This is a genomic window from Aquimarina sp. AWH4_224 (assembly GCF_056160245.1).
In genome coordinates, this window is the sequence record NZ_JBSWWU010000006.1 from 288,358 (window position 1) to 346,028 (window position 57,671).

Annotated in this window: 56 protein-coding genes (1 of these 56 running past the window's edge); 27 read left to right on the top strand and 29 right to left on the bottom strand. The window is 35.9% G+C overall.

All coding sequences use genetic code 11. The features are described 5' to 3' along the window. The first annotated feature begins 130 nt into the window (after positions 1 to 130). A complete protein-coding gene (locus ACXAGJ_RS13855; protein WP_474840762.1) occupies positions 131 to 496 on the top strand; it encodes a hypothetical protein in 366 nt (121 codons plus the stop codon). Positions 497 to 567: 71 nt separating this feature from the next. Here ACXAGJ_RS13855 and ACXAGJ_RS13860 read toward each other — a convergent pair whose 3' ends face one another. Both ACXAGJ_RS13860 and ACXAGJ_RS13865 read right to left on the bottom strand, forming a co-directional pair. Next, entirely contained in the window at positions 568 to 990 is a 423-nt protein-coding gene (locus ACXAGJ_RS13860) for a DoxX family protein (protein WP_474840763.1), read from the bottom strand. A gap of 61 nt (positions 991 to 1,051) precedes the next feature. Continuing rightward, positions 1,052 to 2,245: a heparan-alpha-glucosaminide N-acetyltransferase domain-containing protein gene (locus tag ACXAGJ_RS13865; RefSeq protein ID WP_474840764.1), complete on the bottom strand. Its 1,194-nt coding sequence runs from the start codon at positions 2,243 to 2,245 to the stop codon at positions 1,052 to 1,054. A gap of 256 nt (positions 2,246 to 2,501) precedes the next feature. On the opposite strand from ACXAGJ_RS13865, the gene ACXAGJ_RS13870 reads away from it, so the two are divergent. Then, positions 2,502 to 2,843, top strand: a complete 342-nt coding sequence (locus ACXAGJ_RS13870) for a hypothetical protein (RefSeq protein WP_474840765.1) — start codon at positions 2,502 to 2,504, stop codon at positions 2,841 to 2,843. Positions 2,844 to 2,873: 30 nt separating this feature from the next. On the opposite strand, the gene ACXAGJ_RS13875 is transcribed toward ACXAGJ_RS13870, so the two are convergent. The 4 genes from ACXAGJ_RS13875 to ACXAGJ_RS13890 all read right to left on the bottom strand — a co-directional run bounded on the left by ACXAGJ_RS13875 (position 2,874) and on the right by ACXAGJ_RS13890 (position 8,617). Beyond that, a complete protein-coding gene (locus tag ACXAGJ_RS13875) occupies positions 2,874 to 5,597 on the bottom strand; it encodes a carboxypeptidase-like regulatory domain-containing protein (protein ID WP_474840766.1) in 2,724 nt (907 codons plus the stop codon). 53 nt (positions 5,598 to 5,650) lie between these two features. After that, positions 5,651 to 6,529 (bottom strand): GLPGLI family protein, encoded by an 879-nt coding sequence (locus ACXAGJ_RS13880; RefSeq protein WP_474840767.1) that lies wholly within the window; start codon positions 6,527 to 6,529, stop codon positions 5,651 to 5,653. 84 nt (positions 6,530 to 6,613) lie between these two features. Beyond that, entirely contained in the window at positions 6,614 to 7,780 is a 1,167-nt protein-coding gene (locus ACXAGJ_RS13885; RefSeq protein WP_474840768.1) for an aspartyl protease family protein, read from the bottom strand. 21 nt (positions 7,781 to 7,801) lie between these two features. Beyond that, complete coding sequence (locus ACXAGJ_RS13890; RefSeq protein WP_474840769.1) at positions 7,802 to 8,617, bottom strand: GLPGLI family protein; 816 nt, start codon at positions 8,615 to 8,617, stop codon at positions 7,802 to 7,804. A gap of 124 nt (positions 8,618 to 8,741) precedes the next feature. Between ACXAGJ_RS13890 and ACXAGJ_RS13895 the strand changes: the two genes are divergently transcribed. Next, entirely contained in the window at positions 8,742 to 10,265 is a 1,524-nt protein-coding gene (locus tag ACXAGJ_RS13895) for a sensor histidine kinase (protein WP_474840770.1), read from the top strand. Further along, the gene (locus tag ACXAGJ_RS13900; protein WP_474840771.1) at positions 10,258 to 10,941 is read left to right on the top strand and encodes a response regulator transcription factor; all 684 of its coding nucleotides are present in this window, start codon (positions 10,258 to 10,260) and stop codon (positions 10,939 to 10,941) included. The genes ACXAGJ_RS13895 and ACXAGJ_RS13900 overlap by 8 nt, the downstream gene beginning before the upstream one ends. Here ACXAGJ_RS13900 and ACXAGJ_RS13905 read toward each other — a convergent pair. Further along, positions 10,930 to 11,454, bottom strand: coding sequence for a DUF302 domain-containing protein (locus tag ACXAGJ_RS13905; RefSeq protein WP_474840772.1), 525 nt, complete (start codon positions 11,452 to 11,454; stop codon positions 10,930 to 10,932). The genes ACXAGJ_RS13900 and ACXAGJ_RS13905 overlap by 12 nt on opposite strands. A gap of 242 nt (positions 11,455 to 11,696) precedes the next feature. Here ACXAGJ_RS13905 and ACXAGJ_RS13910 point away from each other — a divergent pair, with 242 nt between their 5' ends. Both ACXAGJ_RS13910 and ACXAGJ_RS13915 read left to right on the top strand, forming a co-directional pair. After that, on the top strand, positions 11,697 to 12,311 hold the full coding sequence (locus ACXAGJ_RS13910) for a deoxynucleoside kinase (RefSeq protein ID WP_073315527.1): 615 nt from the start codon (positions 11,697 to 11,699) through the stop codon (positions 12,309 to 12,311). A gap of 23 nt (positions 12,312 to 12,334) precedes the next feature. Then, positions 12,335 to 12,991 (top strand): DUF2461 domain-containing protein, encoded by a 657-nt coding sequence (locus ACXAGJ_RS13915; protein WP_474840773.1) that lies wholly within the window; start codon positions 12,335 to 12,337, stop codon positions 12,989 to 12,991. On the opposite strand, the gene ACXAGJ_RS13920 is transcribed toward ACXAGJ_RS13915, so the two are convergent. Next, positions 12,981 to 14,219: a 3-deoxy-D-manno-octulosonic acid transferase gene (locus tag ACXAGJ_RS13920; RefSeq protein WP_474840774.1), complete on the bottom strand. Its 1,239-nt coding sequence runs from the start codon at positions 14,217 to 14,219 to the stop codon at positions 12,981 to 12,983. The two genes, ACXAGJ_RS13915 and ACXAGJ_RS13920, sit on opposite strands and share 11 nt — an antisense overlap. 188 nt (positions 14,220 to 14,407) lie before the next feature. Here ACXAGJ_RS13920 and ACXAGJ_RS13925 point away from each other — a divergent pair, with 188 nt between their 5' ends. The 3 genes from ACXAGJ_RS13925 (at position 14,408) to ACXAGJ_RS13935 (ending at position 20,523) form a co-directional block, all read left to right on the top strand. Continuing rightward, positions 14,408 to 16,207 carry a T9SS type A sorting domain-containing protein gene (locus tag ACXAGJ_RS13925; RefSeq protein WP_474840775.1) on the top strand — a complete coding sequence of 600 codons (1,800 nt, stop codon included), beginning with the start codon at positions 14,408 to 14,410 and terminating at the stop codon, positions 16,205 to 16,207. A gap of 153 nt (positions 16,208 to 16,360) precedes the next feature. Then, the gene (locus tag ACXAGJ_RS13930; RefSeq protein ID WP_474840776.1) at positions 16,361 to 17,530 is read left to right on the top strand and encodes a DegT/DnrJ/EryC1/StrS family aminotransferase; all 1,170 of its coding nucleotides are present in this window, start codon (positions 16,361 to 16,363) and stop codon (positions 17,528 to 17,530) included. Positions 17,531 to 17,619: 89 nt separating this feature from the next. Further along, on the top strand, positions 17,620 to 20,523 hold the full coding sequence (locus ACXAGJ_RS13935) for a DEAD/DEAH box helicase (protein WP_474840777.1): 2,904 nt from the start codon (positions 17,620 to 17,622) through the stop codon (positions 20,521 to 20,523). An 8-nt stretch (positions 20,524 to 20,531) separates the two neighbouring features. On the opposite strand, the gene ACXAGJ_RS13940 is transcribed toward ACXAGJ_RS13935, so the two are convergent. Beyond that, positions 20,532 to 21,257 carry a hypothetical protein gene (locus tag ACXAGJ_RS13940; RefSeq protein ID WP_474840778.1) on the bottom strand — a complete coding sequence of 242 codons (726 nt, stop codon included), beginning with the start codon at positions 21,255 to 21,257 and terminating at the stop codon, positions 20,532 to 20,534. A 270-nt stretch (positions 21,258 to 21,527) separates the two neighbouring features. Here ACXAGJ_RS13940 and ACXAGJ_RS13945 point away from each other — a divergent pair, with 270 nt between their 5' ends. The 3 genes from ACXAGJ_RS13945 to ACXAGJ_RS13955 are packed head-to-tail and all read left to right on the top strand — an operon-like array spanning position 21,528 to position 24,180. Further along, positions 21,528 to 22,802: a metal-dependent hydrolase family protein gene (locus tag ACXAGJ_RS13945; protein WP_474840779.1), complete on the top strand. Its 1,275-nt coding sequence runs from the start codon at positions 21,528 to 21,530 to the stop codon at positions 22,800 to 22,802. A gap of 60 nt (positions 22,803 to 22,862) precedes the next feature. Further along, complete coding sequence (locus tag ACXAGJ_RS13950) at positions 22,863 to 23,654, top strand: DUF3667 domain-containing protein (RefSeq protein WP_474840780.1); 792 nt, start codon at positions 22,863 to 22,865, stop codon at positions 23,652 to 23,654. Between the two features lie 28 nt (positions 23,655 to 23,682). After that, on the top strand, positions 23,683 to 24,180 hold the full coding sequence (locus ACXAGJ_RS13955; protein ID WP_474840781.1) for a hypothetical protein: 498 nt from the start codon (positions 23,683 to 23,685) through the stop codon (positions 24,178 to 24,180). A gap of 13 nt (positions 24,181 to 24,193) precedes the next feature. On the opposite strand, the gene ACXAGJ_RS13960 is transcribed toward ACXAGJ_RS13955, so the two are convergent. From ACXAGJ_RS13960 to ACXAGJ_RS13970, 3 genes are read right to left on the bottom strand one after another with little or no spacing between them, the layout of a single operon-like run. Then, a complete protein-coding gene (locus ACXAGJ_RS13960) occupies positions 24,194 to 25,066 on the bottom strand; it encodes an MORN repeat-containing protein (protein WP_474840782.1) in 873 nt (290 codons plus the stop codon). A 33-nt stretch (positions 25,067 to 25,099) separates the two neighbouring features. Continuing rightward, on the bottom strand, positions 25,100 to 25,918 hold the full coding sequence (locus ACXAGJ_RS13965; RefSeq protein ID WP_474840783.1) for a DUF2490 domain-containing protein: 819 nt from the start codon (positions 25,916 to 25,918) through the stop codon (positions 25,100 to 25,102). A 3-nt stretch (positions 25,919 to 25,921) separates the two neighbouring features. Then, entirely contained in the window at positions 25,922 to 27,847 is a 1,926-nt protein-coding gene (locus ACXAGJ_RS13970) for a hypothetical protein (RefSeq protein ID WP_474840784.1), read from the bottom strand. Between the two features lie 255 nt (positions 27,848 to 28,102). On the opposite strand from ACXAGJ_RS13970, the gene ACXAGJ_RS13975 reads away from it, so the two are divergent. Continuing rightward, entirely contained in the window at positions 28,103 to 28,993 is an 891-nt protein-coding gene (locus ACXAGJ_RS13975; RefSeq protein WP_474840785.1) for a haloalkane dehalogenase, read from the top strand. Positions 28,994 to 29,064: 71 nt separating this feature from the next. Here the strand turns inward: ACXAGJ_RS13975 and fabD are convergent, their stop codons facing one another. From fabD to ACXAGJ_RS13990, 3 genes are all read right to left on the bottom strand, one after another. Further along, positions 29,065 to 29,946 (bottom strand): ACP S-malonyltransferase, encoded by an 882-nt coding sequence (gene fabD, locus ACXAGJ_RS13980; RefSeq protein WP_474840786.1) that lies wholly within the window; start codon positions 29,944 to 29,946, stop codon positions 29,065 to 29,067. 93 nt (positions 29,947 to 30,039) lie between these two features. Continuing rightward, positions 30,040 to 30,891, bottom strand: a complete 852-nt coding sequence (locus ACXAGJ_RS13985; RefSeq protein ID WP_474840787.1) for a fructosamine kinase family protein — start codon at positions 30,889 to 30,891, stop codon at positions 30,040 to 30,042. Further along, entirely contained in the window at positions 30,891 to 31,823 is a 933-nt protein-coding gene (locus ACXAGJ_RS13990; RefSeq protein WP_474840788.1) for a dihydrofolate reductase, read from the bottom strand. The genes ACXAGJ_RS13985 and ACXAGJ_RS13990 overlap by 1 nt, the downstream gene beginning before the upstream one ends. Before the next feature lie 67 nt (positions 31,824 to 31,890). Here ACXAGJ_RS13990 and ACXAGJ_RS13995 point away from each other — a divergent pair, with 67 nt between their 5' ends. Together ACXAGJ_RS13995 and ACXAGJ_RS14000 are read left to right on the top strand one after the other, a co-directional pair. After that, positions 31,891 to 32,973 (top strand): aminotransferase class V-fold PLP-dependent enzyme, encoded by a 1,083-nt coding sequence (locus ACXAGJ_RS13995; RefSeq protein WP_474840789.1) that lies wholly within the window; start codon positions 31,891 to 31,893, stop codon positions 32,971 to 32,973. 102 nt (positions 32,974 to 33,075) lie between these two features. Beyond that, complete coding sequence (locus tag ACXAGJ_RS14000; protein ID WP_474840790.1) at positions 33,076 to 33,372, top strand: isoamylase early set domain-containing protein; 297 nt, start codon at positions 33,076 to 33,078, stop codon at positions 33,370 to 33,372. Between the two features lie 30 nt (positions 33,373 to 33,402). On the opposite strand, the gene ACXAGJ_RS14005 is transcribed toward ACXAGJ_RS14000, so the two are convergent. The 9 genes from ACXAGJ_RS14005 to ACXAGJ_RS14045 form a co-directional block, all read right to left on the bottom strand. After that, positions 33,403 to 33,684, bottom strand: a complete 282-nt coding sequence (locus tag ACXAGJ_RS14005; RefSeq protein ID WP_474840791.1) for a DUF427 domain-containing protein — start codon at positions 33,682 to 33,684, stop codon at positions 33,403 to 33,405. 21 nt (positions 33,685 to 33,705) lie between these two features. After that, complete coding sequence (gene egtD, locus ACXAGJ_RS14010; RefSeq protein ID WP_474840792.1) at positions 33,706 to 34,689, bottom strand: L-histidine N(alpha)-methyltransferase; 984 nt, start codon at positions 34,687 to 34,689, stop codon at positions 33,706 to 33,708. Positions 34,690 to 34,699: 10 nt separating this feature from the next. Further along, positions 34,700 to 35,866 carry an ergothioneine biosynthesis protein EgtB gene (gene egtB / locus ACXAGJ_RS14015; protein WP_474840793.1) on the bottom strand — a complete coding sequence of 389 codons (1,167 nt, stop codon included), beginning with the start codon at positions 35,864 to 35,866 and terminating at the stop codon, positions 34,700 to 34,702. 100 nt (positions 35,867 to 35,966) lie between these two features. Then, the gene (locus ACXAGJ_RS14020; protein ID WP_073315548.1) at positions 35,967 to 36,392 is read right to left on the bottom strand and encodes an energy transducer TonB; all 426 of its coding nucleotides are present in this window, start codon (positions 36,390 to 36,392) and stop codon (positions 35,967 to 35,969) included. A 24-nt stretch (positions 36,393 to 36,416) separates the two neighbouring features. After that, positions 36,417 to 37,241, bottom strand: coding sequence for a thymidylate synthase (locus tag ACXAGJ_RS14025; RefSeq protein ID WP_474840794.1), 825 nt, complete (start codon positions 37,239 to 37,241; stop codon positions 36,417 to 36,419). A gap of 147 nt (positions 37,242 to 37,388) precedes the next feature. Next, positions 37,389 to 39,086, bottom strand: a complete 1,698-nt coding sequence (locus ACXAGJ_RS14030; RefSeq protein WP_474840795.1) for a nucleoside transporter C-terminal domain-containing protein — start codon at positions 39,084 to 39,086, stop codon at positions 37,389 to 37,391. A 51-nt stretch (positions 39,087 to 39,137) separates the two neighbouring features. Beyond that, entirely contained in the window at positions 39,138 to 39,755 is a 618-nt protein-coding gene (locus tag ACXAGJ_RS14035) for a bifunctional nuclease family protein (protein WP_474840796.1), read from the bottom strand. Between the two features lie 87 nt (positions 39,756 to 39,842). Next, a complete protein-coding gene (locus tag ACXAGJ_RS14040; RefSeq protein WP_474840797.1) occupies positions 39,843 to 40,811 on the bottom strand; it encodes an electron transfer flavoprotein subunit alpha/FixB family protein in 969 nt (322 codons plus the stop codon). Positions 40,812 to 40,822: 11 nt separating this feature from the next. Continuing rightward, a complete protein-coding gene (locus tag ACXAGJ_RS14045) occupies positions 40,823 to 41,569 on the bottom strand; it encodes an electron transfer flavoprotein subunit beta/FixA family protein (RefSeq protein WP_073315552.1) in 747 nt (248 codons plus the stop codon). 164 nt (positions 41,570 to 41,733) lie between these two features. Between ACXAGJ_RS14045 and ACXAGJ_RS14050 the strand changes: the two genes are divergently transcribed. The 5 genes from ACXAGJ_RS14050 to ACXAGJ_RS14070 all read left to right on the top strand — a co-directional run bounded on the left by ACXAGJ_RS14050 (position 41,734) and on the right by ACXAGJ_RS14070 (position 49,484). Beyond that, the gene (locus ACXAGJ_RS14050) at positions 41,734 to 42,711 is read left to right on the top strand and encodes a pyruvate dehydrogenase complex E1 component subunit beta (RefSeq protein ID WP_073315553.1); all 978 of its coding nucleotides are present in this window, start codon (positions 41,734 to 41,736) and stop codon (positions 42,709 to 42,711) included. Between the two features lie 111 nt (positions 42,712 to 42,822). Then, the gene (locus ACXAGJ_RS14055) at positions 42,823 to 45,318 is read left to right on the top strand and encodes a DUF5686 and carboxypeptidase-like regulatory domain-containing protein (RefSeq protein WP_474840798.1); all 2,496 of its coding nucleotides are present in this window, start codon (positions 42,823 to 42,825) and stop codon (positions 45,316 to 45,318) included. Between the two features lie 170 nt (positions 45,319 to 45,488). Continuing rightward, on the top strand, positions 45,489 to 46,019 hold the full coding sequence (locus tag ACXAGJ_RS14060) for an inorganic diphosphatase (protein ID WP_073315555.1): 531 nt from the start codon (positions 45,489 to 45,491) through the stop codon (positions 46,017 to 46,019). Positions 46,020 to 46,130: 111 nt separating this feature from the next. After that, on the top strand, positions 46,131 to 48,401 hold the full coding sequence (locus ACXAGJ_RS14065; RefSeq protein WP_474840799.1) for a sodium-translocating pyrophosphatase: 2,271 nt from the start codon (positions 46,131 to 46,133) through the stop codon (positions 48,399 to 48,401). Positions 48,402 to 48,482: 81 nt separating this feature from the next. Continuing rightward, the gene (locus tag ACXAGJ_RS14070) at positions 48,483 to 49,484 is read left to right on the top strand and encodes an App1 family protein (protein WP_474840800.1); all 1,002 of its coding nucleotides are present in this window, start codon (positions 48,483 to 48,485) and stop codon (positions 49,482 to 49,484) included. Here ACXAGJ_RS14070 and ACXAGJ_RS14075 read toward each other — a convergent pair. Further along, positions 49,481 to 50,248 carry a S24 family peptidase gene (locus tag ACXAGJ_RS14075; protein ID WP_473285467.1) on the bottom strand — a complete coding sequence of 256 codons (768 nt, stop codon included), beginning with the start codon at positions 50,246 to 50,248 and terminating at the stop codon, positions 49,481 to 49,483. The genes ACXAGJ_RS14070 and ACXAGJ_RS14075 overlap by 4 nt on opposite strands. 166 nt (positions 50,249 to 50,414) lie before the next feature. Between ACXAGJ_RS14075 and ACXAGJ_RS14080 the strand changes: the two genes are divergently transcribed. From ACXAGJ_RS14080 to ACXAGJ_RS14095, 4 genes are all read left to right on the top strand, one after another. Continuing rightward, entirely contained in the window at positions 50,415 to 50,795 is a 381-nt protein-coding gene (locus ACXAGJ_RS14080; protein ID WP_474840801.1) for an endonuclease domain-containing protein, read from the top strand. Continuing rightward, complete coding sequence (locus ACXAGJ_RS14085) at positions 50,785 to 52,047, top strand: putative DNA modification/repair radical SAM protein (protein WP_474840802.1); 1,263 nt, start codon at positions 50,785 to 50,787, stop codon at positions 52,045 to 52,047. The genes ACXAGJ_RS14080 and ACXAGJ_RS14085 overlap by 11 nt, the downstream gene beginning before the upstream one ends. Before the next feature lie 15 nt (positions 52,048 to 52,062). Continuing rightward, a complete protein-coding gene (locus tag ACXAGJ_RS14090) occupies positions 52,063 to 52,836 on the top strand; it encodes a TIGR03915 family putative DNA repair protein (protein ID WP_474840803.1) in 774 nt (257 codons plus the stop codon). A 164-nt stretch (positions 52,837 to 53,000) separates the two neighbouring features. Continuing rightward, the gene (locus ACXAGJ_RS14095) at positions 53,001 to 53,345 is read left to right on the top strand and encodes a hypothetical protein (protein WP_474840804.1); all 345 of its coding nucleotides are present in this window, start codon (positions 53,001 to 53,003) and stop codon (positions 53,343 to 53,345) included. 57 nt (positions 53,346 to 53,402) lie between these two features. Here ACXAGJ_RS14095 and ACXAGJ_RS14100 read toward each other — a convergent pair whose 3' ends face one another. After that, positions 53,403 to 53,972 carry a nitroreductase family protein gene (locus ACXAGJ_RS14100; protein WP_474840805.1) on the bottom strand — a complete coding sequence of 190 codons (570 nt, stop codon included), beginning with the start codon at positions 53,970 to 53,972 and terminating at the stop codon, positions 53,403 to 53,405. A gap of 71 nt (positions 53,973 to 54,043) precedes the next feature. On the opposite strand from ACXAGJ_RS14100, the gene ACXAGJ_RS14105 reads away from it, so the two are divergent. After that, positions 54,044 to 54,754: a methyltransferase domain-containing protein gene (locus ACXAGJ_RS14105; protein WP_474840806.1), complete on the top strand. Its 711-nt coding sequence runs from the start codon at positions 54,044 to 54,046 to the stop codon at positions 54,752 to 54,754. Between the two features lie 2 nt (positions 54,755 to 54,756). Further along, complete coding sequence (locus ACXAGJ_RS14110; RefSeq protein ID WP_474840807.1) at positions 54,757 to 55,179, top strand: hypothetical protein; 423 nt, start codon at positions 54,757 to 54,759, stop codon at positions 55,177 to 55,179. Here ACXAGJ_RS14110 and ACXAGJ_RS14115 read toward each other — a convergent pair. Both ACXAGJ_RS14115 and ACXAGJ_RS14120 read right to left on the bottom strand, forming a co-directional pair. Continuing rightward, positions 55,169 to 56,296, bottom strand: coding sequence for a pentapeptide repeat-containing protein (locus ACXAGJ_RS14115; protein WP_474840808.1), 1,128 nt, complete (start codon positions 56,294 to 56,296; stop codon positions 55,169 to 55,171). The two genes, ACXAGJ_RS14110 and ACXAGJ_RS14115, sit on opposite strands and share 11 nt — an antisense overlap. A gap of 130 nt (positions 56,297 to 56,426) precedes the next feature. Beyond that, positions 56,427 to 56,648, bottom strand: a complete 222-nt coding sequence (locus ACXAGJ_RS14120) for a hypothetical protein (protein WP_474840809.1) — start codon at positions 56,646 to 56,648, stop codon at positions 56,427 to 56,429. 201 nt (positions 56,649 to 56,849) lie between these two features. On the opposite strand from ACXAGJ_RS14120, the gene ACXAGJ_RS14125 reads away from it, so the two are divergent. Then, positions 56,850 to 57,302, top strand: coding sequence for a hypothetical protein (locus ACXAGJ_RS14125; protein ID WP_474840810.1), 453 nt, complete (start codon positions 56,850 to 56,852; stop codon positions 57,300 to 57,302). 243 nt (positions 57,303 to 57,545) lie between these two features. Here ACXAGJ_RS14125 and ACXAGJ_RS14130 read toward each other — a convergent pair whose 3' ends face one another. Then, positions 57,546 to 57,671 carry the end of a TonB-dependent receptor gene (locus ACXAGJ_RS14130; RefSeq protein ID WP_474840811.1) on the bottom strand. The gene runs 2,094 nt beyond the window's last position, so 126 of the gene's 2,220 nt are visible here — the last part of the coding sequence; its start codon lies beyond the right edge, outside the window — the gene reads right to left on this strand; the stop codon is at positions 57,546 to 57,548.

The window sequence follows — 57,671 nt, forward strand, 5'->3', positions numbered from 1 at the left end:
TTCGGGGGAAATAACTTATGTATTTTTATAAGTTTATTACACTATTCATAGGGCAAATGGCTTTTGAAGTGTTTTATAAACGTGGAATAGGTTTACAAATTAAACGCACTACTAATTAAAATTCAGGGAAATGAAATTAAAAGCATTTTTAATGATCGCTTTTTGTTTTATACTTGGCACTGCATTTGGCCAGGAGTATAAAAACGATTTAACCTCGGTTAAAACTATTGACAATCAACTTCAGGATGAAGAATACAGTTCAGATCAGGTTGCTGTAGATCGATTATTACTAACTACACCAGTAGCGAATATTACTGAAAAGGATAAGCAGTTTTTTAGCAGAAAAGAATGGAGAAAAATTAAAAAGGAAATCCAAAAAAACAAAAAGAAAATCTTAGGAGAACAAAATAGCATTCACACTACCAAAGTGATGGATACTATCTTTCTTAATATACCTATCGATCCCAGACGGGAATCACAGCTCTCAGGATGGTAGATAGACAAATACAAATTACATAAAAAAAGCCGCTAATGAAGCGGCTTTTTTTATGCTATATTGTTTTAATGCTACTGTTGCATTTTTAGATAATAATCCACCGAATGTTTTCCTGAGCCGTAAAACATAAAGAAAACACACAATAACAATATTACACTTGCAATCACAAGATTTGCAGGTTTCATTTCTCCTAAAAAATTGATTAGCACCGCCCCAATTAAAAGAGGAAGTTGTGCCGTTACAGACCACCTGGTTAATAACCCAAATGCAATCAAAATCCCTCCTATTAAATGAGCAGGAGCAACATAGTGAATAACAATCATAGAACCAGCAAGATTTTGAACCGGTTTAATCAAATCAACAAGAATTTGACTGTTGCTGATGAAGTTTATTCCTTTGATGAATAAAAACACCCCAAGTGCAATTCTTAATAGGTCTATCGGATAACACGAATGAGCATTTGCCCATTTATTTAATGACTTTATTGTTGGCATAACAAAACAGTATTGATTAGACTAGTATAAGATACTGATTTTTAGACCAATAAAAAAGTGTTTATCCTTTTAAAGCATGCTTAAAAAAACGAAACGTTCTTGCCAGATTACTTTTAACTCCTGAAACCAGATCTAAGAAATAGGTATTAGAGGTTACTTTGGCATACGTTTGCTCCCATAAAGGATATACCTTGGTTTTGATATCGTCTTCGTATCGATAATAATTCAATACCAATGCACAAATACCAATCATAAATAACAAAGCTCCAATAACAGCTTCTACAGGAGATAAATCATGATAAAAAAAGCGACTCAGACCTAATCCAAACCAGCTTCCGTAGAGCACAAAAAAATGAATGATATAAATAGAAAGTGTTTTACCTCCGATTTTATTAATCAGAGGGTGTTGCAGGTAATTTCTCAGCAACATAAACACCGAAAAAAGAACGAATACATTACCCAATCGGATAAACAAGAAATTATTGTAAGCTACTGCCTTAAAAACTCCTATTTTGGTAAAGTGATATATATCCATTAAAACCGCCGAAGAATAATACATCAGAAAAACTCCTAAGCACAAAGAAATCAGAATACCGTAAACATAGAACATCTTATGGCCTTTGTACTTTAAAAAGACTGTAGCGATAAAACTTCCAAAACAAACGTATCCAAACCAAGGAAATAAGGTAAAAACAGATCCATTTTTATTGGTGAAGTAATTCGCTATCGTATCCGGCAAATAGGACAATACGCAAGTATTATAAATAGGTTGTAAAAGAAAAACTACTACCCCAATACCTAATACACCATATTTGAACGCACACTGGTTAGTTCTGCACGAAATCAAATACACACCAATAAGTAACAATAGTGAAGTTCCTATACACTGCAAAACATCTACATAAAAGAACGAAGGATTAAGCGTTCCTTCTGCAAGAGCAAACAAACTAAGACGTAATAGATATCCCCAAAAAATAACTTTTACTGCTCTCTTTACTCCTTTTATAACTCTGGGATTTTCTAATCCCGAAGTCTTTTGTTTGATTAACAAATAGGTAAAAATAAACCCTGTAATCGTAAAAAAAGTGGGGGCTGTCATCCCTCTCATATACTCCCAAATAGCATATGCAAGATTGTCTCTATCTCTATATACGTCCTCTAGTAATGCATGAACAAAATGTCCTTGTAGCATCATAAGTATAGCAAAAGCACGGATTGCATCTAGAAAATGCAACCGCCCGGCTGGCTTGTTCATAAATATTGGTTTTGGTTAGTTACCCCGAAAACGTGTTTCGAGTTATATTATTGTTAAAAAAATGGCAAATGTAACTAAATAAATTGGTTTAAATATTGATAGTTAGTACTTTATAAAAAGGCTTGTTTTACTCCTAAGTCCTTTTATTATTGAAAGTTGCCGAAAAATCGACCCAAAAAATCAACCATTTCTAATACTTTAAATGAAGTAGTTTGGCATTCTTATTGAAGCATTATCAACATAAAAATAAACCATCATGAAAATAGACAGCTACACCAAATTTTTACTGACCGTTATTGCAATTAGTCTTGTCATTATTGTTGTTCGGGATATCGAAATTGTTCCAAAAGCATATGCCAACACAAGTACAAAAAGCGCTTATGGGATTATTCCTATTAACGAAGATGGATCGATTACTGTTCGATTAAGCAGTGCCGACGAAATTGATGTCAATATTAAAAACATCGACACCTACGATAAACTAAGAGTGGATATCAACGACATAAGTACGCAAGACGAGCTCCCTATTAACCTTGAAGAAATAGGTGGATATCCCGTGTCGAGCGGAGGACCTATAAAAGTAAAACTGCAGCAATAACTCTAACTATCGCTGCAACCTCTATAACTATCACAGATTGTATTTTATACTCAGAATCCAATACCTTGGCTGTACCATATAACTAGAGGTACTATTGAATAATTCATTAAAACTATCTCTATTGATACTATCGATATCCAAAAGGTTGGTAACCGAAAACTTATACTCCCATTTGCTATCTGGTTTTTGGTAAAACAAATCAGCATCCCAAAAGCTATATTCGTTAAGCGTGGTTTGGGTATCCCGATAATTATAGTAACTGTAGGAGGACTTTAGTAAGAAGCCTTTGGCAAAAGACCAATCTAATCTCGCAAATGGTCGACTGGTATAAAATGTACTTTGCGCTCCATTATTATCATAATCATTAACGGTAATACTGTATCCAAGGTCAAAATTTGGACCTTTTTTGAAGTTGGTAGACCATTCTGTACTATAATTCTGGGTCAAACTTATACTTTCGCTAGGCAATGTATTGACTACATTATTAAAACTGGACCATCCTACACGAGCACTAAGCGTTCCTTTTATTTTACCAAAACTTCTACTAAAATTTCCAACGGCATTGAAAACCTGGTCTGCTAAATTAGAATTTACGGGAGTCTCTACCCGGTTAATCCCTGAAAAAACACTATTGTTTTTGATAGGATTGCGTCGATTACTGTAGCTAATTCGTGCGAAAACATTGGTGTAATTAAACATATTAAAACTAAAATAGTTCAAAGAAAAATTGTCGTACAATGCATTGTCCAAATTTCTGTTTCCTCTAAACAAAGAGTTGTAATTATTAAACACAAACCCTTCTGCCAATCGATTTACATCCGTATATTCTGCCGTAATTGAGTAATTAAATCGTAAACTTTCACTTTTCTTGAATTGAGCCAGTGCAAAAAAATCAGGCAACACCAACCATTCGTCCTGTTCTAATGTTGTACCTAGTTGTTTATCCTTAAGTCTATAATTATGCAAGCTAACCCCAGGATTGAAGGTGAATATCCCAGTAATAAATTTATAATGCATGCTGGCAAAAATATCTGTGAAGTTATAGGTTACATCATTATTAAAATCCTCATCACCAAAAGTAACCGTATACTCGTTGTCTAACACCTGAAAGATACTGGAATCAAAATTTTGTGTACTAGCAATAGATCCCAATGTAAAATTAAGATTGCTTTTTTTATTTAACACATAATAATAATCTAGTTTAGCGTCAAACTTGCTAGTAACCACCTGTTTATCTTGGTTTATACTGTAGCGATCTGCCTCCTGAAGGGGATCAAATGTATCCAGCGATGGATCTGTTGGATCATTAATTTCTGTAAAAACTCCTCTGAAAGGAATTTCATCTCGTATAGCATTATAAAAAGGATCTTCATCCTGATATAAATGCTGGGCCTCTAGAGAGAATATATTCTTCTCGTTAAGCGTGTAGTACGCATTTACATTTTGCTGTATCGAAAAAGGAGTGTTTTCTAATTGCTCCTCTATATTTTCTGAAACATCGGATCGTACTGATAAAAAATCACCTACTTCCTCTTGACTAGAAAGCTTTCCGAACATATCATAATCCAATCTGAAATTTGCATTGGGTTTATATACAGCGCTTAGCTTTAGCAATCCCAATTTGTTTTCTTGAGTAGTATTATCAAAAGTTTCTTCTACCACATTATCTGTTGGATCTGGAGTATCATCTATATATACTCTTCTGGTATTGGTCACAAAATCAGTTTCCGTATCGCTCACAATACCATATCCACTAATATCCAATGTTTTGCTAGCAGTAAGATTAAAATTTGCTGCTCCAAATTTGGTATTGATATCATTGGCTCTATTATCCTGTAATGTAGCAAACGCCAAATCATCTGAGGAAACGGTAAATGTAGTTCCTCCTCTACCCAGATTTCTAAAACCTCCTGTAAAATTAAAATAATCTCTTCTTGTAAAAGGGACCTCTCCAATATCATTAAAATCGGTAATGATATTGATACTATATTTGGGACTGTAATAGAACAATTTGGGTTTCACAATGTATCGCTCGGTCTCTCCTACTCCCGATCCAGCTTGTACATCCCCGAACCAAAAATTCTTCTTTCCTTCCTTTAATTTGATATTAATTGCGATCTGATCGTCAGAATTTCTTAGCCCTCTCATTTGACTCACATCCTCATAATTCCTGAGTACCTCAACTTTATCCAAGGCATCTGCTGGTATATTTTTGGTTGCTAATTTTGAATCTCCATCAAAGAAATCCTTTCCTTCTACCATTACCTTTGAAACCGTTTTTCCTTCGACTTCTATTTCTCCATCCTCATTTACCTCAACTCCTGGAAGTTTTTCTAAGACATCCCCTAGTTTTTTTTCGGTTCCCGTGGTAAAAGAGTCCGCATTATAGACCAAGGTATCCCCTTTTACTACAACTGGCATTTCATATACCAGTTCTACCTCATCCAGGCTGTTTTCGTCAGGTTTCATTTCAAAATCAACAGAAACATCTTGTTCAGATACGGTAAATGATTTTGCTTCTGAAGAAAACCCAATAAAACTGACTCTTAAAAGATACGTATCGTTTTGAGGTACATTGACTTTATAAACCCCTTTGTCGTTAGTGATCCCGTAAGCAACCATCGCATTGGTGTCTTTTTTATAGGCAATTACATTTGCCATTTCTAATGGATTACCAACAGAATCCTTTACCACACCGGTAATTTGTACTTTTTGAGCATTAGTTACCAGTGTTATTCCTAAAAGGAATAGCATAAACATTGTATTTTTAAACATGCTAGATTTTCTTTTTGTAAGCGATAAATAATTTAATTTCTCCCTCTTCTTCCGAAATTTCCTCCTCTTTGTGTGCTAAACTGATCAATCATCTCTTCGATCTTTTTCTGCGTGATGGCATTGTATGCTTCTTGAGAAAGTTCTTTTCCTTTTTTAGGTCTTTTGATAGGTTCTATTTCATTATTGTTTAGTACAATTTTATTACACAAAAGAACGGTACGCCCTTCTTGTACCTCCAATATCAACCCTGGCAATCCCCAATAAGCACCCGGACCGGTACTAATTGGTATTTCGGGAGTATACCAGGCAACAATTTCAATTTCTTTGGGCGGTTTTTTTCGATCAGGCATAGCATTGTCAACCTTTGTCCCTTCTGATTTTTCTCTCATTTGCCTAGCCTTTCTTCTTATACTTCGCCAATCCATGATTTCCTCTACCTTCTTCGTGGTTACTGCTTTAAAACAAGTATAGTTTCCAATTTTTTTGGTTTCATTTTTCAATACCCAATCTATCGGTTGTAATGAATCTACAATCAAAAAATTCTTACCATAAAATTCGCGCTGGTCATGGTATACTCCTTCCCCATTGTTTTTATAATAGTTATTCGAGGTAAAACCAGACATCATTGCTCGGAATCTACCACCTCCTGGTCCTGCTCCAGCTGTGGTTTCCAGCTTTTCTTCTTCGGTATACAAGGAAGCTTCTTTATTGAACGTAAGTACAAAAGTGCGTTCTGAAGCTGATTTCATTCTTTCTGCTATCATTTTCTTTTGATCTTCAGATAACTGACGATTCCCAAAATTGAGATCCACTTTAGTTTTACTGAAGTAATATGCTTTTCCTTGAAATTGCTGTGCCGAGGTAAGGGTACAGATCAATAGAACACCCAAATAGAGTATGCTTGTTTTCATTGTGAGTAGATTTTAAAGTTCTATGACCCTTAAAACCAAAACAGGTTTAATTCAAAAAAGTTAATTAATTCATAAAACTAAATACTACAATAAACGCTTCAGTAAAATAGCTACCTGTTCTACTTTTTCAGACCTTTTCTTTTTGACTTTTAACATCACCTTTTCCTGATCTTTTCTAAGGTGATTTCGCCAAACACTTAAGTCTTTACCGGTATATTCATTGATTGCCAACAATTCATCTCCTTCTCTAATCCCTAATCTATACGCTTCACTATTTTCGATCACATGTCCAATGAGTATCTGATCCTCTACCAGCTTAATACTAATACCACTCATCGGAAAATAAAATGGTTTTTTGAATGTAGCATTGGGTTTGAAATACCATATCTTGTCTTGATAATCTAATATCATATTGAAGCGGTTGATAATTTTTGCTCCCAAAATACCATCATAGGCACTTGATCCTGACACTCCTGTCTTTGTTTCTGAAATATCGATTGGCAAATCCAAAAAATCATTATTGGCAATACTCAGTTTTTGAGCAGCTCCTATGGTAAAAGTTGACGTTTTGGTAAGTCCTCTGGCTTTGGCAGTAATTGTTTTACCCGTTCTACTTTTAATATTGTTTTTCTTGGCAAAAGGTGTATTAAATGCAACTGTAAGATTAGCTCCACTATCAAAAAGAAAACTCCCGCTCTCTGTCGATCCATCTTTCAATACAAAATCTACTTCTATTTGTGGGATAGGACCTCTTTTGAACTGTAATGGTAATTCTTGATACGTATTGCGATCAGGGATTTCCTTTGAAGAGGTGTATAACTTAATCGTATGCGTCTCAAAATCCATTTGAGTGACAAACTTTTTCAAGACATCATACCCAATAATCCCCTCTAATCGGGTTCCTGTACGCTGAGCAAGTTCTTTTAAATCTACCAATACCAAATTCACATTCTGAAATTTGATGTTTTCTATGGTTATCGATTGACCTGTTGCGATTTGATATACTTCAGATCCGTTAGCCCCTCGAGTATTCTGAGAATAATTAGATTGAATCCCTAATCTTTTTGCGACCTCGCTGTCCAAAACTGCAGTAGAAGCTCCTGTATCAAAAACAAAGTGCAAGGGTTCCTGATGCTGATTCACTTTAACCTTAATAAAAACCAACTCCTTGTCTTCAAAAGGTATTGTTGCCACTTGAGCTTGTAACCAAGACCCGAAACATAATATGATGATTAGAAAAAACCTGTTCATTTTTTGATTGATTTTTGATGATTATCCACGTACTCTAATTTGAAAACTATTCTCCCCTCCTCTTGGTACTCGATCTTGCATTTCCTTTATTTTCTTCTCCATAATTTCTTCAAACTTATCTTCGGTAACTACTTTGCCTTTTTCGGGAGCGCTAATTGCTATTTTTTTCTTTGGGTTTAATACTATTTTATTACACAATATACGAGCATTTCCATCACTTACCTCCATAATTAACCCTGGCAAGCCCCAATAAGTAGAAGGGCCACTATTCACAGGGATCTCAGGAGTGTACCACGCCACTATGGTTACTTCTTCTGTTTTGGGTTCGGATGTATTCTCTTCACTATTAACACTAACACTTCGTTGTGTCTGTACGGTTCTTGTGGCAGTGGCCTTGTAACAGGTATAATTCCCTATTTTTTTGGTTTCATCCTCAAGTTTCCAATCATAAGAAGTAAGGGCATCTTTTACCAAAAATGCTTTTCCAAACATTTCTCTTTTTGCTGCGTACTTTTTTTCTTTACTATTCTTATATAAAATATCTGAGCTTTGAGATCCTGCCACCTTTATCCGTACTCCGGAAGTCGAAGCGGTTGGGTTTAAGGTTTGTTCTTCCTTGTATACCGATTCATTAGTATTAAATCGTAAGGTATACTCTTTTTGAAACTGTTTGCGCATCATTTCCTGTATCTGATTTTGCATTTCAGAATTTACACGTGTACTATCTAACTGAATGTCCATTTTTCGATCTGAACTATAGGTAGCAACTCCCTGAAAATCCTGGGCGGACACACTCTTTATTACAAAAAGCACTAGTAAAACTATAAGTCGTAACATAATTATATTTTTATGATTATTTCTGCAACAAAGATCAATATTGAATTTCATTCCTTGCGTTAAGCAGTGTTAACGAGTGTTAACCGATTCGTTGAATCCCCTAGGAGTGTATTACATTTGAAGTATGAGAAAAAGAAACTACAAAATCATTCTTTACTTTATCACAAGTGTTATCCTAATTACACTTGGTATTCAAGTGTATTGGAACTATAAGAATTATCAAGCATCCAAACAGCAATTGATCAACGAAGTCCAAATTAGTTTGGATAATGCGGTAGATGAATATTTTACAGAACTAGCCAAAGAAAATGCAGTTTTCATTATGCATGATACCATGATTGGGAAAACAGTGAGAAATCTTCATAAAATGGAAAAAGGCTTTATCGCGAATAGTAATTTTAAGAGAATTGATTCTTTTAAAATTAATGAGGGCACCAAAATCTCTATCGTAAAAGACTCTAATACGCAGAGTATACATATTGTAAAGGGACCTGACTTAACCAAAGATCAAGTCGTACAACAACAAAAAGATATCCTTTTACACCTTACGCAACGTCAGGAAGACTCTATACCTCAAAATCAGGATAGTATCATAAAGGTTATTAGCGGTTTAGCTTCAAAAGCTATTGTTTCTATAACGCAAGATTCGTTAAAATTGGGAAAGATTAATGAGTTGGTTCAAAAAGAATTACATCGTAAAAACATCAACATAGATTATGGTTTACGGTTTACAAATCCTTTTGGAGAGAAAACCGAAATTAACGAAAACATTATTAAAACAGCTGTTTTACAAACCAAATCAAAATCTTCTTTCCTGCGTCGACTCAGCTCCTTAGAATTGTTTTTCACCAATGAGCGATTAACCATATTTAAGAAAAACCTTGGAGGTATCCTACTATCCTTTGTTTTGGTAGCCAGCGTAATTGGATGTTTATTATTTCTTTTACGTATCATCAACCAACAAAAGCAATTGGCAGAACTCAAAAATGATTTGATTAGCAATATTACACACGAATTTAAAACTCCCATTGCCACCATTAGCGCTGCGCTAGAGGCTATTCAGAATTTTAACACCAATAATGATCCTGAGAAAACCAAAAAATATGTCGAAATGTCCTCTAATCAACTAGGGCGATTAAATACCATGGTTGAAAAAATACTGGAAACAGCAACTCTGGATAGTGAAGAATTGCAGCTTAAGTTGGAGGAAATGGATTTGATAACCATTCTTAAAAACGCAGTGGAGAAAAATATGGCGACGATTTCAGAAGAGAAAACAATTACTTTTGACACCAATACTGAAAAAACCATGATAAACATCGATGTTTTTCATTTTGAAAATGCGATCAACAATATCATAGACAACGCCATTAAGTATGGAGGGAACCGGATACATGTTGCTGTAAAAAAAGCAAAAAATAACCTTACCATAGAGGTTATAGATGATGGGACTTCATTGTCCAAAATCCATAAGGAAAAGATTTTTGATAAGTTCTATCGTGTTCCCAAAGGAAATACTCACGATGTAAAAGGATTTGGCATTGGATTATTTTATACCAAAACCATTATCGAAAAACATGGCGGAACCATACAGTTATCGCTAGATAATAACCAAACCAATTTTAAAATCAACTTACCAAATGACTGAAATTATCGATATACTATTGGCAGAAGATGAACCTTCATTAGGTTTGATTATCAAGGAAAGTCTGGAAACGAGAAACTTTCAGGTTCATTTGGCAAAAGACGGAAAAGAAGCTTTCGAACTCTATAAAAGCATTGATCCCAAACTTTTGGTTTTGGATGTGATGATGCCCAAAAAGGATGGTTTTACTTTGGCCAAAGAAATTAGAGAGGAGGACGAAACGATTCCCATTATTTTCCTTACGGCAAAATCACAGACACAAGATGTGGTAGAAGGATTTACCATTGGAGGAAATGATTACCTGAAGAAACCTTTTAGTATGGAAGAATTGATTGTGAGGATCAATAACCTGCTGCAAAGAACTCGAATTCAAAAGAAAGCCGAAATTATTAGTGTAGGAGCATATACCTTTAATTTCCCTAAGCAACAATTGCAATTTAAAGAAGAGGAACCGTCTCTTCTAACACATAGAGAAGCTCATCTTCTTTTTCATCTTATCAAAAACAAAAATCAAGTTCTGGATCGCTCCTTAATCCTTAAAAAGTTATGGGGAGACGATGACTTTTTCAATGGAAGAAGTATGGATGTATTTATCACCAAACTCCGAAAAAAACTTAAAAAAGACGAATCGATCCAGATCATTAATGTACGAGGATACGGGTATAAGCTAGTTTGCTAAGCCTGCTGCCATATTCGTAATTTTATCTAGAGCACCAGTAACCTTGGCCAGTACCTCATCTTTGCCTGTAATACCATGACGGTTTTGCAAATAGTTTGGATCGTTATAAGATACATTCACTGTGCCATCTTCATCTTGCCATAACAAAATCTTTTGTGGCAAATCTAACCCAGTAGTTTGTGAAGTTTGCATAAGTGGAGTTCCTAATCTTGGATTACCAAACAAAATGATACGTGTAGGCCTTAATTCTAAATCAACAGAAGCTGCATTTTTTTGATGATCCAGCTCCGCAACGATTTTCAAATTGGGATTATTGGTAATAATATCTTTTAATGATGCATAAGTCTCTTCAAAACTCTTATTGCTCTTTTTGGTAATTACACCTTGTTGTGCTTGTATTTCCATTTGTTGTTCTGTTGTTGTTTGTGCTTCCTTAGACGTTTCATTCGGCACTTGATTACAAGCTATCAACACAAAAAAGAAGGAGAGGAAATAATATTTTACAGACTTCATAACAAAATTACTTTTTATCTAAAGATACTGTAAAATAGAAGACAGATTGTTAATCCTATTATAAAGATGATAAAGAATAGCTGATTTTTATGAAAGCCTTCTTTTATCAAGTTTTGTAAAAAAATTTCTAAATAATAATCCATTACAAATTCTTTATTATATCCCTTTCATCTTACTCATAAAATCTATTATATTTACGCCAGAACAAAGATTAACCGTTTCCCCAACAAAAATTATCTAATATGCATATAGCAATAGCTGGAAACATCGGTGCCGGAAAAACCACATTGACCCGATTACTTGCTAAACATTATAAATGGGAGGCGCATTATGAAGATGTATTAGAAAATCCATACTTGGAAGACTTCTATAACAAAATGGAACGATGGTCGTTCAATCTTCAGATTTACTTTTTGAATAGCCGTTTCAGACAAATTTTGGATATCCGAGAAAGCGGAAAAGATATCATACAAGATAGAACCATCTACGAGGATGCCTATATTTTTGCTCCTAACTTGCATGCCATGGGACTAATGACCAATAGAGATTTTGAAAACTACAAATCGCTATTCGATCTTATGGAAGCTGTGGTAGAAGGTCCTGACCTACTTATTTACTTAAGAAGTAGTATTCCCAATCTTGTTGCACAGATCCATAAAAGAGGAAGAGAATACGAAAACACCATCAGCATTGATTATTTAAGCAGACTTAATGAGCGCTATGAAGCTTGGGCACATGATTATGACAAAGGTAACTTGCTTATCGTAGATGTGGATCATCTCAATTTTGTAGATAACCCTGAAGATCTTGGTAGTATCATCAATCGAATTGATGCTGAGTTGAATGGTTTATTTTAAAGAGTAACTACACTTTCTAGACCATGGACTTTCAGGCTTTATTTCGGTTTCTTGAAGAATTACAGCAGAACAATCATAAGGATTGGATGGATGCGAATAGAAAACACTACCATGCTATCCGAAATGATTTTGTTTCCTGGCTTGATGATCTGGATAACAAATTAGCCAATATAGATCCAGAATATTATCCTACCCCAGGTAAAAAAGGAATCAATAGAATCAACAACAACCTCCTCTTTCATCCCAATAAGCCTGTATACAAAGATCACTTTGGAGCTGGATTAGATCAAAAAACCAAGCAAGGAGATTTTTATATTGAAATAGGGATATCAAAAGGAGTATTAGCTGGAGGCTACTGGAGGCCAGAAAACAAATTACTGCAGAGTATCCGAGAAGGTATTGATTATAATGGGGAAGAGCTCGTGAAAATCATTAACAAAAAAAGTTTTAAGGACACCTTTGGAGGTTTATATGCAGAAGATGATATGTTGAAATCAGCGCCAAAAGACTACAGTAAGGATCATGAACATATCCAATTGTTGCGCTATAGAACCTTTGCTGTGATTCATGACTTAAAACAAGAACAGATATTGGCGCCTGATTTTACAGATTATGTGATTGCCGTTTATAAAGAAATGCTTCCTTTCAGAAGGTATTTGCGAGAGGCAGTTACAGTTTAGTATCCAAATAATCTACAATCATTGCGGTAGCACCGGTGTTACTATTAATAAAGTGTCCTGCAATCATACCTGTTTTTTCTCTGAACTTTTTGTCTTCGACAAGCTTAGTCATTATGCTATTAAACTCTTCTGTACTCGATACCGAAAATAATCCAGCCAATTTCTGAAGTTGTTTGGCTTCTCTAAATTTCTCAAAGTTTTTTCCAATGATAATGGGAATACCAAAAGTGGCAGGTTCTAGAATGTTATGCAATCCTGTATTTCCCATAGCTCCCCCTACATAGGCAATATCTCCATAACTATACACCCTGGACAAATACCCAATTGTATTCATCACAAAGATTTGTTGATCTGCAAGGTTTACCCCTTCTTTTTCAGAATATACAACAGTGTTTTTTTCTATTTTCTGTACCAAAGGATTGACGTTGCTATCTTTAATTTCATGTGGAGCTATAATAAAACAAACCTCTTTCGGAGCATTATTTACAAAATCCAAAAACACCTCTTCATCTTCAGGCCAGGAACTACCCACCACGATACACGTACGATCATTTACAAACTCTGAAATAAAATCCACATGATTGTCCATCTCTATCTGATGACTCACCCGATCAAATCGGGTATCCCCACTTAGAGATACATTGGTATACCCCAATCCTTCGATCAGTGCTTGAGAAGTTGCATCCTGAACAAAAAAATGATCGATTCCCTTCAAGGCATTTCTCATAAAACCTCCATACCACTTAAAAAAGGCCTGATCTTCTCTAAATGTAGTAGATATAAATACTGTTGGGATATCATTCCCCCGAAGTGTCTTAAGATAATTAGGCCAAAATTCATACTTTACAAAAACAGCCAGTTTGGGATTAACCAGTTGGATGAATTTCTTAGCATTCCTTTTAGTATCAATAGGCAAATATACAATGATATCGGCAAGCTTGCTGTTCTTTTTTATTTCATACCCTGAAGGAGAAAAAAAAGTAACCAACAATTTCGTGTCGGGAAATTTGGCCTTTAACGCTTCCATTACAGGAACTCCTTGTTCATATTCTCCCAAAGAGGCACAATGAAACCAAATAATATCATCATCACTTGGTATCTTCTTCTTTAAAATATCGAAAACCGAACGTCTTCCGTCGACAAATAACTTCAATTTGGAGCCAAACCCTCCTAAAACAGGTAGTATGAAATTGAAAATTCCAACAAAGATGTTATATATAATATGCAATGACTTCTATTTTTATGAATAGCAAAAATACAGCTCTTTACTAGAATACGGCACCAAAAGTTCAAAAAGAACAACTTACATTCAAATTACCAATATTTCATTTCAATGAAATTAAAATTGAAATTATCACACTTTTTTAGTTAAAAATTAATTAATTTCATATCAACCTTAACACAAACTCTTAAACCATGAAATTAAAAATTACTTTCATTGCGTTATTCTCATGCGCTATTCTTTTCTCGCAAAATTTTTTAGAAGTACAACTCCCCACTCCAGACAAATTGAGTCCTTTGTTTATTGGTCCTTTGGTAAAGTCAACTATTCATTACGGAGTGACTCCACCAAACTATAACGGAAAAGTGATTGTTTTTAACCACGGATATATTGACCTTAACCAAGGGCAATTTCTTTTTGACAATTCATTTTATAGAGATACCTACAACGAAGGATATCAAGCTGTTTTTGTAGCTACCACAAGAGGTGGAGGTATTTGGGTAAATGGAGAATTACTAGCTGAATCTATAGATATTGTTACCAACAAATACAACGTTTCTGAAGTCTATTTGGTTGGGCACAGTAATGGAGGAAAAGCCTCTGAAGCAGCTATGTTTCAGTATGGAAAAAACTCGAAAGTAACCAGAGCTTTTGCACTAGGTACACCCTTTTGGGGGACTTATCTTGCAGATATTTCTCAAATGCCATGGTTGAATTGGGCATGGCGACTTACCGGACTTAACGAAGGAGCCCGAACTTCTACTACCTATTACTGTAGAGATGTGGTACGACCGATACTTGATAATCACCCCAATAATGATCCAGGAAAATTTGTGATACTTGGCGCTTCTGGATTTTATAAAGGATCTACGATTGCAGCTGCTGCATTCTTGGTTACCGGAGGAATTTTATTACCCGTACAAGGTGCTAATGATGGGGTTGCTCCGTATAGCAGTACACTACGTCCTGGAGCCGAATATGTTTTCCGAAAAAATGACTCGAGAGCTATTTTTGATCATCTGGATGTAGGGCTGGGGCAATTTAGTTGGCCGTACGTGAAATCCTATATAGAGAATCCTTCATTACGCAGCAATTTTAAATCAAATAATAATGCAGAAAACTCCAAAATAGTAAGTAACTACTACATTATCCACTCTCAAAATGAATATGACAAAATAACCTTGGACAAAGATTCTAAATATGCCATAGCAGAAATTTTACATGAAAATCCTAAAGCTTCTTTTGATCTTTACGATCAGACAAAAAAGATAAAGAACTACACAAAACATGTAACTCAGGATCATCAAACGGTTATTCCTGTTACAGATGGGGAGTTAACCCTAAAAAGTAACTCTAACTTTGCAGCATTTATCAAACAAGATAATGGTATCCACCTGGAGTTTCAAAATATCAAAACAGGTAATGCATCCCTATTAAAAGCAAATTTGTTTTCAAATCAAAAGAATTTTCACACTCCAAAGAATACCGAAGTACGCGCGGTGATCACCCAAAAAATTACCGATCAGGGAATTCAAATCGATGGAGATCCAAAAATCGTGACTTTTACCCAAGAGAAAGATCATTTCTATTTTGACACTTCTATTCTTAAAGATGGTGTATATAGCCTATTTCTACATGCAGAGAGCGAAGGCAATTTCAAAAGGAATATCATCTCAGGATTTGTAGTTGGAGATATTCAAAATGTGATCAATACCAATATCGACACCCCTTTAATCAACGAGAAAAACGAATTACAAATAGTCCCAAATGCGGTTAAGAATGAAGCTTCTTTAGTTTTAGAAACCCCACTAACAGCTAAATCTTTGCAGATTACTATTTATGACATTACCGGAAAAGAAATCAAATCATGGGAAATAGCAAACGAGCAGGTTTCCAGATACAACATTTCTAATCAAGTTCAGTCCTTACATGCAGGTATTTACTTATTAAAAGTCAAAAACTTCAAAACAATTAAGTTCATCAAAACCAATTAGATAGACATTAACTACCTTTTTTCAAAGCATCTTAGGCTTCTCTAGTCTAGATGCTTTGATTTTTTATATCACCCATCTATATTCAAAAACCATTTTTACATTGGCTATAGTTCCTTTATTTTGTACTTTCGTGAGGTTACAATACGCACATCAATGAGGAAAATTCAAATGGTTGACCTAAAGGGTCAGTATGAGCAAATTAAAGAACAAGTCGACAAATCCGTACTTGACGTTATACAATCTACAGCATTTATTAACGGACCTGAGGTCCATAGCTTTCAAAAAGAATTAGAAGAGTATCTTGATGTTAAACATGTAATCCCTTGTGCCAATGGTACAGATGCGTTACAGATAGCCATGATGGGATTAGGGTTACAGCCCGGTGACGAGGTCATTACTGCTGATTTTACCTTTGCCGCTACCGTAGAAGTAATTGCGCTTCTACAACTTACGCCTGTATTAGTGGATGTAGAAATTGATTCATTCAATATCGACCCGGAAGCGATTCGTAGAGCAATTACTCCCAAAACCAAAGCAATTGTCCCTGTACATTTATTTGGACAATGTGCCAATATGGATGAGATTATGGCCATTGCAAAAGAACATGATTTATATGTTATAGAAGATAACGCGCAAGGTATTGGATCAAGTTATCAATTTGCTAATGGCAAGACTCAAAAAACAGGAGCTATCGGGCATGTAGCTTCTACCTCTTTTTTCCCTTCCAAAAACCTGGGATGTTACGGTGATGGTGGAGCCATTTTTACCAACGATGATGATTTGGCACATACCATAAGAGGTATCGTAAATCATGGGATGTACAAAAGGTATCACCATGATGTAGTGGGTGTAAATTCGAGATTAGATTCTATTCAGGCTACTATTTTACGTGCTAAATTACCTAATTTGGATAGTTATAATAACGCACGAAGAGCAGCTGCAAGAAAGTATAACGCTGCTTTTGCTGGAATTAAAAACATTATCACTCCAAAAGTAAAAGGGAACAACTGCGGATCTGATGAAAATACCATTTGTGATACTTGCAATTGTCATGTATTTCATCAGTACACGTTGAGAGTTATTGATATTGATCGTGATGCACTCGTAAAACATCTAAACGATAATGAAATCCCTTGTGGAGTATATTATCCTATCCCATTACACAACCAAAAAGCATACAAAGATGATCGATACAACGAGGCTGATTTTACCATAACTAATCAATTGGTGAAAGAAGTAATCTCGTTACCGATGCATACAGAACTTGATGATGAACAAATTGATTTTATCACCAAAACGGTTATTGATTTTGTAAATCAATAAAATTTTAAGTCCATCTGAACCGCTTTCAATTCAGATGGACTTAAAAAACACCCATCAAATTTTACCCCAAACCTACACCAATTACTGAAATGGATTCATACTGTATCTGTTACAATATTGTTGACCACAATTTTAGTGGCCTACCTGCATTACCCGAAGCCTATATCGTTTCTAAAAAAGGAGCACAATTTGAATACATAGAAAAACAGGCTACTCCTGAGATTATTTCCGAATTCAACATCCAATATTCGGGAACGTCCCATGAACAGCTTATTGAAATTTGTACCCTTTTACGACCAACAGCTTTAGAACAACGTTTTAAACCGAAAAAATCTCGAAAAAACCTTAACCTATCACAACTACTGTTGGAAGACAAAACCAAAGAACTGATCGACAGTTTTGTAAACCGAAAACTCGGCACTTTTTATCAACTCATTACTCAAAACCAGTACCCTATTGCTTATCAGGCAAAACGTAAAGAACCCCTTGACTCTAGTATTATTGAAATTGCAAAACTTCCACTAGATCCCATACTTAGGTTTACCAAAACGGAAGAAGGTATTGAGTATGCTTTTTCACTAAAAGACGAAGCTTCATTGTTTGCCCCAAAGGACAAAAGCATTAAAATTTTACTAAACGACCCCTCATGGATTATAGTAAACAAAAAGCTTTTCAGGATTAAAAATTTAAATGCAAACAAGCTAAAACCATTTCTACAGAAAGATAAAATCACCATAGCTCAAAAACACGTCAAAACCTATTTAGAAAAAGTCATCGTTCCGATCTCAAAGAATATTGAAGTCCAGGCGGAGGGGTTTGAGATTGTAAATAAACAAGATATTTTGGGATATACACTGGAAATCATTCAGGATTTTATCCAGGATCTTTACGTAGCAAAAATTACATTCGAGTACGAACATTGTACATTTGATTTTCATCAATCCAAAAAAACAGCCTCAGAAATCATTTACAATGAAGACCAAATTACCATCGTACAGACCAAAAGAAATCTAGATGTTGAATCTGAAATTGTAGAAAAAATTACCTCAAAAGGTCTTCTTCTGAATCAAAATTTACTTTTTGAAGTTTCAGAATCCAACGATCCTTACGGGATTATTACATGGATTACGAACCACAAAACAACATTGCAGAAAGAAGGGTTCAACTTACAACTCCCCAACGTATCGGGGCAACAAGTATGTACAACTTCGCATCAACTTACTATTCGACAAGAGCAACAAAAAGATTGGTTTGACATCAAAGGATGGGTCACTATTGGAGAACAGGAAATCCCATTTTCAAAATTTATCAAGTATATCCGAAATAATGACCGATGTTTTCCGCTAAACAATAACGAGACTTTTATCATTCCTTTGGAATGGATGACCCGGTATAAGAAACTGGCCTATTTTGGTACATCTACCGATGATAAAATCACGCTAGCAAAAAGTAATTACACGGTTTTAAAAGAGGTTATTCCGGAAGAAGAATTACCTATTTATGACCAAAATGAATCGTCCGCACCTTATCATCCTTCTTCAAATCTAAAAGCTCGCCTTAGACCTTATCAGCTAGAAGGTGTGCAATGGTTAGTAAATCATTACAACAATGGTTTAGGGGCTTGTCTTGCAGACGATATGGGACTAGGTAAAACACTACAAACGATTGCAACTTTAGTACACGTAAAAGAACAATTGCAACCTAGCGAAAATGAAGTTAACAAAATACAATTCGATCTATTTGCCACTCCTTTGGAAACAAGAACATTCTTAAAGACATTGATCGTGTTACCTTCTTCTTTGGTTTTTAACTGGGCTCAGGAAATTATCAAATTTGCTCCACATCTTAACCTTATAAAATATACAGGTGCGGATCGTAAAAAGAACGCTCCATATTTGGAATCTTATGATGTGGTATTAACCACCTATGGTATCATTTCCAGAGACCATGATACGTTTCAAAAATTAAATTTCAATTATTTAATTCTGGACGAAAGTCAACAAATCAAGAATAAGGATTCTAAAATTTTCCAGGCAATTAACGCGATCAATACGACGCATAAAATCTCATTAAGTGGTACTCCTATCGAAAATTCTTTGTCTGATTTATGGTCGCAAATGCAATTTATTAACTCTGGAATGTTGGGCAGTTTTGCCTTTTTTAAGGAGCATTTTAAAACCCCTATAGAGCAACATCAAAATGAAGAAAAAATAGCTGAACTCAAATCCTTAATAGAACCATTCATACTAAGGAGAACCAAAAATCAGGTTGCTAAAGATTTACCTGAACTTACTGAACAGATAAGGTATTCTGAAATGCAACCAGAGCAAAAAAGAAGCTACGAATCCGAAAAATCTGCTGCTCGCAATCTTTTGTTAGGGTTAGATCATGCTGCAACAAACAAAATTCATATCATCAATACCTTAACCAAGCTAAGACAACTTGCCAATCACCCACAATTGGTATCTAGTGAGGCACAGCACACTTCGGGAAAATTTGATGACGTTACCGATCACCTCCAAACTTTAGTTGCTGCACAAAAAAAGGTATTGGTGTTTAGTTCCTTTGTTTCTCATCTTGCTATTTATGAAAAGTGGAGTACAGCACAAGGGATTTCTTTTCTTTCTTTAACCGGAAATACAGCTGCCAAAGAAAGAGAAACCATTGTCAATCGTTTTCAAGAAGAGGATGATATTTCATTGTTCTTTATTTCTTTGAAAGCTGGTGGAGTTGGTCTAAATTTAACCAAAGCTTCATATGTAGTATTGCTGGATCCCTGGTGGAATCCATTTTCCGAAAAACAAGCAATCGCGCGTGCACATCGCATTGGACAAACTAATAAAGTTTTGGTCACTCGTTTCATTTCAAAAAATACTATCGAAGAAAAAATCATTCAATTACAAGAGCAAAAACAATCTTTATCAGATGAATTGATTGCTATTGATAGTATTCCAGAATATATCGAAAGTAATCTGGAAGTGTTATTAAAATAAACAATGATTTACTTGCTTTCTGAACCTACATACCCACAAATCTCATATTGATGGTCCACTTTTTTGAGTACCAAAAAAATATCTTCTTGTACTATTTTTTCTAGTAGTCCTACAGATATAGGTTTTACTAACTTATATCGATCCGCAAAAGTTGATATCTTGGGCGCACCCCAAAGATGCTCTGGGTATATCAATAATAAATTCTTTTTATAGAGTAATGTAAACACTGTCATTCGTTCTGACCCATCCAATCGACCTCGAATATAGGTGCCTGAAAAAGCCGAAGGATCTACCGAAGAGAAATCAACAAATGCATCTTGTTCCTTGTCCAGTAATTTTTTTCTTATTTTAGGAAATTCAATAATATCTTTACTGTACCCTACTAATTCAGGAGTACCAGTTAGATCGTTCATCCAGAAGTAAACTCTTAGCTCTTTATGTTCTTTTAACCAAGGGTGCATCCAAGGCAATTCCTTATAAATCAGAGACAAACCACTATGAGGAACCAATGTGGTAAAATTTGCCTTTACATCTTTGAGCCAAACAGTATTTATCCCCCTATCTATATGTCCGAAATTAATAATTGAATCCAACGATGCAGATAGTACCCGATGTTTTTTTAAATAGCTTCTAGAGGATTTTTCATCAAAATTAATGAGATCATCCGGAGTAATTTGTCCAAACAGATTCATCGATAGTAAGCAGCACCATAAAACGAGTATTTTTATAACCATATTACATTGTTTTTCCTTAGTATTACTAAAAAATCAAAATTCAAGCCAAATTGAAATGGAAGCCCCTTCCTCTAATTTACTCAATTACTAGCACATAGCGTTTTATTTTGTCTTTTTTATTTATTTTATTGGGTGTAAATCAATTGTTTGAAAGAAGCTGAATCTTCAAATATCTGATTTGGACAATGTAACTTCTCCAAAAAAGGAGTGGTTTTGCCAAATCCCTTAATTCGACTATATTTAGCATTCACATTCAAACAAATCATCAAAATGCGATATATTTTTACACTTCTTCTTTTTTGCGCAAGTGCTTCATTATTAGCACAAGACACATATCTGCAATGTGGAAAATTAGTGGATACTAAAAACGGAAAGATTCTTATCGAAAAGACAGTTGTGATTTCTGGGAATAAGATTTCCAAAATACAAGACGGCTATGTCGACGGTAAAAAAGGAGACACCACCATTGATCTTAAAAACAAAACAGTAATGCCTGGATTGATCGATATGCACATTCATATCGAAAGCGAAACCAATCCAAAAGCTTATCTAAAAAGATATACAGATAACGAAGCTGATCTTGCTTTTGACGCAGTTGGATATGCCGAAAAAACATTGATGGCAGGGTTCACCACGGTACGAGATCTTGGTGGATCAGGAGTAAATATTTCATTAAAAAAGGCAATTGCACAAGGTAAAATTGTTGGACCCCGAGTATTTACTGCTGGCAAGATATTGTCTACTACTGGTGGTCATGGAGACCCAACAAACGGAGGTAAAAGATCGCTTATCGGGGATCCCGGACCTAAGGACGGAGTTGTAAATAGCGTAGAAGATGCTAGAAAAGCAGTTCGTCAACGCTATAAAAATGGTGCCGATTTGATCAAAATCACTGCTACCGGAGGAGTCCTTAGTGTTGCAAAAAGTGGATCGAATCCTCAATTTACTGTCGAGGAAATAAAAGCTATTTGCGAAACAGCCAAAGATTATGGCTTTCATGTAGCAGCACATGCTCATGGTGACGAAGGTATGCAAAGGGCAATATTAGGCGGTGTAAAAACTATAGAACATGGTACGCTGATGAGCGAAAAAACCATGGATCTAATGAAACAGCATGATGCCTATTTGGTACCTACTATTACTGCTGGAAAAGAGGTAACAGACAAGGCTAAGATTGATGGCTATTATCCTGCCATTATTGTACCCAAAGCCTTAAATATAGGGCCTAAAATCCAAAACACATTCAAAAAGGCTTACGACCGAGGTGTTGGTATTGCTTTTGGAACCGATGCCGGTGTTTTTAAACATGGACAAAACGGCAAAGAATTTGGATATATGGTAGAAGCAGGAATGCCTGCCATCGCTGCTATCCAAAGCGCCACAATTACCAATGCAAAAATTTTGGAAATGCAAGAACAACTGGGACAAGTAACCCCAGGTTTTATAGCAGACATCGTTGCGGTTAATGATGATCCAACACAAAAAATTGACACCATGGAAAACATTGTATTTGTAATGAAGGAAGGGAAAATTTACAAACAATAATATTTTTCAATCGATTAATAGAAGGCAATATTCTTTTCTAACAACCTTAGAAATCTTGTAATGGAATTAAATTATCAATGTAAAAACTGTGGTCATAGTTATCATGGTAATTTTTGCAATCATTGTGGGCAAAAACGTATCGCAGAACGATGGACTTTGAAAAAGCTCATCAACAATGCAGCTACAGCAATTTTTAATCTTGAAAAAGGATTCTTCTACACCTTCAAAAAACTACTGATCCGACCCGGAGAGGTTATTCAGGAATATTTAGAGGGAAACACGGTAAATTATGCCAATCCATTTCGATATGCATTAATAGGAATTGCTATCAATGTATTTTGTATGCTCACCTTTGGGGTATGGGATTTTCAGGTAGAAACAATGGTTGAAACTTATAAAGATCTAGGGATCATTCAATCGCCAGAAAAAGAAGTAGAAATGCGTGGATACTTCAAGTTCGCGACCAAGTTTATGAATTTGCTTCCCTTTTTATTAGTACCCTTTATCTCATTAAGCTCCAAAATATTTCTAGAACGACATAAATTACATTATGCCGAGCATTTTATAATGAACACATTTATGCTTGGCCAATCCACTATTTATGGGGCATTAAATGCAATTGTATTTTATTTTATTCCTGAACTCTTCGGGTTTATGCTAGTGATTGGATTCTCGATTGCCGCATTCATTTACAGTCAAATTTTCCGTGATATGTTTGGGAAAAAACAAATCGTAGGATTTCTTCTGGGGTTAGTAATTTATTGTTTTGGCTTCTTCTTTTTCGGTATATTTATGAGTATCATTAGTATTATAGTAGTTATTGGAGCTTTGGTCTACAAAGCAATGACATAAACTGATTCTGAAACGTAAAAGAACATCGATGAAAATTCTAAAAACTATTGTCATTCTTATCATTTGCTATTCGTATTCATGGAGCCAGGAAACCAAACTCTCTGCTTTTGCTCCTTTGATAGGAAAAGTATGGAAAGCAGAAGGAAACTGGGGAGATGGGAGTAAATTTAAGCAAGAAATCGTATTTCATTTTGACCTCAACAATACTATTGTTATTGCAGAATCCAAAGGATATACGAATAAAGAGCAAACTGAATTTGGTGCTCGTAATCATGGAATCCGAAGATACAATCCTGAAAAAGGAACGATCGAGTTCTGGGAGTTTGATGTTTTTGGTGGAGTGACTACAGGGACCGTAAAAAGCGAGGATAAAAACATAATATATACCTATATGTATGGTACCTCAACGGTTACCGATATGTGGGAATATGTGGATGACAACACCTATACCTTCAAAGTTGGGGATTATCAAAATGGTGAGTGGAAACAACTATACCTCGAAACTAAGTTTACGGCTGGGAAATAAAAAAAGATGGCGGTTATTTCCTGTTCTTCCGCTCTTCAACCAACTTATCTTTTTTCCAAGTACCACTGGTTACAATTTCTCCGTCTTTACCATAAAAAACGCCATCACCATCACGTTGGTCATTTTTCCAATGTCCGGTATATTTTTCTCCATTAGGCCAAAAGTAGGTTCCTATACCATTGCGGAGATCATTTACATATTCCCCTTCGTAGCGTTCACCATCTGGCCAATAAAAAGATCCTTCTCCATGACGTAGATTGTCTTTCCATTCTCCTTCATATCTACTTCCGGTATCGAATAGCGCAATACCAAAGCCGTTTGCTTTGCTATTGTTTACCTGACCTACATAATGCAATTGGTGTTTTTTGGGGTTTTTAAACGTAAGATACTCCCCATATGACCTTTTCTTGAGTTGTTTTTTTATTCTGTTCAACTGAACTTTAGCCTTTTCAAGGGCAAAACTTAAAGAATCGTAGGCTCTAAGCTGAATCGATGTCTCTGCAACCCCCACATTGGTGGTATCTATTTCCTGAACCGAATCTGACAATGAATGATCTTCATAAATTTCTTTATGCAAATTCATAAACTGTTGTGCTACCTCTATCCGAAACTTCACGCTTTCTTTTTCATCACCATCATTGATTACAGCATCAAATTGTTCTTGGTAGGCATTCAACGCAGATTTATATTCTCCTTTGATCAATATAGAATCTATTTGGAGAAGGCTTCGTTCTAAAATAGAGTCTTGTGATGCTTTGGCTCTTTCTTCTTCCAGAGTATGGAGTTTGTTCTTAAGTTTTTTAGCACGAATAGTGTTATAGGTCGCCGCAAAAACAGCAAGAGTCAAAATACTATATAATAGGATGTTGGCGTTCTTTTTCTTCATTGGGTTTAGGGCTTACATCAAATTTTTGCAATATTAATCATCTAAATGAATTGCAGGCAACTTATTCTTAACTTTTCTGAAATCTGGTGAAAAATACAAGTGAAATCGAAGTGTCCAATTCTGCTTAAAAACAGAAGCATCACTCAAAGTTTGTCCTTGAGAATACATAATCCCCGTTGCTACTGTCATTCTAGGATTCAAAATATATCCAAAAGAAGCGTGTAAACGCAAATCTTCCATAGGGCTACCTATGACCGCTTTACCACTCTGCATGATCAATTCGGCCTCGGGCGAAACATAAAACGTCTTGGGTTTAAATTTATCCGAATTGATGGGAATCTTAGCTTTAAACATATACCTCCATCGATTCCTGAAAATATATTCACTGTTTTCTTCAAACCCTTGAGTCCAACGATGTTCAATACGAATACGATGATAAAACATCATAGAAGAAAGAGGCATCGCAAACATATATTGATGCCATATACGCCATTCGGGTACCAGATTACGATCTACAGATTCTGGATCTGTATTGAAATTAAGTCTTAATACCCCCCCAAGGCTAACATTAAAATATTTTGAATAAATATAACCAATAGCGTGTCTATTGTATACTTGACCTACCTGACCAACAAAAGGTGTGCTTTCTGTTTCTTCAAATCTGAAATGGGTTTGAGCAACCCAAAATAATCGTTTGGAAATTCTAATATTCCCGTAGGTATTGATCCATAACTTGGTTACTGGCTCTTTAAACTTTGATTCAGTTGGTTCTTCTTCTTGTGCTATCGCCTCAACTGAGGCAAAAAAGCAGATGATCACAAAAAACAAATATGTACCGTATTTTTTTATCATCTACTAGTCTTGGTTAGTTGCTACAGGGACTTTAAAACGTTGCAATACTACTATCGGGTCTTTTTCCTTTTTTAGCTTGCGCTCCATTTTTCTGGTATCTTCATCTCTCAAAATCAAGAGTTGCTTATAGGTAAGATCAACCATATTCATCCAGCTCTTTGCTTCTTCACATGGCAATCCTTCCTCTACCTGTTGTAGAAAGTAAGGGATCAACACATCATCATAAGCAGAAACGATACGCTTTTTCACCATTTCATCCATCAGCGTAGCAATAAATGGATTCCAGACAGCGTCCATATATTTTTCATGTATTTCCTTTTGTTGTTCAGGAAGTTTTAAAACGCGCTCTCCCACTTTACCGTAATCCTCAAAACAGTGCACCAAGGTTCTCCCGAACTCTAATTTTTTTTCAAGGTTTTCTATCTCAGAATAGGCTTTTAATTTATCCTCTGCAGTTTTCTTTAACTGATCTATTGCCTCAAAAAACAATGCTGGTATAGAATCTGCTCTGCCTCTCTCCCCTAATTCTTCCAGATAGTTATGACGAGTAACCATCTCTTTTTCCAAGGCAATAGCTTCTTGTTGTTTTACTTGTTTATCTATTTTACTTTGCAGTGTCCCTTGTATTGCTTCCAGGCGATAAAAAGTCTGTTCAGATACAACTTTTAAAACCTTAAAAACATTATCCTCTGGATTGATCTTTCCTTTTAAAGAGATCTTATATTTTTCGAAGTCCTGTAATTGAGCTATTCCATTCTCCCACAAGTTTGTAAGGATCTTATCCTTTTCTATATGAGTAAGGATTTCATCTTTATGATATTCATTTACTCGTTGTAGTGGTTGTAAAATACTTTCGGAAATCGCTGCTACCTCATCTTCCAAAGAACGAACATCGTTATCTGATAATTTCCGAATATTGAGCTGCGAATCGTTTAACAAAAAATCACTTATGCTTCTCGATTTTTGGTAATATGCTACCGTAGCATCAATAGCTTCTTTTTCATTAGATGCTAATGGATAAAAGGGAACAACTACCTTGAACTCTGGTGAGAATGAAGAGGACCCTAAAGCAGATAAAATGTCGTCTATATTTTGATAATGCCCTTCATTGGTGGTTAACAAATAGGTAATTCCACCTTCTCGAACCTTTCTAGCATCACTATCTGATAATAGAAACTCAAGAATCTTCATGTATTTTTCCCCTAAGGAAATAACCTCGGTTCTTGTATTCAAATCTTTAAAAACTGGTATACTTCTGCTACCGTTTCTTGAATTTACTTCTATAGTCTGTAAAACACCTTCATCAAAATACCAAGACTCTATTTCGTCTAGCTCTCTATCTGAGAATAATGTCCATTTATCGTGAGCAAGTCCATTTCTCAAAAACCTTCCTACCAGTTCCTGTTGTTGATCTTCAATTCGAAAACTTTGTTGAGGAACCCCCTTTTCAAAAGTGATGACACTATTAAAATCAACTTGCTGGACTTCAGAATCCTTAATTTGCTGCACTTTAATGGTCCATGTCCCATCAGGCCTTCCCTGTAGTAGGCCCCCAGACGCTACTCTTTGGTTTCCGTCTACATTTACCACATAGCGATAGTCCTCAACTGCATTATTATCACTCGACTGAAACTCATTGAATCGAAAAGACCAATTCCCTTCCGGATAGTTGTTCGTAAACTGTCCTTGGATCGAAAAAGAGACGTCTTCCTTTTCTAACAACGCTTTCAGATTAGAACGGTTAAATGTAAAAGGACCGTTCAAAATAGTATCTGCATCTTTCAAGAGATACGAATAACTAGCTTCTCCTTTGTACTTTTGAAGTTCTAGTTCGCCTTTAAAAGTGCGCACATCCTGGGCATGAAATATCCAGGGAAGCCATAAGAGCACCCCAACACAATATGTCGTTATTAAGTCTTTATATTTCATGATTTTAACAATTCAAATAAACTAAAATTATTCGAAATTATTTTATCAAGAACGTAAAACATCCCAATATGAGTGGGTATCGCTTTATTACATACATGGTAAATAGCAGTAGACACTATCAATAATTTATTGATATCCTCATTTTATTGCATTTCTTCTTTCTTTCACAGAAGAAATTAGCTAAGTTTATAAAAATTGACCTATAACCAGGATCAATTAAAAATCTATATAAAGTATCAATTATCACGTTAATTTATGGAATTTGTACGACCCGATTTTAAGCGTTTTGAACACATTACTGATTTCCCATATCAAGAAAATTACATCACCTTTGAGAATCTACAAATGCATTATATCGATGAAGGAGCAGGAGAAACTATCCTGGCACTTCATGGAGAACCCACCTGGTCTTACTTGTACCGAAAATTTATTCCCGTACTCAAAGAGTATCGTTTTATAGTACCTGATTTTATTGGTTTCGGTAAATCTGACAAAATTGTGGGTAGAAAAAACTACTCTTTTGATCTACATTTCAGATCTCTTGAAAATTTTATTGAAAAATTAGAACTTAAAGATATGACTCTTGTCGTACAAGATTGGGGAGGGCTTCTGGGCTTATCTTTATTAGGGAAATATCCAGAAAAATTCAAACGTGTTGTTATCCTAAATACCTTTCTACCTATTGGCAAAAAAATGTCACTTCCTTTTAAAATATGGCGTATGTTCACCAAATATCATCCTTCTTTACCGGTAGGAGGTATTATACAGTACGCTTCTCATCAAAAGTTATCCAAAGATGTAATTGCTGCTTACAATGCTCCATATCCTAATAAAAAACACAAAGGAGGTGCAGTAGCTTTTCCTCTATTGGTCCCTGCTCATCCAAAAGATCCTGCAGTAGCCCCAATACAAAAAGCCAGAGATGTACTTTCTACCTGGGATAAACCCGCATTGGTCATGTTCTCTGACAAGGATAAAGTACTAGGCGGATTAGAGAAGTTTTTCTATAAGTTAATCCCAACTAGCAAGGACCAACAAAAGATAATCATCAAGGATGCCGGCCATTTTTTGCAGGAAGAAAAGGGAGAAGAAATTGCGGGTTACATAGATCAATTCATGAAAGATGAATTACTTATAAACAAATAGGTTAATCACATAAAAAAAAGCCCAAGCAAATATGCCAGGGCTTTTCTGTATTTGTATTGTATACTGCAAGATTACAATGTAGCTAATGTAGTTTCGGCAGAGCGATCTATCTTTTTTACCAAACCAGACAACACCTTACCTGGTCCTACTTCTGTGAATAAAGTAGCTCCGTCTTTGATCATATTCTGTACACTTTGCGTCCATTTTACCGGAGCGGTTAACTGTGCTATTAGGTTCTTTTTGATTTCATCTGGATCTGACACTGCTGTTGTAGTTACATTTTGGTAGATATGACAAACAGGAACGTTAAATTGAGTAGCTTCAATAGCTGCCGCCAACTCTTCTCTTGCTGGCTCCATCAATGGAGAATGAAAAGCTCCTCCTACGGGTAGTAACAATGCTCTACGTGCTCCTTCTTCTTTCATCCATTCACAAGCTTTTTCTACAGCAGCTACCTCTCCCGAGATTACTAATTGACCAGGACAGTTGTAATTGGCAGCAACCACAATACCATCTATAGCTCCACATCCTTTCTCTACTACATCATCATCTAGCCCTAGAACTGCAGCCATTGTAGAAGGTTGCAATTCGCAAGCCTTTTGCATGGCCATTGCTCTTTTGGCTACTAACTGTAATGCATCTTCAAAATTAAGAGTGCCATTAGCTACCAAAGCTGAGAATTCACCCAAAGAATGTCCTGCAACCATATCAGGTTTAAAACTGTCTCCTAACACGTTACTTAGGATTACAGAATGTAAAAAGATGGCAGGCTGAGTAACTTTGGTTTGCTTTAACTCATCAGCTGTACCTTCAAACATGATTTTGGTAATTTCAAAACCAAGAATATCATTCGCTTTATGAAAAAGTTCTTTTGCGAGATCCGAATTTTCGTAAAGATCCAGGCCCATTCCTGAAAACTGTGCTCCTTGACCAGGAAATATATATGCGTTCATACGATATTGTGTGTTATAAATTTTGACAAAAGTAAGGATAATAAATTATTCGTCTAGCAATTGGTTAACGATTTGATAATCTTCTGAAAATCATCACGAATAGCTCTCAATTATCCTTTTTACCGACGTATAATAAGAGCTTCCAAAAAGATTCAAATGCACCAACAAATAATATAATTGAAAAAGAGGAATTCGCTGTTTCCACCCTTTTTGCAAAGGAAAGATTTCATGGTACACTTCAAATAATTGCGGGTCAAATCCCCCAAACAAATGCATCATGGCTATATCCATTTCTCTTGGAGAATACGCAACCGCAGGATCTATCAAACAAGGAGCGCCTTTATCATCTTCCATAAAATTACCGCTCCACAGATCACCATGTATCAAGCTAGAAGGTTCTTGGGGTATAGTGCCTTCAATGTTTTTATAAAAAACATCTAGCTTAGAAAATGAATACCCATTTTTTGAAGCCAACTGAAACTGTGGTTCTAATCGCTGTTGTATATAAAACGCTGAGGTCGTTTGGCATTTTGTATTGTACTGAGGTAAACTACCGATATAGTTATTTTCTTCAAAGCCAAAATACTCCTCATTAATTTGATGCATTGCTGCCAACTGTTGCCCAAAAACCTCCCAAAAATCTGAAGTTCTTGAGGCACTATTTACATACTCCAAAAGTAAATAAGACACTTCATCAATTTCTCCGTATGCAATAGCTTCAGGAATTGAAAAAGTGTTCGAATTTTTAAGAGCAGTAAGTCCCTTAGCTTCTTCCCTGAACATTCCTGGAAATCGAGAAGCACTATTCAATTTTACTACAAATTTGTGATTTGTCATTTGTAGCAGATACACCTCATTGATGTCACCTCCTGATAATGGAGATACCTGAAGAATCTTTGCTGAGAGTAGTCCTTCTAGATGAGCAATCAACGCTTTAGAAAGCATTACTTTCTTTTATAAGTAAGATACGTAAACGGGAACTTATGCTTATCATCCACATCGTGGAATTCTTCTTTGACTAAATCCCATGTATTTTGATCAATTTCTGGAAAGAAAGCATCCGCCTCAAAATCAGAATGTACACGAGTAAGCTCTATACAATTGGCAACATCCAACCCTAGTTTATAAATCTCACCTCCGCCAATAATAAACGGATTTTCGTCATTTTTGGCAATTGCCAAAGCGTCCTTCATTGTTTGCACTACTATCGCTCCTGGAGCCTGATAATTGGTATTTCTAGAAATAACCACATGAATCCTATTTGGCAACAACTTTGGAAAGGATTCAAAAGTTTTCCTACCCATTATGATGTAATGCCCGGTAGTTAATTGTTTGAATCGTTTAAAATCATCGGGTAAGTGCCATACCAGATCATTATCCTTTCCAAGCGCATTATTTTCTCCTGCTGCGGCAATCATTGTAATGATTTGTTCGTTTTTTTCCTTCACTTCGGTATTTTGTTTTTCTGTGATAAATGCTTCTTTCTTTTGTTGTAAATCATCTTTGGGATACATCAAGTCAACGTCTTTTTGAATCAAAGCGATTTCTTCCTTTTGCTTGACTACTAATCTTTCCATCTGCTTATCAGTCCACTCCTGCCCCATAAAGGTGCTGAATAACCATACATTACAAAAATGTATTACAAAAAGAAATGCCCAAAATACTATAGCTATAACATACCAATTGACCCCAAAAAAAGTGAAGTCTTTACCATACCCAAAAACAAGGTTCAAAAGAGCAAAAAAAGCGGATCCTACTACAAATACAACAAAATGATAAAAGAGTCTTTTTTTCTGTATTACTCTTTTTCGAGCATGCTCATACAACTCTCTTTGCTGGGGATCAATTTGTGGTGTTTCTTTCTTTCTTGAGAACATATTAATGCTAACTTAGTATCGGCAAGTAAAGATATAGTTTTTACCAAAAATCACCTTACGATTGCTTATGAAGAATTTACAAAATGAATTCCCCGTTTTACAACAATACACCTATCTCAACACCGCCTCTTCCGGATTACTATACGACGCTCTCCTAGATTTTAGACAGGAACATGACTTGGATTTTTTGATCGGAGGAAGCAAATTTAGAGATTCTCAACAACAATTCTTGAATTCAGTAAGAGCAACTATTGCAGAGTTTTTTGGAGCCTCTGCAAAAAATACCATCTTAACACCAAATTTTTCTATAGGCCTCAATACTATCCTTCAAGATATTTCAAAAGATCAGAAAGTACTATTATTGGATGATGACTATCCGTCTATCAATTTTTCTGTAAGAAGCAAAGGGTTCGATACCTGCTACGCGAAAATAGATGAGCACCTGGAACAGAACATCAAGTCTTCTATCGAACAGCACAAACCAGATATTTTCATTTTCAGTATTGTGCAGTATATCTCGGGAATCAAGATCGATCTGGATGTTATCAGGCAATTAAAAACTTCTTATCCAGAAATGCTTATTATTGCCGATGGGACTCAGTTTTGCGGTACAGAGGTTTTCAACTTTGCTAATTCTGGTATTGATATTTTGGGATGCAGCGGGTACAAGTGGTTATTGGGAGGCTACGGAAATGGTTTTTTATTATTTCAAGAGGACATGCTAGATCATTTAACTCCAAAAACATATACCAAAGCAGCAAAAAATGAAAATTATGACAGTTCTTACACCAGTCTACCTGCTCGGTTTGAATGTGGTCATTTAGACACTTTTAATTTTGGAAGCCTTGAATATTCGTTAACGCATTTATCCAAAATTGGACTATCAGAAATTGAACAAAAAATAAAGATGCTCGGTAGCTATGCCAAAGAAGAATTACAAAAACTTAACCTGATAGAAAGTGAAGTAGTTTCGAGAAAAAACCACAGTACAATTTTAAACATCAAAGGAGATCAAAAGCTATTTTTGCACTTAAAAGAACAGGATATTATCACCTCTCTAAGAGGTCATGGCGTTAGGATTAGTCTTCATTTTTATAATACTATCGAGGATATTGACCAATTACTTACTCTACTACATCGTTATCGTTAATAACTTATTGAAAATCTGAATCTTCTCTCATTTTTGTTTTTATATTTTACCGTAACTTAGAACAACTCTATTAACCTAATCATTAATTTTTAAATCAAAATTATGGCGATTACCAAACAATATTTAAAAACAAAGCCTATTTGTAAAGTTACTTTTGTTGTTCCAGCAAAGGAAGCTGCATCTGTAAGTGTTGCGGGAGAATTTAATAATTGGAACACGGAAGCTACCATGCTTAAAAAATTGAAAAATGGAAATTTCAAAGGAACAATTGATCTTCCAAAAGACAACCAATTTGAATTTAAATATGTAGTTGATGGCGAGTGGACTAATGAAATGGAAGCAGATGGGTATCAATGGAGTGATTATGCTTCTGCAGAAAATAGCTTGTTGATATTATAAACAAACCACAATATAAAAAGGTGTTGAGGGTTATTCTACAACCTCAACACCTTTCCAAAATGCTACATATCCTTTGATCTGTTTTGCCAGATCACTGGTTTCTGGATAATACCAAGCTGCATCCTGATTTTCTTTTCCATCTACCTCTACCGTATAGTACGAAGCTACACCTTTCCAGGGACAGTTGGTATGAGTATTACTTGATTTAAAAAATTCTTCTTTTATCGCTTCTGGCGGAAAGTAGTGATTGTTTTCTACCACTTTTGTTTCGTTACTTTCGGCAATAATTTTGCCATTCCAAATTGCTTTCATGTTCTATATCTTTATTATTATTTACTCTACACTTTTAATTTTGGTAAGTAAATAATCTTTATAATCCATTTTTTGATCAGCAAAAGACTGACTAATCTCCAAACCTGATTCTTCTGCCAACCATTTTACAATATCATCATCGTACTTTTGAGAAATTTCGGTATGAATACTTTCCCAAGCTTCGAAATGAACTAGTAATGATAAGTCATCGATATCTACGGTTTGTTTTTCTGTACTTACCAAATAGCTTTTAGCCGTTCCACTTTCGGGATCATAGGTTTCCCAGTGCATGAACTTATCAAGATCAAAATTTGCATTGAGCTCTTTATTGATTCTTGTAAGTACATTTTTATTAAAAGCTGCCGTTACTCCAGTTTTGTCGTTATAAGCATCTAAAACTTTCTGAGGATGTTTCTTTTGATCAAACCCCATTAACACAAGGTCATTTGGATTCATTGCATTACATAATTTCTTTAAAAACTGAATAGCTCTTTGATGCAACAAATTACCAATGTTGGATCCTAAAACCATGATTACCTTTTTGCGATCACTCAGTTGTTTTAAACGATCCAACACTTCGAAATACTCTCCAATTTCACCATTTACATCTATTTCTGGCATTTCATTAGCAAGATCATTTACCAAACCTTCAACCGCATTTTGACTAATATCGATGGGCACATAAGTAAAATCAAAACCTTTATCACTTAATTCTTTAAGCAAGACTTTTGTTTTCTTCCCATCTCCTGCACCTAATTCAATCAAATCAAAGCCTTCCTGATTTGCATCGAAGCTTTGGACAATTTCTGATCTATGGGTTTCAAAAATCTCATATTCTGCTCGTGTAAGATAGTACTCCGGCAGCGCCATGATTTGCTGAAAGAGCTTATCTCCTATCTCATCATAAAAATATTTTGACGATAAATATTTAGGAAAGGCAGTAAGTCCTTCGCACACTTCTTTCTCGAAAGTAGAGATTTGTACTTTTTGATCTTTAGTATTCATAAAGGGTAAATTATTTGCATTTCACTAATCTGAACCCAGTGAATTGCCATCTAAGATGAGGGTGAAAAAAATTACGATATGTGGGTCGGGTATGGTTTTGAGGGGTTGCTACAGATCCTCCACGTAATACTTTTTGATTAACCATAAATTTCCCATTATACTCCCCCAGGGCCCCAGGAGCTTTGGTATAATTAGGATATGGTAAATACGCACTTTCTGTCCATTCCCATCGGGTTCCCCAGTCAAAAGCTGACTGTGCTACTTCCCATTCAAATTCTGTAGGTAATCGTTCTCCTCGCCATTGCGTAAAAGCAAAAGCTTCATAATAAGAAATATGAGTAACTGGGGTGTCTGGATTAATATCAGAAAGACCCCGTAGTGTATATTGTTGGAATACACCGTCTATTTTATGCCAATACAAAGGAGACCCTACATTTTCATTCTGCAACCAATCCCAGGCCTCTGCATGCCACAACAAACTATTTTTATATCCACCATCTTTGATAAAATCGAGGTATTCTTTATTTGACACCAACGTGTTACAAATTTCAAATTCAGAAAGAAATACTTTATGTCTCCCTAATTCATTGTCATAGCAAAAATCTGTTCCTTGATGTCCTATTTCATAAACACCTTCTTCTATACCAATATACCTTGTCGGAACATCTGGAACGCGATGCTCTGTAAACGTATCATTATACTTGGGGAGTAAAGGGTTATTTCCTAGAATGTATTTGATATCGGTTAGTAGTAATTCCTGATGTTGCTTCTCATGATGAATCCCCACTTCTACCAATTCTTGTATATGTTCTTCATCATTTTCCTCGAGAAAAGCCTGTAAATGCGTTGTTACATGATCTCTATACTCATATATCTCACTAACTGTTGGTCGGGAAAGATTCCCTCGATTGGTTCGAACTACTCTTTTACCTACACTTTCGTAATAACTATTAAACACAAAAGCATACTCTGGATGAAACCTCTCGTATCCCGGTACATATTTGGACAAAATGAATTCTTCAAAAAACCATGTAGTATGTCCTAAATGCCATTTGGGTGGTGAAACATCAACAACAGGTTGCACCACATAATCTTCGGTTTGAAGGGGAGCACAAATTTCTTCGGTATCTGATCGGGTCTTTAAAAAGAGGGTAAGTAAACTATCTGTAAGAATCATAAAAAAAGTGTACACGACTTACGAGTACACTCAAATTTACAGATTTTTATAATTCTCTACTCTCAAACAAGGTTAATCCCTTGTTAAAATATATTGAAACTTACTCTGGTTTTACAAAGGTAATCGGCACTTCATAGGCAACTGCGATTGGCTTATTACCCCATTTTCCTGGCTCCATCTTTGGTATAGCACGTATGATACGAATAGCTTCTCTTTGTAAATATCTATGCGCTCCGTGTACATCTAACACCTCTACTTTTCCCTTTTTATTGATAATAAACTCCACCGTTACTGTTCCTGCAAGACCCTCATTTAAAGCAATTTCGGGATACTCGAAATTCTGGATAATATGAGTTCTAAGCTTACCATCAAAACATTGTACTGGCGTTTGTCTAGACCGTTCGCATTTGGGCCAGATGGGAGAAATACCCTTTTCGTTAGCATTCTGTTGGGAGAGGACTAACCCGTCCTGCCCAAAGGATATGCTTGTAAACAAAATACATAGTATAAGTAGTAGTTTTTTCATAATTTATAATTTTTAGTTTAGGGCTTAAACTGCTACCGCTCCTTTGATATGAGGGTGCGGATCGTAGTCTACAAGTTTGAAGTCATCAAAAACGAAGCCAAAAATATCTTTCACCTCCGGATTGATGATTATAGTTGGTAATTTTCTTGGTTCTCTTGAGAGTTGAAGCTCAAGTTGTTCCATGTGGTTATTATATATATGGGCGTCTCCAAATGTATGAATAAACTCTCCTGGTTCGTATCCACAAACCTGAGCCATCATCATTGTAAACAACGCATAAGATGCAATATTAAAAGGCACTCCTAAAAAGATATCTGCACTTCGCTGATAAAGCTGGCAAGACAATTTTCCGTCGGCTACATAAAATTGAAAAAAAGCATGACAAGGAGGAAGTGCTGCTTTGCCATTGGCCACATTATCAGAAAAAGATATACTAGTGTCTGGAAGCACGCTTGGGTTCCAGGCCGAAACTAACATTCTTCTACTATTCGGATTATTTTTTAAGGCCTCTACAACCTCTTTAATTTGATCAATTTCATCTCCATTCCAATTACGCCATTGGTATCCGTATACAGGTCCAAGATCACCATTCTCATCGGCCCACTCATTCCAGATACGCACACCGTTTTCCTGAAGATACTTTACATTCGTATCTCCTTTCAAAAACCATAATAATTCGTATATAATTGATTTAAGGTGTAGTTTTTTGGTAGTAACCATCGGAAACCCTTCACTGAGATCAAACCGCATCTGGTAACCAAAAACGCTTTTTGTCCCGGTTCCGGTTCTATCTCCCTTTTCATTTCCATTTTCAATCACATGACGTACAAGATCAAGGTACTGCTTCATATTCCTCCTACAGTTTGTGTTAGTTTTTTTGTTTGTTAGTTAAGTGTGTTTCAAATATACAAAAAATAGGATACCACGTATCCTTTAATACTTTGATTAAGGGTTAGTTGTACAATAGTTTTCAACAATAACGATATCGAAGAGCGTTTATCCGATAATCATACCCGCTATAGTAGCTGAAAGCAGAGAAGCTATAGTCCCTCCAAGAAGTGCTTTCATCCCAAATTCTGAAAGGGTTTTACGTTGCCCTGGAGCCAGGGAACCTATACCTCCAATCTGAATACCTATTGACGCAAAATTAGCAAATCCACAAAGCATGTAAGTAGCCATAATCACCGATTTATTGTAAGTGAGATGCAAAGGGTTTGCTGGATTTTTGAGATCCGCAAGTTGTATATATCCTACAAACTCACTAGCAGCTAATTTAATTCCTAACAACTGCCCCATAAGCATCATATCTTCTTTGGCAACTCCTATAATCCACATCAATGGCGCGAATACAGTACCTAGAATAGCTTCCAATGAAAATTTATCATAAGGGGTATACTCGGCAATAACAGCGTCTAGCGTAGTAATTTCTCCTATCCAACCCAAAATCCCATTAAACATGGCTATAAAAGCAATAAAAACCAATAACATTGCTCCTACATTTGCTGCAAGTTTCAACCCTTCGGTTGTACCATTAGCAATAGCATCAAGTATATTGGATCCGATTTTATCTGCGGAAACTTTCACATCAGTATCAATCGCTTCTTGTTGCGGATATAATAATTTAGATATCACTATAGCTCCGGGAGCTGCCATTACTGAGGCAGCAAGAAGATGCTTGGCAAACTCTAATCGCAACACCGGATCATCTCCTCCTAAAAAACCGATATATGCAGCAAGTACACCTCCGGCAACCGTAGCCATACCTCCCACCATTACCAATAAAATTTCTGATCGCGTCATTCTTTCCAAATACGCTTTGATCATTAAAGGAGCTTCTGTTTGACCAAGAAAAATATTACCTGCAACACTTAAACTTTCTGCTCCAGAAATCCCCATCAATTTGGTAAGTACCCAGGCCATCCCTTTTACTACCACCTGAATAATCCCTAAATAGAACAATACCGAAGTCAACGCAGAAAAGAATATAATCGTTGGTAATACCTGAAAAAGGAAAATAAAACCATAACTATCAACATCCATAAGTCCACCCAACAAAAATTCACTTCCTGCTCGGGTAAAATCAAGGATATTAACAAATATCTGTCCTACGAACTCGAAAGCAGCCTGTACAAATCCAATTTTTAAAACTCCGATTGCCAACAGCAATTGAGCACCTAATCCTATACCTACTGTTTTCCAGTTAATCGCCTTTCGGTTATTGCTAAACAAATACGCAATAATTAAAAGCACCAACATACCAATTACCCCTCGAATTAAACTGCTAACAGAAAATCCCTTACTCGGAACCAAACCATCGACTTTGGCAATTACTGGTTGTTCTTCTACTCTTTCACTCAGTAACGAATATGAAACTCCACCTTTGGTCAAAACCAAGGTCGAATCTGTAAGTGAAGTAATTCTATACTTTACTATAGAATCCTCTGCAGCTTCAGGAAATAATAAAAGAATATTATTTTGTTGAATGTAATCTCCATTCAACACATTGGATTTCTTATCGAAAGAATACGAAAAGCTGTTTTCATTAAACTGAATGTAATCCCCGTCTCCAGGAACAAAAATACCTTCAGAATCCCCATTAACTTTATCCAGATCCCACTTCTTTTCCAGGGACTGTGAGGATACTACTGTAAAAACAAAAAATGAACATAGAAAAGCAAGTAGTTCTCTTTTCATAAAAATAGAAGTCATAAAAAAACAATTAGATCCCTTTATCGTATTGATGAGTTACCCTCTTTTAGAAATTTCATCTCTAATTCTTGCTGCCAATTCGTAATCCTCATTAGCAACAGCTTGCTCCAACATGCGATTCAATTCTTCCAGAGAAAGATCTTTATAGCTAGTTTCTTTACCTACCATTTCTACATCTTCAGAAACTAACTCATCCACCAAGAGGCTTTCGGGATCATTTTCATCGTCTTTTTTAGGATTTACTTTCAAATAAATCCCTGCCTGATCCAAAATATTTTTATAGGTAAATATAGGTGCTTGAAAACGAAGTGCTAATGCAATAGCATCACTGGTTCTGGCATCAATAATCTCTTCTATTTTATCTCTTTCGCAGATGATACTAGAATAAAACACTCCATCTACCAATTTATGAATGATGACTTGTTTGACTATAATATCAAATCTATCTGCAAAATTTTTAAAAAGATCATGTGTAAGAGGACGAGGAGGTTTTATTTCCTTTTCCAAAGCAATTGCTATAGACTGTGCTTCGAAAGCGCCAATTACGATAGGTAATTTTCTTTCTCCATCCACCTCGCTCAAAATCAACGCATAGGCCCCATTCTGGGTTTGACTGTAAGATATTCCTTTTATATTCAGTCGAACTAAACTCATAGATACATTAATAAAAAAAAGGCTGTTTGAACAAACGGACTTTTACCTAAGTTCAAACAGCCCTTAATCGAGCACAATTTATGAAAATTATGCGTTATTCGACTTAAATTCCTTTAATTTTTCAATAAGTTTAGGCACCACTTCAAACGCATCTCCTACGATTCCGTAATCTGCAGCTTTGAAGAAAGGCGCTTCTGGATCATTATTAATAACCACTTTAACTTTACTTGCATTGATACCAGCAAGGTGCTGAATAGCACCTGAAACTCCGATAGCAATATATAAGTTAGACGCCACTGGTTTTCCTGTTTGTCCAACGTGTTCACTATGTGGTCTCCATCCCATATCACTTACTGGCTTAGAACATGCAGTTGCTGCTCCTAGTACATCGGCCAAATCTTCAATCATATTCCAATTTTCAGGACCTTTTAATCCACGACCACCAGAAACAACGATTTCTGCATCAGCAATAGATACTTTATCTGTAGCCTTATCTACTGCGGTTACATTTACTCCAAAGTCCGCATCAGACAATGAAGGCTCAAACGCCTCTGCTGCAGCTGCACCAGATGCTTCTTTAAGACCAAATGCATTGTTAGACAATCCAACTACTTTTACATCGGTATTAATTTCAGTGATATTGAATGCTTTATTAGTAAATGCGGTTCTTTTTACTGTAAAAGGCGCTGCACTTTCTGGCAATGCCACTACATTTGAAGCATATCCTGCATCCAAATTAACAGCTACCAAAGGAGCCAAAAACTTACTATCAGCTGTAGAACTAACTACCACTACTTTTGCACCTTCTTTTTCTGCAGCTTGTTTAATTGCATCTGCATATGCTTTTGCATTAAACTCAGTTAATTTATCGTCTTTTACCTCTAATACTTTGTCAACTCCATATGCTCCTAATTCGCTAGCATCTCCTCCGTTAATACTTACAGCAGTTACGGTACCACCTAACATATTCGCCACTTCTTTGGCATAAGACGCAACTTCAAAAGCTGCTTTTTTAAATTTTCCTCCTTCGCTTTCTGTATATACTAAAACTGACATATTTCTTTCTTTTAAATAGCTTTTGCTTCGTTATGTAATAAATCGATTAATTCCTGTACGTTGTCAGGAGAAACTAACTTAACGTCACCTTTTGGTGCAGGCTTCTCAAACTTTACAGCTTTTGTTTCCTGCCCTGCTTCTACAGGCTCTACAACAGTAAGAGGTTTTTTACGAGCCATCATGATACCTCTCATATTAGGAATTCTAAGGTCGCTTTCTTCTACTAATCCCTTTTGTCCTCCAACTACCAAAGGTAATTTTGTAGTAGAAGTTTCTTTACCTCCATCGATCTCACGAATTGCAGTAGCCGTATCTCCTTCGATTTCTAATCCAATACATGTATTTACAAAATTAGCTCCTGTTAAGGCCGCTACCATACCAGGTACCATTCCTCCATTGTAATCAATAGATTCTCTACCTGCTATCACCAAATCATAACCACCATCCTGGATAACCTTTGTCAATTGCTTTGCTACATAAAACCCATCGGTTGCTTCAGCATTTACTCTAATGGCGTTGTCCGCTCCAATTGCCAAAGCTTTGCGCAATGTTGGTTCAGTTTCAGGACCACCTACATTAACAACATCTACAGATGCTCCTTGTTTTTCTTTAAACCACATAGCGCGAGTAAGTCCAAATTCATCATTAGGGTTGATCACAAATTGCACCCCATTGGTATCAAATTTAGTATCACCATCCGTAAAATTAATTTTGGAAGTTGTGTCAGGCACATGGCTAATACATACTAATATCTTCATTTTATATAGGTATTTTTTGAGAATTTAATAATAAATGCGAAGGTACAAATAAAAAGTCGAATTTACTATGCATGCATAATAAATTTTTTAATTTTCAGGTCTTACTAAAGGGTATTAATTGCTACTTTTGCCTTTCGTGTAGCACAAAAATAACATATATATCTATGAAAACGATACAATTCAGAGAAGCAATTTGTGAAGCCATGAGTGAAGAGATGCGCAGAGACGAATCTATTTATTTGATGGGAGAAGAAGTAGCAGAATATAATGGAGCATACAAAGCAAGTAAAGGAATGCTTGACGAATTTGGACCAGACCGCGTTCTGGACACTCCAATCTCTGAATTAGGTTTTGCTGGTATCGGTGTAGGTAGTGCTATGAATGGTAATCGACCTATTATCGAGTTTATGACGTTTAACTTTTCGTTGGTAGGTATTGATCAGATTATCAATAATGCAGCAAAGATGCGCCAGATGAGTGGTGGTCAGTTCAATATCCCAATAGTGTTTAGAGGACCAACCGCTTCTGCAGGTCAATTGGGAGCTACCCACTCGCAAGCTTTTGAAAACTGGTTTGCAAACACTCCTGGTTTAAAGGTAGTGGTACCATCAAATCCTAAAGACGCTAAAGGTCTTTTGAAATCTGCGATTAGAGATAATGATCCTGTGATCTTTATGGAGAGTGAGCAAATGTATGGGGATAAAGGTGAAGTTCCTGAAGGAGAATACACCATCCCATTAGGAGTCGCAGAGCTTAAAAGAGAAGGAAATGATGTTACTATCGTTTCTTTTGGTAAAATTATCAAAGAAGCTTACAAAGCAGCAGACGAATTAGCAAAAGAGAATATCTCTTGTGAAATCATCGATTTAAGAACGGTTCGTCCTTTGGATTTGGACGCCATTTTTACGTCAGTCAAAAAAACAAATCGCTTAATTATTCTTGAAGAAGCATGGCCACTGGCAAATATTGCTTCTGAAATAACATACCAGGTGCAATCTAACATTTTTGATTACTTAGACGCACCTATTATCAAAATTAATACAGCAGACACGCCTACTCCATACTCTCCTGTATTATTAGAAGAATGGCTTCCTAACAGCAAAGATGTTGTTAAAGCTGTAAAAAAAGTGATGTATAAATAAAATAAAGCGCTTATTTTGCGTTCATCAATTTCAAGCTACCGTCAAAAAGTGGCCTGAAAATTGATGATGTGATCCACTAACTATCACAAGTATTAATTTTAATAACTTTGGATGAAACATTTGATTTTAGGAGGAATATTAACGCTATTTAGCTGTTCCTTTCTTCTTTCGCAAACTAAAGTTGGTGGTCAAGTATACGACAGTAATAAACAACCAATTCCTTTTGCCAATATTGTATTTGTAAACTCCACCGTGGGTACAATTACCGACGAGAACGGTAGGTTTTATATGGAATCTGATGATAATCACTCGAGCATCAAGATTTCGTTTATTGGTTTTGAAACAAAAACAATCAAGCTGACCAAAAAGGTGACCTATAATATGGAAATCACCCTGGCAGAAGAAGCCGCTGCTCTGGACGAGGTTGTTATTTATAAAGGAAAAACTTCTAAAAAGAACAACCCAGCTATCGATATCCTCAGAAAAATATGGAAAAATCGAAGAGGTAACGGGGTAAAAAAATTCAAGCAATATCAATATGACAAGTATGAAAAACTGGAATTTGACTTGAATACCATTGATAGTGCCCTCATCAACAGTCGTATTTTTAACGGCATGGAGTTTATATTCGATGATGTTGATACTTCAAGAATTACAGGAAAAACATATTTACCGATTTTCTTAAATGAAGCCATATCTCAGGTTTATGGTGATAACACTTCCAATGACTACAAAGAAGTTCTGAAAGGAAATAAAAATGCAGGTTTTAGTGATAACCAAACCCTAATCGCCTTTGTAAAAGACTTGTATTCGGATTATGATGTCTACGATAATTATTTAAAGTTTTTTGATAAAAGTTTTACCAGTCCGTTATCACGAACTGGAATCGATGTATACAACTATGTGCTTTCAGACAGCGCATATATAGACAATAAGTGGTGTTACAATATTGTATATTATCCTCGTCGTAAAAACGAACTTACTTTTCAAGGAGATTTTTGGGTAAACGATACTACTTGGGCCATTAAGGATATCAATCTCGAAGTTACCAAAAGTGCTAATATCAACTGGGTAAAAGATTTATATATCGAACAAGAGTTTGACGTACTTAACGATTCCATCTTTTTGATTACCAAAGATTATTTTCAATCTGATTTTGCATTTAGCAAAAAAGAAAAATCCAGAGGAGTATACGGAAAAAGAACTACCCTTTATGATAACTATAAATTTGATATCAAAAAGAATAAAAAATTCTATAAAACTCAAGTAGACCCTTACGATCAGGATATTTACAATCGAGAAGATTCTTTCTGGCAAAATGCTCGAATGGAAGAATTAAATAAAGATGAGAAAAAGGTTTATAAGCTGCTTGATACGTTAAGAACTGTAAAAGCTTTTAAACGTCTTTATAATATAGGTACCATACTGGCATCCGGCTACGTAGAATTTAATGGTTTTGATTTTGGACCTTTATTCTCCACAGTTGGATTTAATGCTATTGAAGGATGGAGAGTTCGTGCTGGTGGGCGTACTTATTTTACACCCAATGACCGATGGCGTATCGAAGGATATGGAGCTTACGGTTTTAGAGATAACAAATTTAAATATGGTGTTTCAGGAAAATACCTGGTAGATCGTAAATCCAGGTTAATTGTCTCTGCTGGGAATCGAAGAGATGTAGAACAGCTTGGAGCTAGCCTTACCAACACCAATGATGTAGAAGGACGAAGTTTGGCTTCTTCATCGATTGTAACTACGGGTGATAATACGAGACTGACCTCGATTAACCTTTCTGCATTTTCTATGCAAATAGAACCACGAAAGAATTTCACTTTTGGGGTTACAGGCTCGTTTAGGACTTTAAAACCTGCGGATCGTGCTTTATTTAGTCTTGATTTTATCGACGAAGACACTAACGAACTGCGCACAGAAATCAAACAGACCGAAATCTCTACGCAACTCGCATACACCCCAGGAAGAAAGACCACGGGTTATGGAGTAGATAGAATCACGGTAAACGATGGGGATTTTGCTACACTTTTTCTTAATTACAGCGTTGGAGTTAAAGGAATACTAGAGAGTGATTTTGATTATCAAAAAGTACAGTTTTTCTATAGACAACCTTGGAATATCGGTGGTTTTGGAGTTTTAAACAGCTCACTCGAGCTTGGAAAAACATATGGAGAAGTTCCCCTTGGACTATTGAGTGTAGTTCCGGGTAACCAAACTTATTTATCAATTTACAATACGTTCCCCCTACTCAACTTTTATGAGTTTGTTACGGACACCTATGCTTCTTTACACTTAGAACATAATTTTAATGGTAGAATATTCTCGAGAATCCCTTTACTTAGAAAATTAAACCTTAGAGAATTAGTGGGTATCAGAGGTGTTTGGGGAGAACTATCTGAAGAGAACCTATTATTAAGTGCTCCTTCCAACGAAATTTTGATTGCTCCAGATGATGAAGTCTATTGGGAATACAGTTTTGGTGTAGGAAATATTTTCAAGATCTTCAGAATTGATTTCCATTTTAGAGGGAACTATTTTGATAATCCAGACGCTAGAAAATTTGGAGTTACAGGATCATTCGGGTTTTACTTCTAATTCTTTTTTACTTTTTAATCGGATGTTTTTTTGAATTTTCTGACATTAGAAAACGTTATAGTTTATCTTAATATTAAAATTTTCGTATTTATTCAATATTTCTTGCGATAAATTTTAACTAACCCCTTGTAATACCTATCTTTGCCGCCCATTAAATGAAAACAAAAATTATGAGCGCAGCTACCAAAGAAAGCTTTGACGTACTGATTGAAATTCCAAAAGGGAGTCGTAATAAATATGAATATGATTTTGATATAAAAAAAATACGCTATGATCGTATGATATTTTCTTCAATGATGTATCCTGCGGATTATGGTTTTATTCCAGAAACAATGGCACTAGATGGAGACCCACTAGATGTTTTGGTTTTGGTTACAGAACCTACTTTTCCTGGTTGTGTAATGGAAGTAAAACCAATTGGTGTATTTCATATGACAGACGAAAAAGGACCTGACGAAAAAATCATCTGTGTACCAGTTGCCGATCCAATCGCAAATCGCCTGGCAGATTTAAAAGAAATGAACCCGCATTTGATCAGCGAAATCGAACATTTCTTCCAAGTATACAAGGATTTAGAAAAAAAGAAAGTTGATGTAGGTGGATGGGGTAATATCGATGAAGCCAGAGAAATCATCAAAGCTTGCGTAAAGCGCTTTGAAGATATCGAAAACAAACCAGAAGGATTGTTTAGTATTCATTAAGTTTTGATTAAAAAAATATAAAAAAGCTCAATATTTTCTAATTAATATTGAGCTTTTTGTATTTAGGGTATTTTTACTACTTTTAGCGACTAATTAACTTAAAATATATTTATGGAATCAAACATGATCTTCGTGCCAATCGCATTGGCTATTCTGGGGTTACTTTTTATGTTTATTAAAATGGCTTGGGTAAAAAAGCAGGCTCCCGGAAATGAAAAAATGCAGGGCATTTCAAAAAGTATCAAAGAAGGAGCTCTGGCTTTCCTGGCTGCAGAATATAGATTATTATTAATTTTCGTAGTTATTGCTTCAGCTGCACTTTTTGGTATTTCGATGATAGTACCTACTACAAGCTGGATGATTGTTCCGGCTTTTGTTTTTGGTGCTATTTTCTCTGCTCTTGCAGGAAACATCGGAATGAGAATCGCTACCGAAGCGAACGCTCGTACTGCCGAAGCAGCAAAAACTAGTCTCCCGCAAGCATTGAAAGTATCTTTTGGAGGCGGAACGGTTATGGGATTAGGAGTAGCAGGACTGGCAGTTCTAGGATTAAGTTTGTTTTTCCTTTTCTTCACTTCGCAATTCATGGACAATGAAGGATCTTTCTATACCAACATGACTATCGTTCTTGAAGCATTAGCTGGATTCTCCTTGGGAGCAGAATCTATTGCGCTATTTGCAAGAGTTGGAGGTGGAATTTATACTAAAGCTGCCGATGTAGGTGCTGATCTTGTTGGTAAAGTCGAAGCAGGGATTCCTGAAGATGACCCTAGAAACCCAGCTACTATTGCAGATAATGTAGGTGATAATGTAGGTGATGTAGCAGGAATGGGTGCCGACCTATTTGGTTCCTATGTTGCTACGGTACTGGCGGCAATGGTTCTTGGTAATTATGTAATTCGGGATATGTCGGCTACTACTCAGTTCACAGATAACTTTGGAAATATGGGACCTATCCTATTACCAGTGGTTATTGCAGGAGTTGGTATTCTAGCTTCGATCATCGGAACGTTTTTGGTTGGAGTTAAAAATAACGATGCCAAAGAGGCTCAAGTTCAAAAAGCACTAGATTTAGGTAATTGGGTGGCCATTGTACTTACCGTTGTAGCTAGTTATTTCCTAATTCAATACATGCTTCCGTCTACCATGCAAATGAATTTCTTTGGAGAAGGAATGAAAGAAGTATCATCCATGAATGTGTTCTATTCAACACTTATTGGTCTTGCAGTTGGGGCATTGATTTCGATAGTGACTGCATACTATACAAGTTTAGGTAAAAAACCAGTTCTTGATATCGTACAAAATAGTTCAACAGGTGCTGCAACAAATATTATTGCAGGTCTTGCCGTTGGAATGAAATCTACATTCTTATCCGTTATTTTATTTGCAGCTGCCATCTTTGGATCTTATGCGCTTGCTGGATTCTACGGTGTGGCGTTGGCTGCTTCTGCAATGATGGCTACTACGGCTATGCAGTTGGCCATTGATGCATTTGGACCTATTGCAGATAACGCAGGAGGCGTAGCAGAAATGAGTGAATTAGAAGATCATGTACGTGAGCGTACCGATATTTTAGATTCAGTGGGTAATACAACAGCAGCCGTTGGTAAAGGTTTTGCAATTGCCTCTGCAGCATTGACAGCTTTAGCCTTATTTGCAGCGTATGTAACGTTTACGGGAATTGACGGAATTAATATCTTCAAAGCAGACGTTTTGGCGATGCTATTTGTTGGAGGAATGATTCCTGTAGTATTCTCTGCTTTAGCCATGAAATCAGTAGGTAAGGCTGCTATGGAAATGGTACAAGAGGTTCGTAGACAGTTTAAAGAAATTCCTGGGATCATGGAAGGGACAGGTACCCCAGAATATGCAAAATGTGTAGATATATCTACCAAAGCAGCATTAAGAGAAATGATTCTCCCTGGTTTAATCACCATCATTACTCCAATCATTATCGGACTTTTATTTGGAGCTGAGCCTCTTGGTGGATATATGGCTGGTGTTTGTGTATCTGGTGTAATGTGGGCGATTTTCCAAAACAATGCTGGAGGTGCTTGGGACAATGCAAAAAAATCTTTTGAAGCTGGAGTAGAAATCGATGGTGAAATGACTTACAAAGGATCTGATGCGCACAAAGCTGCGGTAACAGGAGATACTGTTGGGGATCCATTTAAAGATACTTCTGGACCATCAATGAACATTTTAATCAAATTAACATGTTTGGTAGGACTGGTAATAGCTCCTATACTAGGTGGACATACTGAAGAAGAAACAGCAGTAGCAAAAGAAACTATTGAAGTTATAGAATCTGTACCAGAAAAGAGTACAGACAATGATGCAAAAGAGATTCAAATCACTTCGATTGCATCTCCTTCAAAATAAAAAATCTTAAAATTATAACGTACAACCTCGCTCTTTTTGGCGGGGTTGTTTATTTTTATACTAAAATCTATCGTTTTCTAGATGTTTAAGAAAAAAGCTTTACGGATTAATACTTATCTTGGGTATGGCACGAACACTCTATTCCGTGCCACCGGAAGAGCTCTAGAAGACGAGAATATAGATTTTAGCACGAATCAACGGATTTCAAAAACCTTGCGAAACATTTATCGTCAATTTGAAAGCGATGAAGTCAGAAACGTATCCATAATTATTACACTACCTGATGGTAGCGTCTTTGAGACAAAAACAGATCATGAAGGATATTACAATTTTACAATAAACACCTCTTCTTGTAAAGATCATCTAGATCAAAACGGTTGGTTTCCCTACAAGGTATCTTACAAAGGTGATGAAATCAGAAAGGAAATTATTGATAATAATGAATTCTCGAGTCAAATGCTTATCCCTTCGACCAAAGCAGAATTTGGCATTATCAGCGATATTGACGACACTATTATCCATACTGGAGTAGCTTCCTTTTTTAAATGGAGAGTCATTGCTAATACCATCTTCAAAAATTTTGATAAAAGACAAGCGATAGAAGGAACAGTAAAGTTCTACAATAAGCTACAAGAAGGCACCAATACCTCTCCAGAGAATCCGTTTTTCTATGTAAGTAACAGTCCTTGGAATTTGTATGATTACTTAAGTGCATTTTTCAAAAAAAACAATTTTCCAAAAGGCCCTATCCTACTTCGAGATTTTAGAACTCCTTTTGATAAGACACCAAAACCAAAAATTCCGCATAAAAAATCAGAAATTCTAAATCTACTGCAAACTTATCCAAAAATGAAATTCGTTTTGATAGGTGATTGTGGGGAAAAGGACGCCTATATCTATCGAAAAATGGCAGAAGATTTTCCTGGTAGAATTCTGGCAATTTATTTGCGAAGTGTAAATCACAGAAGAAAAGAAAAGCGCATTCAAAAAATGATGAGCACTTTTACATCCTGCCCTGTTTTGTTGGTTCGAACCTCTGATGAGGCTCTTGACCATGCCAAAAAAATTGGTCTAATCCATTAATTTTTTAAGCTTCTTACTTCCGAAGTTAATACCTGCATAGCTTCTTGTAGTTGTTTAATGCTAGCATTATCAGAATTGGCATCTACATTAAAACTCAACTTGCTATTTACTTCCCACAGCTCTACGATCTGATGTGCCTGAATGGTATAGGGTAAATATTCTGGATTCAAAGAAACCAAAGTAATGGTCGAAGCATCCTCATTCTTTCGAATCTTTTTTACAACAACACTATCTTCCAGAACAATCACACATATCACATTACTTCCTATTTCTGAAAGATTGTTGATTGCCTTTCCTATCACCCATTCTTTTGGTTCCAAAACAGGCATCATACTATCTCCCTCTACCTGAAAACCTCTGTATGTAGCATTTCTATACTCTGGTAAAGGAATATCAAAAGCCGGCAATTGTTGATACCAGTCTAAATCCTGAACATTATGCGGATATCCTGCTGCTGCTTTTACATTAACGAGCACGATATTTTCATTGTTCTGTGGATCTACAGTAACCACTTTTGGAGACACGTCCCCATGCTCTAGTGCTATTTTCTTTTGATTACTTTCCCCAAATAACCACAACGGATTGATGCTAAATTCCTGTAGCAATTTGGCAACTACTTTACCAGAAATTTTTGTTTTGCCTCTTTCGATATCTGCCGTGGAGTTTTTGATATCCAAGACTTTGGCAAAATCTGATTGGGTATAATGATTCTCTTCGCGAATTTGTTTAAATCGCTTAACGGTTTGGTCAGTCATTTTATCCATAAAATCAGGATTTTAATTTTTATCTCATAAATACACCTAGGAGTTTGGGATAACTAGTAACAAATATACGAGATTTTGGAATAATTCCAATTTTAACATAAATAAATTTTAAATTATATGGAATTTTTCCATAAATTTGGAAAAATTACTACTAAACATACCAACCATGTCAACACAGACCATCGCTTTACATCAAAAAGTCCCTGAAAAAATCATTAAGCATTCACTGAACAACAAACTTGAAGTAATTCATAGTTTAGAAAAAAAATTGAATGAAAAGGGATATCACTTTTTACAATCCCAAACCATAGGGAGATATCATTTCGACTTTTTCTGTCCTAAGCTTCGTATTGCCATAGAGATAGATGGCTATGCTCATGAGTTTACAGATGTTTACAATCTAGACGCACCAAAAAAGTTATTTATTTCTTCCTTAGGAATTACCGTATTACGTTTTACTGATCACCAGGTATTGGTAGATATGGATGAGATCTTACGAACAATCAGGCAACAAATAAAATCTTCGAACACGCCTTATGTCGTTTGATCGCATAAAAGAAAAACTTTCCATTCTGGCAGACGCAGCAAAATATGATGTTTCGTGCGCTAGTAGTGGTGGCAAAAGAGCGAACACCAACAAAGGCTTAGGAAACAATACGGGCATGGGTATTTGCCATAGCTATACCGAAGATGGTCGCTGTGTATCGCTATTAAAAATATTAATGACCAATCATTGTATCTATGACTGCGCATATTGTGTAACTCGAAGAAGTAATGACATTAAAAGAGCGGCTTTCAAAATCCAGGAAGTAGTAGATCTTACTATTAATTTTTACCGACGCAATTATATAGAAGGGTTATTTTTAAGTTCTGGGATTTTCAAAAATGCCGACTATACCATGGAACGCCTCATTCGAGTTGCTAAAAAACTACGATTAGAAGAAAATTTCAATGGATACATTCACCTCAAATCCATTCCAGGAACCAGTGATGAGCTAATGCGCGAAGCTGGTTTGTATGCCGATAGATTGAGCGTTAACATTGAAATCCCCACTATTTCTGGATTAAAATTGCTAGCTCCGGAAAAGAAACATGAAGATTTTATCAAACCTATGAATAAGGTAAGTACTGAAATTACCAAATACCAATCTGAACGAAAAATCATTAGAAGCACACCCAGATACGCTCCAGCCGGACAAAGTACCCAAATGATCATAGGAGCCACCGGAGAAAGTGATTGGGACATTATTAGATCTGCTGCGTATTACTACAAAAAATTTAACATGCGCCGCGTATATTATTCTGGTTACGTACCTGTTTTGTCCGACGCTAGACTACCTTCTTTAGGTTCTCAGGTGCCCATACTTCGCGAAAACAGATTATACCAAACTGATTGGTTACTGCGGTTCTATGGATTTTCTGTACAAGAGATCGTTAACTCCCAACATCAAAATCTAGATTTAGATATCGATCCCAAATTAAGCTGGGCTCTGAGAAATCTTGAGCACTTCCCTATTGATATCAACACCGCCGATAAACGGATGTTGGCAAGAGTACCAGGAATTGGGATGACTTCGGTTTCAAAAATTATTCAGGCAAGAAAGTTTAGACGACTTAATTGGTCACACCTCAAAGCTATTGGTATTGCACTTAATCGGGCACAATACTTTATCGTTTGTGATTCAAAAGACTTCTACACCAAAGAATACTCGTCTGAAACTTTAAAACAAAAAATACTAAAAAATAGCAGTACAAAGTATAAGAAGTACTTTGATGGGCAACTAAGTCTATTTTCCTAAAAAAGATCGGCGCTTATGAATCCAACTACAAATTTACAATACGACGGAAGTTTTGATGGGTTCTTAAGTTGTGTATTTGCTGTTTACGAACAAAAAATTTCAGCTCCCGTTATTCAAAAAGAATTTCAAAATACTGCTGATTTTTTTGCCACCACCGAAACCATATTTACCAACGAACAAAGAGCAAAAAGAGTATGGAAAGCATTTTGCAAAAAAACAACCTCTAAAGAGCAAAAAGATGTTTTCAAGGTTTTCCTAAGTGAAATTAAAGGCGTAGAGAACACCATACTAAGATATATGCAATACACCTTTAAAAATGATCCCTCTAAAGACATCGATTTCAGTAATAAAGATATTCTCAAAATTAGCCAAGTAGCGCGGATGGTTGATCGGGAAAAACACAGGATGGAGGCTTTTGTAAGATTTCAATTGACTACCGATCAAATCTATGTTTCAACGGTAGAACCTGACTTTAATGTGTTGCCATTGATCATCAACCATTTCCAAGATCGATACGCAGATCAAAAGTGGTTAATTTTTGATATGAAACGCAAGTATGGAATCTTTTATGATTTAATTTCGGTCGACACTGTCACTTTTGAGCATGAAGAAGAGCATATTCTCAAAAAAATATCAGACAACTACGATGATAAAGAAAGTGAATTCCAACAGTTATGGGATACTTATTATAAAAATGTAAATATCAAATCCAGAAAAAACACCAAACTTCATCTTCAACACTTACCCAAAAGGTATTGGAAATACTTAACTGAAAAAAAACCTCAATAACCTTCTTTTCGGCTCTATTTACCTCAGTTTACCTGTGAAAACACCTCAAAAAACAGGCAGTTTTAATCATAAAGTGTGGATTTTTTCCCCACCAATATTTTCAAAAAAACGAAATAAAACACTATGTTTGACGTTAAGTAACCAATTAACTATATCTATTTATTATGAAAAATTTTTTTCTAGGAGCTTTGGCTCTAATGTTCGCTGTATCGGTAACATCTTGTAGAGAAACTGCTAATAAAGCAGAAGAAGCTGCAACTGAAGCTGCAGCTGAGGCTACTGAAGCTGCTGAGGCCGCAACTGAGGCTGCTGGTGAAGCTGTTGAAGCTGCAAAAGATGCTGCTGATGAAGCTGTGGATGCTGCAAAAGATGCTGCTGGTGAAGCTGTAGACGCTGCAAAAGATGCTGCTGGTGAGGCAGTAGATGCTGCAAAAGATGCTGCAACTGACGCTGTAAAAGAAGGTACCGAAAAAGCATCAGATGCTGTAAAGGATGCCTTAAAACAGTAATTACTTTTATAAGATTAAAAAGAAAGCCATCTCGATTGAGATGGCTTTTTTATTTTCTCAATCCAACCATTGGATTTTGTTTGCTATAGGCTCTCTTTTGGATTCTAAAGGTTCTTGTTTGTCATAATTGCCAACATAAAACAACCCTAGACAACGTTCCCCTTCTTCAAAGTCAAAAAACTCTCCCATATAATCAATCAACTTTGGGCTACTCCAATAACATCCCACATCATGAGCCGCACAGGTAAGCCACATATTTTGTACTGCCATCGCCGTTGAAGCTACCTCTTCCCACTCTGGAACTCTTTCTTTCAAATCTCTTTGCATACATATCGCTATAATTACATTGGCAGATTTGCAATTATTGATAATTTTTTTGTGCTTAAAAGGTGAAAAATCAATATCCGGGGTAATATCGGTGTAGGTATCCGACAAAAATTTACCTAATCGATCTTTGGCCTCTCCCCTCAACACTTTAAACCGCCAAGGCTCTGTTAATCGATGTGTAGGAGCCCAGTTCGCATTTTCTAAAAGTTCATTGACTAACTTGTCTGAAACTGGAATATTATTATATTGCGCAGGAAAAACGGACCTCCTGTTTTTGATAAGTTCACTAATATCCTTCATACAATTTTGTTTTCTGTAAAGTTACCACTATTATTTAGACCAATTCTAAAATACTAAGTTAAATACCTATTGTGAATCCAAAAGTTAGACTAAACATTCCTGAACAATTAGATAACCTATCCCTTTCCGGTAAAGTCCTTGAAGACACCTTATCTAGCTTAGGAACTATCAATTCAATTTTTGGAAATCATCGGCAGCTAACCCGATCCGTATTGAAGCATTGTAGAAACAAGAAGTATAAGGGAAATATTCATATAGTGGATTTGGGATGCGGCGGCGGAGACAGTCTGCGTTATCTTTCCAAACAACTACAGCAAAAGAATATTAACGCATCATATACTGGAATTGATGGGAACCCTAAAAGTATTGAGTTTGCTAAAAAAAATACCCCTCACCAAAATTCAATACAATTTTTGGTTGCTGACATCCTCTCTCCTACATTTGAAATTCCAGAATGTGATATCTTAATTAGCAGTCATTTTATATATCATTTTGACAATCAAAAACTTGCAGATTTTTTAAAAAAAATCCAGTCAAAAAACGTAAAACATATTATTTTTAGCGAGTTGTATCGAAGTCCTACAGCTTATTTTCTCTTTAAAATTGCTAGCCGTCTTCTCCCCATTTCAGAAATGGCAAAAAAAGATGGTTTAGTAGCTATTCAAAGAGCATTTACCATAAAAGAACTTGAAATGATCATTCGACAAGGAAACGTACAAAAGTATACCGTACAGAAAAAACCTTTTTTCAGAATGATCGCAACCTTTGATCTACCCTCATAAACATGAAACAATTTTTAGCAACTCAATTACAAACTCTGAAAAGCACCCCTAAAACACTTTTACTCACTTATATCGTGATCTATTTCGGTTGGGGATTAGGCATGAATCAGTTTGGTGCAGAAATGGAAATTGCCCGATTTTCGTATTGGTGGCAAGTCATTACTTGTTATATTTTATATATGGTCCCTATTTCTATACTGCTAAAAGAATACAGTTTTTTTAATCAATATGCATACGGATTGGTTGCCATGGGTATTTTGGAGTTTTTAGGATATTGGCTACAAACCTCTTATGTCTATCCAAACAACATATTGGATCAACTGTTTAACCCACAAAACTTCAGTTTGGGAATGGCATTATTTTTTGCATTGTATTTCCCCGCGGGTAATTGGCTGGTAGCCAAAGTACACCGACTTATTTTTTAGGAACAAGAACAAATTGTTGTTTCCCTTGTTTTTTTACTCGGTATCTGCTAGCGATATCGCCAGCACCTTCTACATCCCAGGTATCATCGATATAATCAATCCAATCCTGACGATCTACAATGGCATTATCCAAAATGGCATCAGTTAGCTTGGCTTTATCAAATTTAGCCCCCCACAATGTAGCTTCAGAAAGATCTGCTCCTGTAAGGTCTGCTCCGTACAAATTGGCATGGGTAAGATCAGCACTTAAGAGTTCCGCTCTTTTAAGGTTTGCCTGATGTAGTTTTGACCTTTTTAGATTCGCATCCGAAAGATTGATTTTACTCATCTCTGCTTCCCTAAGTTCTGCTCTTTCGAGATTAGAAGCAGGCATTTGTGCTTCTGAAAAATTAGCATAGTTTAATCGTGCATATTTCAGATTAGAACCAGAACCTAAGTTTACTTTTTTAAGATAGGTATAATCAAAATCTGCAGAGTTTAGGATATCCTGAGAGGATTCTGCCCCCAAGTCACTTTTTAAAATACTAAACAGTAATTGACCTCTTTCTGGACTAACCGGTGTTTTGATCAGTTCGCCATCTTCAATAAATTGATAAGGCTTCATGGCCATACAAAGGCCAATAATGCGAGCTTCTAGAGTTTTGCTAATATTACGCCCCCCAGATCCCTTATATTTTAACTCCTCATTCAGATCAGCCAATACGTCTCCCATTACAAAAACCAAAGAAGATCTTCTATCTGCCTCTACCAAATTATTTTGGCTGGTAATCAATGTATTCTGATTGACCAACAGTTTGGTTTGAAAAATTAAAACCGCTGCGGGAATCACCCCTACCATAAACGCAAATAATCCTATACGAGTAACCCTCCAGATCACACTAGAAGAAACATCAGAAACCGTATCTACAGATACCGTTTTATACTCTTTATATTCATTTATTGCATTACTAATGCTCTTCTTGAGACGTTTCCCAAAAAGCGGAGTACTTGATTTTTTGAGCAACCATAGCCTAAATCTTTTCTTCTTTTGCTTTCCTTGATTAATCTTATCAAGTTTGTCCTGAAGAATCTTGTTCTCGGTTTTTAGCCTTTCGATATATTCTTGTTCGTTGTTCACTTGTCTAGGGGATTTGGATTTTAAACGCTTAAGATATAAAAGATATTATGACATAAAAAAAGAAAGCCCAATTTATCAATGACAAAAAAGGCTTTCTTCAAAACATAAAGGCATCCAACAAATACTGAGCTTAATTTAAGTACGTTGCGATATCACTAGCGATATCTTCGACCAGTGAGGATTTCTCTTCTTCATCAATCTGATTCACAATTTTGATTAGTAGATGCACATATCCTTTTACATATTCCCTCTTAAGCTCATCGCTCACGTACTCTTTACCCTCAACCACAATGAACGTAATCAAGTTTCGTATGATTAATCTTATTTCGGCAATGCTCAAATCCTCTTTCATTCTATTGACTTTTAGAACTTTCCGATGGAAAATGTGGTTAAGAGGTATTAAAGTACTTTTGGAAACCATAAAAAAAGAAAATGAAGCGCAATTAAACCGCGATTTTCGATAAAAAACACATTTCATCGTTTTTTGAGGAATTGACATTTACCCTTCTTATTTATTACTTTTGTAATAGATCCAACCAAATACAAAGCTTCTATGAAAAATGTATTTTTTTATAGCATACTCATCTTATTGACTTTTATTTCCTGTGGTAAAAACGAAAAAGGAACTACCTCAACTCCCTCGTCTGCAGAAGAGGAAGCAGGTATAGTCATCAAAGACACCTTATTTTATCTGTATGAAACCACCGCTCAATCTTCGGATCAACAAGAAGTAAACTTAAATGTCATCTATCGATTTATCGTAAAAGGCACTGTTGAAGAAACTATTGAAGAAAAAACGATCGAAGATCTTAATGCCACTGAGATCAAACCCGCAGTAAGTGCATATCTAAGAAAACTGATCAAAAAATATCCTAAAGCCGATTTAAGAACACTAAAAGATCAGGTTGAGTTGTCTAAAATCAATAAAAATTTGAGCAATAAACATCCGGTAGAAATCATAAGTCTCAAACCCACCGTAAAGTTTAAAGAACTCATCGTTAAATAGATAACTTATATCTATAGTATTAAGATAGTATATACAACCAAAAAGCCCTGAGAAAACCTCAGGGCATATAAGGACTTTGAATACGGAATATCTTTGGCTAATCCCAATAATCAAAATTTCCCTTATTGCAAATTAACAAAAAGCACGCGTCAAAAGCAAAAAGTGCTTAAAAATACCCCGCTTTTGTTGTAAAATTGACAATTTTATAAAAAACAGGATCAAATTTCCCAGTATCTCCTATTCTCAAAAATTATATTCTAATGTTGCCTTAAAAAAGAATGGTGTCCCTGGAGTAAAATGAATTTCTTCGAAAGATTGAGCTTCATTTTGTAAACGGGATTCAGTAGCAAATTGAGTTTCATTCCATTC

Excerpts from the sequence above, each read along its gene's own strand:
- ACXAGJ_RS13855 (WP_474840762.1), top strand. The coding sequence starts at position 131 with ATGAAATTAAAAGCATTTTTAATGATCGCTTTTTGTTTTATACTTGGC.
- ACXAGJ_RS13860 (WP_474840763.1), bottom strand. The coding sequence starts at position 990 with ATGCCAACAATAAAGTCATTAAATAAATGGGCAAATGCTCATTCGTGT.
- ACXAGJ_RS13865 (WP_474840764.1), bottom strand. The coding sequence starts at position 2,245 with ATGAACAAGCCAGCCGGGCGGTTGCATTTTCTAGATGCAATCCGTGCT.
- ACXAGJ_RS13870 (WP_474840765.1), top strand. The coding sequence starts at position 2,502 with ATGAAAATAGACAGCTACACCAAATTTTTACTGACCGTTATTGCAATT.
- ACXAGJ_RS13875 (WP_474840766.1), bottom strand. The coding sequence starts at position 5,597 with ATGCTATTCCTTTTAGGAATAACACTGGTAACTAATGCTCAAAAAGTA.
- ACXAGJ_RS13880 (WP_474840767.1), bottom strand. The coding sequence starts at position 6,529 with ATGAAAACAAGCATACTCTATTTGGGTGTTCTATTGATCTGTACCCTT.
- ACXAGJ_RS13885 (WP_474840768.1), bottom strand. The coding sequence starts at position 7,780 with ATGAACAGGTTTTTTCTAATCATCATATTATGTTTCGGGTCTTGGTTA.
- ACXAGJ_RS13890 (WP_474840769.1), bottom strand. The coding sequence starts at position 8,617 with ATGTTACGACTTATAGTTTTACTAGTGCTTTTTGTAATAAAGAGTGTG.
- ACXAGJ_RS13895 (WP_474840770.1), top strand. The coding sequence starts at position 8,742 with ATGAGAAAAAGAAACTACAAAATCATTCTTTACTTTATCACAAGTGTT.
- ACXAGJ_RS13900 (WP_474840771.1), top strand. The coding sequence starts at position 10,258 with ATGACTGAAATTATCGATATACTATTGGCAGAAGATGAACCTTCATTA.
- ACXAGJ_RS13905 (WP_474840772.1), bottom strand. The coding sequence starts at position 11,454 with ATGAAGTCTGTAAAATATTATTTCCTCTCCTTCTTTTTTGTGTTGATA.
- ACXAGJ_RS13910 (WP_073315527.1), top strand. The coding sequence starts at position 11,697 with ATGCATATAGCAATAGCTGGAAACATCGGTGCCGGAAAAACCACATTG.
- ACXAGJ_RS13915 (WP_474840773.1), top strand. The coding sequence starts at position 12,335 with ATGGACTTTCAGGCTTTATTTCGGTTTCTTGAAGAATTACAGCAGAAC.
- ACXAGJ_RS13925 (WP_474840775.1), top strand. The coding sequence starts at position 14,408 with ATGAAATTAAAAATTACTTTCATTGCGTTATTCTCATGCGCTATTCTT.
- ACXAGJ_RS13930 (WP_474840776.1), top strand. The coding sequence starts at position 16,361 with ATGAGGAAAATTCAAATGGTTGACCTAAAGGGTCAGTATGAGCAAATT.
- ACXAGJ_RS13935 (WP_474840777.1), top strand. The coding sequence starts at position 17,620 with ATGGATTCATACTGTATCTGTTACAATATTGTTGACCACAATTTTAGT.
- ACXAGJ_RS13940 (WP_474840778.1), bottom strand. The coding sequence starts at position 21,257 with ATGGTTATAAAAATACTCGTTTTATGGTGCTGCTTACTATCGATGAAT.
- ACXAGJ_RS13945 (WP_474840779.1), top strand. The coding sequence starts at position 21,528 with ATGCGATATATTTTTACACTTCTTCTTTTTTGCGCAAGTGCTTCATTA.
- ACXAGJ_RS13950 (WP_474840780.1), top strand. The coding sequence starts at position 22,863 with ATGGAATTAAATTATCAATGTAAAAACTGTGGTCATAGTTATCATGGT.
- ACXAGJ_RS13955 (WP_474840781.1), top strand. The coding sequence starts at position 23,683 with ATGAAAATTCTAAAAACTATTGTCATTCTTATCATTTGCTATTCGTAT.
- ACXAGJ_RS13960 (WP_474840782.1), bottom strand. The coding sequence starts at position 25,066 with ATGAAGAAAAAGAACGCCAACATCCTATTATATAGTATTTTGACTCTT.
- ACXAGJ_RS13965 (WP_474840783.1), bottom strand. The coding sequence starts at position 25,918 with ATGATAAAAAAATACGGTACATATTTGTTTTTTGTGATCATCTGCTTT.
- ACXAGJ_RS13970 (WP_474840784.1), bottom strand. The coding sequence starts at position 27,847 with ATGAAATATAAAGACTTAATAACGACATATTGTGTTGGGGTGCTCTTA.
- ACXAGJ_RS13975 (WP_474840785.1), top strand. The coding sequence starts at position 28,103 with ATGGAATTTGTACGACCCGATTTTAAGCGTTTTGAACACATTACTGAT.
- fabD (WP_474840786.1), bottom strand. The coding sequence starts at position 29,946 with ATGAACGCATATATATTTCCTGGTCAAGGAGCACAGTTTTCAGGAATG.
- ACXAGJ_RS13985 (WP_474840787.1), bottom strand. The coding sequence starts at position 30,891 with ATGCTTTCTAAAGCGTTGATTGCTCATCTAGAAGGACTACTCTCAGCA.
- ACXAGJ_RS13990 (WP_474840788.1), bottom strand. The coding sequence starts at position 31,823 with ATGTTCTCAAGAAAGAAAGAAACACCACAAATTGATCCCCAGCAAAGA.
- ACXAGJ_RS13995 (WP_474840789.1), top strand. The coding sequence starts at position 31,891 with ATGAAGAATTTACAAAATGAATTCCCCGTTTTACAACAATACACCTAT.
- ACXAGJ_RS14000 (WP_474840790.1), top strand. The coding sequence starts at position 33,076 with ATGGCGATTACCAAACAATATTTAAAAACAAAGCCTATTTGTAAAGTT.
- ACXAGJ_RS14005 (WP_474840791.1), bottom strand. The coding sequence starts at position 33,684 with ATGAAAGCAATTTGGAATGGCAAAATTATTGCCGAAAGTAACGAAACA.
- egtD (WP_474840792.1), bottom strand. The coding sequence starts at position 34,689 with ATGAATACTAAAGATCAAAAAGTACAAATCTCTACTTTCGAGAAAGAA.
- egtB (WP_474840793.1), bottom strand. The coding sequence starts at position 35,866 with ATGATTCTTACAGATAGTTTACTTACCCTCTTTTTAAAGACCCGATCA.
- ACXAGJ_RS14020 (WP_073315548.1), bottom strand. The coding sequence starts at position 36,392 with ATGAAAAAACTACTACTTATACTATGTATTTTGTTTACAAGCATATCC.
- ACXAGJ_RS14025 (WP_474840794.1), bottom strand. The coding sequence starts at position 37,241 with ATGAAGCAGTACCTTGATCTTGTACGTCATGTGATTGAAAATGGAAAT.
- ACXAGJ_RS14030 (WP_474840795.1), bottom strand. The coding sequence starts at position 39,086 with ATGAAAAGAGAACTACTTGCTTTTCTATGTTCATTTTTTGTTTTTACA.
- ACXAGJ_RS14035 (WP_474840796.1), bottom strand. The coding sequence starts at position 39,755 with ATGAGTTTAGTTCGACTGAATATAAAAGGAATATCTTACAGTCAAACC.
- ACXAGJ_RS14040 (WP_474840797.1), bottom strand. The coding sequence starts at position 40,811 with ATGTCAGTTTTAGTATATACAGAAAGCGAAGGAGGAAAATTTAAAAAA.
- ACXAGJ_RS14045 (WP_073315552.1), bottom strand. The coding sequence starts at position 41,569 with ATGAAGATATTAGTATGTATTAGCCATGTGCCTGACACAACTTCCAAA.
- ACXAGJ_RS14050 (WP_073315553.1), top strand. The coding sequence starts at position 41,734 with ATGAAAACGATACAATTCAGAGAAGCAATTTGTGAAGCCATGAGTGAA.
- ACXAGJ_RS14055 (WP_474840798.1), top strand. The coding sequence starts at position 42,823 with ATGAAACATTTGATTTTAGGAGGAATATTAACGCTATTTAGCTGTTCC.
- ACXAGJ_RS14060 (WP_073315555.1), top strand. The coding sequence starts at position 45,489 with ATGAGCGCAGCTACCAAAGAAAGCTTTGACGTACTGATTGAAATTCCA.
- ACXAGJ_RS14065 (WP_474840799.1), top strand. The coding sequence starts at position 46,131 with ATGGAATCAAACATGATCTTCGTGCCAATCGCATTGGCTATTCTGGGG.
- ACXAGJ_RS14070 (WP_474840800.1), top strand. The coding sequence starts at position 48,483 with ATGTTTAAGAAAAAAGCTTTACGGATTAATACTTATCTTGGGTATGGC.
- ACXAGJ_RS14075 (WP_473285467.1), bottom strand. The coding sequence starts at position 50,248 with ATGGATAAAATGACTGACCAAACCGTTAAGCGATTTAAACAAATTCGC.
- ACXAGJ_RS14080 (WP_474840801.1), top strand. The coding sequence starts at position 50,415 with ATGTCAACACAGACCATCGCTTTACATCAAAAAGTCCCTGAAAAAATC.
- ACXAGJ_RS14085 (WP_474840802.1), top strand. The coding sequence starts at position 50,785 with ATGTCGTTTGATCGCATAAAAGAAAAACTTTCCATTCTGGCAGACGCA.
- ACXAGJ_RS14090 (WP_474840803.1), top strand. The coding sequence starts at position 52,063 with ATGAATCCAACTACAAATTTACAATACGACGGAAGTTTTGATGGGTTC.
- ACXAGJ_RS14095 (WP_474840804.1), top strand. The coding sequence starts at position 53,001 with ATGAAAAATTTTTTTCTAGGAGCTTTGGCTCTAATGTTCGCTGTATCG.
- ACXAGJ_RS14100 (WP_474840805.1), bottom strand. The coding sequence starts at position 53,972 with ATGAAGGATATTAGTGAACTTATCAAAAACAGGAGGTCCGTTTTTCCT.
- ACXAGJ_RS14110 (WP_474840807.1), top strand. The coding sequence starts at position 54,757 with ATGAAACAATTTTTAGCAACTCAATTACAAACTCTGAAAAGCACCCCT.
- ACXAGJ_RS14120 (WP_474840809.1), bottom strand. The coding sequence starts at position 56,648 with ATGAAAGAGGATTTGAGCATTGCCGAAATAAGATTAATCATACGAAAC.
- ACXAGJ_RS14125 (WP_474840810.1), top strand. The coding sequence starts at position 56,850 with ATGAAAAATGTATTTTTTTATAGCATACTCATCTTATTGACTTTTATT.